The organism is Kitasatospora sp. McL0602 (assembly GCF_052076145.1).
Taxonomy (GTDB): domain Bacteria; phylum Actinomycetota; class Actinomycetes; order Streptomycetales; family Streptomycetaceae; genus Kitasatospora.
The window spans coordinates 959,101-1,014,589 of record NZ_CP197246.1 but is presented as its reverse complement, the minus strand read 5'-3'; the positions used below and the strand labels follow the sequence as shown (position 1 = coordinate 1,014,589).

The window sequence follows — 55,489 nt, the reverse complement described above, 5'->3', positions numbered from 1 at the left end:
GGCCAGGCCCTGCCGTCCCTGCTGCCCGCCCTGGAGGCGGACCAGCTGGCCCGCCTCCAGGTCACCGTCGGCTGCGCCTCGCTGCTGGAGTCGCTGGGCTGGGCCGAGCAGCCCGAGGAGCGGCTGACGGAGATCCTCCAGTACGTCTCCGAGGTCTACCTGGCCCTCGCCGCCGGGGCGGGGGAGGGCTGCCACCGGCTCTCGATCCGCTCGGTCGGCCTGGTCGACGGGGAGGTGCTGGCGGCGGGCTCCGCGCTGTGCACGGGCTCCGGCGAGTCCGCGTCGGGCGGGCGTGACGTGGAGGCCTTCTGCGTGACGCTCGCGGCGGCGGTGGCGGGCTGCGGCGCGGGTGAGCTGCTGCTGCACTCCGAGGGGCGCGCGTACGGCTGGGCGCTGGTCGACGGCTGGCTCCGGCCGATGACCGCCCGTGAGACGGCCACCGTCGTCCCGGCGGCGGAGGCCGGTGGCGCGCAGGCGGGGTTCCCGCTGGGGTGACGCGGCCGGCCCCAGGGGTGCGGGGCTGCGCGGCCAGGGGTCCACGGACGTGGGTGGTTGGTCGCGCACGCAGTGAGTAGGGCAGAGCCTCGCGCCCCCGGCTCCGGCCCCGGGTCACACTTCCGGCCCCAGGGCGGGCGTCAGGGCTGTTCATCGGTCGCGTGTTCGGGGAAGATCAACAGTCGGGCGCGCCGGGCACCGGAGGGAGGACGTATGGGCCGTATCGAGTACAGCGCGGAGATCGCCGAGCTGCTCGGCCGGGTGCGGCGGCGTCCGACTGCGGGGTGGCCGTGGCGTCCGGGGGAGGGCGTGCCGGAGGGGCTGCCGGTGAAGCAGTCCTGGGGGTGGCTGTTCGTGCCGGACGGGCGGGTGCTGACGCTGGTCAATCCGAAGGACGGTGTGGTCAGTCTGCCGGGCGGCTCGTTGGAGCCCGAGGACGGCGGCGATCCGGCGGCCGCGCTGGCGCGCGAGGCCGCCGAGGAGGCCCAGGCGGTGATCGGCGCGCCGCACTACCTGGGGTACCTGTACGACCGTGTGGGCTCCGCGAACGGCGGGCACGAGTGCGCCCGGGTGCGGATGACGGCCGCCCTGCGCGGGGTGGGGCCGACCGCGCCGGATCCGGCGTCGGGGCGGCACTACCGGCGGCTGCTGGTCGCCCCGGGGCTGGCCGTCGAGCTGCTCGGCTGGGGTGCGCCGGGGCTCCGGCAGGCCCGGGTGGCGGTCGCGACCGCCGTGGTGCGGCTGGGAGTCCCGGCGGCGGCGAACGAGACGATCGAGGAGCTCCCGCCCGGCGGTGCTGCCTTCCTGTCCGGCCGGTGACTACTCCCGGCCCTGCCGTTCTGTCAATAGCCGTGCAATGCCGGTGAGTTGACACTCTCCTGAACTGAGTGCGCCACAAGAGCGACCATCCGCAACAACTTTGGCATGACCACTATCCGTACCAAGCTACTGCCTGGTATCAAAAGTGTGACCCACACCACCCACCCGTGGAGGAGCTCATGCGAACGGCCCGTGTTGTGTCCGCTGCAGGCCTGGCGATCGCGCTTTCCCTGTCCACTGTCGCCGCCGCCGGCACCGCCCAAGCGGTATCGGTCAACTACGTCGCGCTGGGGGATTCGTACTCCTCCGGTGTCGGCGCCGGGAGTTACACCAGCGAGAGCGGCAGCTGCTACCGCAGTACCAATGCCTACCCGTACCTCTGGAAGAACGCCCACAGTACGACCTCCTTCACCGACGTCGCCTGCTCGGGCGCGGTGACCGACGATGTGCTCAACAACCAGGTCTCGGCGCTCAACTCCGCCACCACCCTGGTGAGCATCACCATCGGCGGCAACGACGCCGGCTTCGCCAGCACCATGCAGACCTGTGTGCTGGACGACGAGAGCGCCTGTCTCTCCGCCGTCAGTGCCGGGCAGGCGTACGCGACCAACACGCTGCCCGGCAAGCTCGACCAGCTCTACTCGACGATCCACAGCAAGGCGCCCAACGCCCATGTGGTGGTGCTCGGTTACCCGCACCTCTACCAGATCGGCGGCAGCTGCATCTTCGGCATCGGCGACACCAAGCGGGCCGCCATCAACAGCGCCGCTGACACCCTCGACGGGGTGATCGCCAAGAGAGCCGCCAACGCGGGCTTCACCTTCGAGGACGTGCGCAGCCGGTTCACCACCCACGAGATCTGTGGCAGCGGCACCACCTGGCTGAACAGCACCACCTGGCCGATCTACGAGAGCTACCACCCCAAGGCCGCCGGCCAGTCGGGTGGCTACTACCCGGCGTTCAGCGCCGGCGTCTGACCGGTCCGAGGCCTGTGAACCGACGGGGGCGCGGGGAGTGATCCCCGCGCCCCCGTCGTGCTGCTCGGGTCAGCAGGGGCCGTCGTCGGCCCAGACGCCCCACTGGCCGCTGGCGCTCGGGTTCTCGTTCTGCGTCCACCACTTGGCGTGCCACTTGTGGCCGCCGTAGGAGACGGTGTTGCCCGCCGTGTAGACCTTCGTGCTGTCCCAGGCCGCCACCGCGCAGCCGCCCGGCGAGGACGGGGAGGACGAGGGCGAGGAGGACGGCGAGCCCGACGGGGGAGAGGTGGGCGGGGTCGCCCCGGCGAAGCGGACGGTGTACTTGGTGAAGTCCCAGTCGTTCTGGGCGACGCTGGAGCAGGAGCCGGAGAGCCCCGGGTCGACCGTCCCCGCGCACTGGCGGTCGCGGTTGACCGACCAGTGGGTGAAGCGGGCCAGCTTGTGCGCGGTGGCGAAGTCGAGCACGGTCTGGAAGTCGGCCTGCCGGAAGTACTCGGCGGCGTCGGTGCGCCCGTTCATCAGCGAGACGCCCTCGTGGGCGTACGCGGTGGCCTCGCTCCAGCCGAAGGTGGACTGGAGGATCGCGTTGAACTTCACCAGCGCGTCGGTCTGGGCCGCCGCGCCGTTGAAGCCGCCGTCGAACGGCATGATCGAGTAGTTGGCGGGCGTGAAGCCCTGCGACTTCGCCTCGTTCAGCATCTGGGTGCCGAACCAGCCGGTGCCCGCGTTGGTGCCCGCCGTGGTGATCGAGACGTACAGACCGGCGTTGTTCTGCTGGAGGATGCGGGCCGCGCTGATCTCGTTGTGGATCGCGGCGGTGTTCTCGTACTCCGGCTCCTCCAGGTCGAAGTCGATCGCCTTCAGCCCGTACTTGTCGATCACCTTCTGGTACCCGGCGGCGGTCGCCTCCGGGCTGCCGCAGGTCTGGCCGAGCTTGGTGCCGCCGTAGCCGCCGACCGAGACCGAGACGTCGCCGCCCTTGTCCCGGATGGTCTTGATCACGGCGGGCATGGTGGTGTCGGTGTCGATCGAGGACGTGCCGCCCCAGGCCGGGCGGCAGCTGCCGCCGTCCAGGATGAAGGCGAGCTGGAAGGCCTTCTGGCCGGTGGCGTCCATCACGGCGGCCGCGTCCGGCGGCGAGTTGTCCTCGGGCATCAGGTAGGGGGCGCTGGCGTACCAGTTGCTGCCCAGGGCGGTGGTGGCCGAGGCGTCGGCGCCCGCCGCCAGGGCGGCGACACCGCCGGCCAGCAGGCCGAGTCCGAGCACGGCGGCGAGCGGGCGACGGGCGCGCGCTCTTCTGCGCGACTGCGTGGGCGGGGGCGACTGCGTGGGCGGGGTGATCCGGGTGCGTTCCATGTGGGGTGGAACCTCCTGAGGACGAAGGGGGATTACCGCAGGTAGTCGGTCACACCGGCAGGCTTCAGACCGGCCGCCTGGGCGGCGGTCAGGGCCCGCTGGAGGTCTGTGGCGAGGGTGTCGGTGAAGTGCATCAGCACGACGTCGCCGGGCTGGAGGGCGCCGCCCCGGTAGACGTTGGACGCGCCCCAGCTGAAGTCGGCGGTGGCGGTGAGCACCGTCCTGATCCCGCAGTTGGCGGCGGCCTGGAGGGTGTCGGCGTTCCAGGTGAGGTACGGCGGGCGGAAGATCGTCGGCGCCGTGCCGTAGAGCCGCAGGTCGGTGTCGCGCGCGGAGCAGATCTCCGCCTGCTGCTCGGCGGCCGAGAGCGTGGTGAGATCGCGGTGCGAGACGGTGTGGTCCTGGACAGACGAGCCGGGCACGGCGGTGACGCTCTTGAAGTAGTCCGCGTTCCAACCCGATGGCATCGGCAGCGGGAAGGCGGTGATGGGGAGTTGGTGGTCCGCGATGAACCGGGCGGCCTCCGGGGTGGCCTGCCAGCCGTCGTCGATGGTGAAGAAGACGACCTTGTCGTCGGTCGGCACGTTCCAGGTCGCGTGCGCGGGCTCCGGCGCCGGGCCGCTCAGTTGGACGTCGTCCGCCGTGAACGCGCCCTGCCCGTACCAGCCGTGCAGGGCCAGCCGGACGGAGGTGTCGGCGGCGCCGGTGGTGAAGCTCGTGGTGAGCAGCTGCCAGCCGTCGCCGGTGCCGCCCGTCCAGGCGGGCGGCACGTCGTGGCCGGTGCCGGTGGCGCCGAGGAAGACGTAACTGCCGTGCACCCAGGCGGAGAGGGTGTACGTGCTGGACGGGCGCACCGAGACGGTCTGGCTGCACTCGCCGGTGCTGTCGGCGTTCGCCGGGGTCACCGCCAGGGCCGAACCGCCGCTGTGCGCGGCCGTGCTGAGGCCGGCCTCGGCCGCCCCGCAGTTCCAGCCGGGGATCGAGCCGTAGTCGGCCAGCGGCAGGGTGGGGATCTCGAAGCCGGGGTTGGTCGCAAGATTGACCGCCGGAGTGGCAGAGACTGCCGGGCCGCCGTCGGCGTGCGCGGCCGGGGCGGCGAGGCCGAGCACCGAGAGGGCCGCCGTCGCGGCACATGCGGACATGCGGCGGCGAAGAGTGGTGGGCACGAGGACAACTCCTGTGTGGGGGCAGGGTGGAAGGCTCCCGGAGGGGCGGGAGCGGGTCGGCATGCCGCACACAGGCCGTGCCACACAATGGACTGGACCAGACGGCCCGTCAAGGGGGCACGGCCAGGTCTGTCAGGCCGTGTAGAGCTCCTCGACGTCGGCCGCGTACATCTCGACGATGGCCCGGCGGCGCAGCTTCAGCGAGGGCGTCAGCTGGCCCTGGCCGACGCTGAACTCGCCCGGGAGCAGCCGGAACGCACGGATCGACTCGGCGCGGGAGACGGCCGTGTTGGCGGCCGCGACGGCCCGCTGGATCTCGGCGTGCAGCTCGCTGTCGGTCAACACCAGCCAGGGGTCCAGCTGTTCGCGCCCGTGGGCCTTCAGCCAGTACGCCAGCGCCTCCGGGTCGAGGGTGATCAGGGCGGCGACGTACGGCCGGTTGTCGCCGACCACCAGGCAGTGGTTGACCAGCGGGTGCGCCCGGACGCGCTCCTCCAGGGCGGTGGGGGAGAGGGTCTTGCCGCTGCTGGTGACGATCAGCTCCTTCTTCCGGCCGGTGATGGTGAGATGGCCGTCCTCGTCCAGGACGCCCAGGTCACCGGTGCCGAACCAGCCGTCGTACCAGTCGTCCGCGCTCGGCGGCAGGCCCAGGTACCCGGCGAAGACGGTCGCCCCGCGGACCCAGATCTCGCCGTCCTCGGCGATCACCACCGAGACGCCGGGCAGTGGTGTGCCGACGGTGCCCGCCTTGGCGCGCCCCGGGCGGTTGGCGGTCACGGCGGCGGTGGTCTCGGTCAGCCCGTAGCCCTCGTAGACCGGCATCCCGGCGCCGGTGAAGAGCAGCGCCAGCTCGCGGCTCAGCGTCGCCCCGCCGGACATCACGCTGCGCACCCGCCCGCCGAACACCGCCCGCAGCCGCTGGTAGACCAGCCGGTCGTACGCGGCGTGCCGCAGTCGCAGCGCCGGGCCCGGCCCCGGGCCGCGCCCGAAGGCGCGCTGCTCGCGGGCGGCGGCCCACTCCATGGCCACCTCGGTGGCCTGGGCGAAGAGTTCGCCGCGCCCGGCCTCCTCGGCGGCCTGCCGGGCCCGCTGGTACACCTTCTCGAAGATGTACGGCACGACGTGCAGGAAGCTCGGCCGGAAGGACGCGATGGCGGGCAGCAGCGAGTCGTTGGAGAGCAGCCCGTGGTGGCCCAGCCGGATGCCGCCGCGCACCGCCGCGACCTGGATCACCCGCGCGTAGACGTGCGCCAGCGGCAGGAAGAGCAGCGTGGCCGGGGGTTCGCCGCCGGAGTCGCGGAACACCTCGCCCCAGCCGGAGAGCAGCGCGTCCGCCTCGGCCGCGAAGTTGCCGTGGGTGATCAGGCAGCCCTTGGGGTGGCCGCCGGTGCCCGAGGTGTAGATCACGGTCGCGACGGACTCGGGTGTGACGCCCAGGCGTTGGCGGTGCACCAGGCTGTCCGGCACCCCCCGGCCGTCCTCGGCGAGGGCGGCCACGCAGCCCCGGTCCAGCTGCCAGATGCCGGTGAGGTCGGGCAGTGCGTCGCAGACCGCGCCGACCGTCATCGCGTGGTCCTCGTGTTCGACCACGCAGGCCACGGCCTGGGTCTCGGCGAGGATCCAGCGCACCTGCTCGGCGGCGGAGGTGGGGTAGACCGGCACCGGGACGGCGCCGATCGACCAGAGTGCGTAGTCGAACAGCCCCCACTCGTACCGGGTGGTGGACATCACCGCGACGCGGTCGCCGTACCGGACGCCGCGTACCAGCAGGCCCTTGGCGACGGCCATGACCTCGTCGCGGAACTCGACGGCCGTCACGCCGGCCCAGCGCTCGCCCTCGCGCCTGGAGAACTGCACCAGGGCAGGGGTGCGCTCGGCGGTGTCGAACACCGAGTCGGCCAGCCCGCCCACCGCCGGGGCGGGCATCGCGAGGTCGCCGCCTTCGCGCAAACTCCCGCCCCCGATTCCCGTACGCCAAGCCCGGCTTCGCAGCCGACCCGTGCCCTACCGTCCCGGTTCGCACCTCCCGGACGGTCCGGACGAAGCTACCCGATCACCGCAGCGCTGCCCAGACCGTACGGGCCGTTCCGGCGGATCGGCACGTGCCAATGCCCAGGGTGCCGCCGGTCACCCGGTGGCGTGGGTGGGGGCGGGGGCCGGGTGGACGGGCCGCCGATCCGGTCAAAGCGGGCGTATCCGGCAGATCCGGATGATCACGGCAGCTGCCCGAACCCTTCCCTCCAGGCCCTTCGAACGAGTGGTCAGGGAGTAGTAAGCTCGCGCAGATCCGTCGGCCGGGCAGTGCCGTCGGGCGACCCCGAAGCCCACTCCCTCGTCCACGCCTGGCCTTCCCGACCGAGGACTCCATGCGTCTGCGCCGCAGCTCGATCCGCGCGAAGATCATCGCGCTGCTCATGGTGCCCATCATCGCGCTCACCGGCCTCTGGGTGTACGCGAGCCTGGTGACCACCGGAGACGTCTGGGCCCAACTCGACGTCAGCACCGCCTACCGGGCCTTCGGCACGCCTACCGACCAGTACGCCCGCGACCTCCAGGAGGAGCGCCGCGCGGCCGTGCTGCGGCTGGCCGACCCCAACGCCCCGGCCGCCCAGGAGGCCTACCGGCAGGCCCAGGCCGTCACCGACCGTGACCTGGAGCTGCTCCGCTACCAGTCGCACGGCTCCGACGCCGGCTCGCTCGACCGCAACCAGCGCGCCCGCTTCCAGGACGTGCTCGCCGAGGGCGACCAGCTGACGACGCTGCGCCGCCAGGTCGACCGCAAGGCCAACAGCTGGTCGTACGTCATCGGCCAGTACAACGACCTCGTCGACCCGGTCTTCGCCTTCCGCTCCGCCTTCCTCAGCCGACAGAGCGGCCAACTGCCGCGCCAGGGAACCATCCTGATCGAGCTGGTCCGTGCCCGTGAGTACCTGGCCCAGGAGGACGCCGCGATGGAGGGTCTGCGCGCCACCTCCAAGCCGTCCGACCAGATGGTGCAGGCGGCCCTCGACGCGCTGCACAACCAGCGCGCCCTGCTCGGCATCTACGTCCGCGAGCTCGGCGCGCAGGACCAGACCGACTACCGCGACCTGCGGGCCGGCAGCAACTGGCAGGCGATGGTCAGCCAGGAGGACTACTTCCAGCAGAGCCAGGACCACATCCAGGCCGTCAAGTCCGGCGCGGACAACGCCTGGCACTCGACCGCTGCCAGGGCCCTGGACGACCTCGGCGACCTCAACACCCGGCTCACCGCCACCCTCGGCGCCCGCGCCAAGGCCTACGCCGTCAACCAGCTGGTGCGCGGCGGCATCGCCGGGCTCGTCGGCCTGATCGCCGTGGTGCTCTCGATCGTCATCTCCTACCGGATCGGCCGGGGCCTGGCCCGCGAGCTGATCAACCTGCGCAACGCCGCCCTCGACCTCTCCGGCACCCGGCTGCCCGCCGTGATGCTCCGGCTGCGCCGGGGCGAGGCGGTCGACGTCGCCGCCGAGTCCCCCGGGCTGGAGTTCGGCCCCACCGAGATCGGACAGGTCGGGCGGGCCTTCAACGAGGTGCAGCGGGTCGCCTTCGAGGCGGCCGTCGAGCAGGCGGAGCTGCGCCGTGGCGTGTCGGCGGTCTTCGTCAACCTGGCCCGGCGCAGCCAGGTGCTGCTGCACCGTCAGCTGACGCTGCTGGACACCATGGAGCGCCGCACCGAGGACCCGGGCGAGCTGGAGGACCTCTTCAAGCTCGACCACCTGACGACGCGCATGCGCCGTCACGCCGAGGGCCTGATCATCCTCTCCGGCGGTTCGCCGGGGCGGGCCTGGCGCAAGCCCGTCCGGATGGTCGACGTCGTCCGGGCCGCCGTCGGCGAGGTCGAGGACTACGCCCGGGTGATCGTCCGGCCCTTCCCCGGCACCGGGCTGCTGGGCAGCGCCGTCGCCGACGTCACCCACCTGATCGCCGAGCTGGTCGAGAACGCGGCCGTCTACTCGCCTCCGCACACCCAGGTCACGGTGCAGGGCGAGGTCGTCGCGCACGGCTTCTGCCTGGAGATCGACGACCGGGGCCTCGGCCTGAGCGAGCTCGCACTCGCCGGGATCAACGAACGGCTCGCCGAGGAGCAGGAGTTCGACCTCGCCGACACCGACCGGCTGGGCCTCTTCGTGGTCAGCCGGCTGGCCCGTCGGCACGGCATCCGGGTGCACCTGCGGCCCTCGCCGTACGGCGGCACGGCGGCCGTGGTGCTGATACCGCGCGAGCTGCTCGCCGAGGCGATGGAGCCGGCGGCGCCGCCCGTGGCCCAGACCCCGGCCCGCCCGGTCAGCCACCGGGGCCAGCGCGAGCTGGTCTCCGTGCCGGCGCTCGGCGAGGACGGCACCCACCGGCGCAGCCACGCCGCGCCCGTCACGGCGGACGAGCCCGTACGCACCACCGAGCGTCCCTCGGGCGGCCCCCGCCCCGCCGCCGCCGAACCGGCCCGCACCCCCGGCGGCCTCCCGCGCCGCCGCTCCACCACGGGCGCTGCAGCAGGGGGCAACGCGGAGGGCGCCGACGAGAGCGGCACCGGCCGGCACCGCCGCGCCGACCACCCGGCTGAGCCTGGGGCACCGGCCGGCGCACCGGCGGACCCGGCGGCCGAGCTCGCCGCCGGTGGGCTGCTGCCGCGCCGCGTCCGGCAGGCCAGCCTCGCGCCTCAGCTCAAGCCGGTCACCGGCGAGGCCGCCGCGCCCGCCGAAGCCACCCGGGAACGCTCGCCGGAGGAGGCTCGTTCGACCTTCGCCTCCTTCCAGCGCGGCTTCCAGCGCGGCCGGAGCGACCGCCTCCAGCCCGCCTCGCTGACGGTCGTCCCCGACCCGCCGTCCGTGCCGGTCCCCACAGCCGCACCCGCACCCGTCCCTGCACCCGGCCCGATCCCGCAGCCGCTCCGCGCGGCGCTCACGGCCTCACCGGTGCCCCCGGCCCTCCCGGCACCGCCGAGGCCGGTCGCACCACGCGTACCAACAGCACAGCCTGCTTCATCAGTGGAAGGAACCGAATCATGACCGTTCCGGCGCAGCCGTCCGGCGAGCTCAACTGGCTACTGGACGACCTGGTGGGACGCGTCGCGGCCCTGAGGCACGCGGTGATCCTCTCCAGCGACGGGCTCGCGACCGGCACGTCCAGCGGTCTCGCCCGCGAGGACGCCGAGCACCTGGCGGCCGTCGCGGCCGGGTTCCACAGCCTCGCCAAGGGCGCCGGCCGGCACTTCCAGGTCGGCGGAGTCCGGCAGACGATGGTCGAGCTGGACGAGGCGTTCCTCTTCATCACGGCGGCGGGCGACGGCAGCTGCCTCGCCGTGCTGAGCGAGGCGGAGTCGGACGTCGGCCAGATCGCGTACGAGATGGCACTGTTGGTGAAGCGGGTCGGCGAGCACCTCTCCGCCGACGCGAGGACCGAGCCCGCGCCGTAGCGCGGGTCGGAGGGGGGATGACCGTCGCGATGAGTACCGAGGAAGCCGCACCCGAGGCCGGGCCACCGGTCTCCGGACCGCCCGTGCAGGAGCGTTGGTTCGACGACGAAGCGGGCCCGGTGGTGCGGCTCTTCTCGATGACCCGGGGCCGGGCCCGGCCCGCCGACGGCCTGTTCGACCTGATCTCGCTCGTCACCGCCACGGAAGCGCCGCCCGGCCAGGCCCCGGCCCCCGAGCTGCATCCGGAGCTGCACCCCGAGCACCACACCATCCTCTCCCTCTGCCGGGACGAGCCGCTGAGCGTCGCCGAACTCGGCTCGTACACCGATCTGCCGGTCAGTGTCGTCCGGGTGCTGCTCGGTGACCTGCACGACGCCGAGCTGATCAGCGTCACCCGACCCGTTCCGCTCACCGGGCTGCCGGACGAGCGCCTGCTACGAGACGTGATCAATGGCCTCCGTGCTCTCTGACGCCCCGTCCTCCCCCTGGGGCGCCGTCGCCCTCAAGATCCTCGTCGCCGGAGGTTTCGGCGCGGGCAAGACCACGCTGGTCGGCGCGGTCAGCGAGATCCGCCCGCTGCGCACCGAGGAGCAGCTGAGCGAGCTCGGCCGCCCGGTCGACGACACCTCGGGGGTGGAGGAGAAACGCACCACCACCGTCGCGATGGACTTCGGCCGGATCGACCTGCGCCCCGGCCTGGCGCTCTACCTCTTCGGCACCCCGGGCCAGGACCGGTTCTGGTTCGTCTGGGACGAGCTGGCGCAGGGCTCGCTCGGCGCGCTGGTGCTCGCCGACACCCGGCGGCTCGCCGACTGCTTCCCCTCCGTCGACTTCTTCGAGCAGCGCGGCATCCCGTTCGTCGTCGCGGTGAACTGCTTCGAGGGCACCGAGGTCTTCGCGCCGGACGACGTCCGGGCCGCGCTCGACCTGGATCCGGGGGTGCCCGTGCTGCTCTGCGACGCCCGCCGCCGCGAGGACGGCAAGGAGCTGCTCATCCGGCTGGTGGAACACGCTGCCGCAACGCGCGCACAACATTGTTAACGGAAGACCTCCGACCTGATGAGGCACAACGCGTCCTCCATCTGATTGAATGACCGCATGAAACACGTCGTGGACAGCGCCCAGGGTCGATTCGACCTTGAGCCGTTCTGGCCGTCCCGACAGCCGCACCTCTTCGACCAGACGTGTCCGGGTTCACCCAGCGCGTCCCGGCGCTCCGCCCGCTGACCCTTCGTCAGCCCGGTAGCACGCCAGGTTCGACGCGCAGACGACCCACCATCCGTCACGCGCGAAAGAGCGGCACCATGTCTTCCTTCACGGCCACCCTTCCCCTGCCCTCCGCGACCCCGCACCTGCGCGCGGTCCGGTCCGTCCCTTCGACCGCTGAGCGCAGGTACCCCCCGGTGCCGCACCAGCATCCGCAGCCCGCCCTGGCGGAGCTCGTCGACAACCTCCCCGCAGGCGCCACCGTCGTCGCCACGCTTCCCCAGTCCGCCATCCCGCAGGACCTGTTGGCGCAGTACGGCGCCCAGCTCGGCACGGCCGCGACCGGCCGGCCGCTGGTCGGCTACCTCGTCCTCGTACCGACGGCACCGACCGGACCGACGGCACCGACCGGACCGGCTGCAACCACCGGACCGGCCGCCGCCTCTCCCGTGGCGGAGCCGGTGTCGCGGGCGCTGCCCCGCCCGCGCGGCATCAGCGTCGATGTCGAACGCCGCAACGCCTGGGTGGACGGCAAGCTCCTCGACCTCACGTACCTGGAGTTCGAGCTGCTGGCCCACCTCACCGAGTACCCGCAGCGGGTGCACACCCGCGACCACCTGGTCTCCGCCGTCTGGGGCTACGGCCACGTCGGCGACGGCCGCACCGTCGACGTGCACGTCGCCCGGCTGCGCCGCAAGCTCGGCGCCGCCTACCGCGACACGATCGTCACCGTCCGCCGGGTCGGCTACAAGTACGCCCCGATGGCCTGAGCGACCAAGCGACCAAGCGGCCCGAGGGCCCGGCAGGCGACACTGCCGGGCCCCTGGCCGCCCCGACCACCGACTGACACACTGCTGCGGTGAGCATTCGGGGGAATGGTCGACCAAGTCCGCAGTGGGGCAAGCTCCAGCCGTTCGCGCTCCGCCCGGTCCTGGCGGTCGGCGCCCTGCTCGCCGCCGTGCTGATCGCCCTCTCGGGGCGGTACGGCTTCCACCGCGACGAGCTCTACTTCCTGATGGCAGGTCAGCACCCGGCCTGGGGGTACGTCGACCAGCCGCCGCTGACCCCTCTGCTGGCCCGCGCCGCCTCGGCCGTCCTCGGCCCGACGCCGACCGGCCTGCGGGTGCTGCCCGCCCTGCTGTCGGGGTGTTCCGTGCTGCTGACGGCCCTGCTGGCACGCGAGACCGGCGCCGGCCGGGGCGGGCAGCTGCTCGCCGCCGGGTGCTGCGCCTGCTCGGGGTACGTGCTGGCGGTCGGCCACCTGCTCTCCACCAGCACCTTCGACCTGACGGCCCAACTGGGCGTCCTGCTGCTGACCCTGCGGCTGCTGCGGACCGGGGCCGCCCGGTGGTGGCCCGCCCTCGGCGCGGCGGTCGGCGTCACGCTGCTCAACAAGCAGCTCGTCCTGTCGCTGCTGCTCGCCCTCCTGGTGGGCGTGCTCGTCTCCCGGCCGCCGCGTGGCTCCCTGCGCCGACCGGTGGCCGGTGTGCTGCTCGCGCTGCTGGTCGCGGCGGCCGTCTCCGGGCCGACCCTCTGGTGGCAGGCCGCCCACGGCTGGCCCGAGCTCGAGGTCGCCCGGGTGATCAGCCACATCGAGGGGGTGTCCGGGCGGCTGCTCTTCCTGCCGCTCCAGCTGCTCCAGTTCTCACCGCTGCTGGTGCCGATCGCGCTGGTCGGCCTGCGCAGCCTGCTCCGCTCCGAGGAGCTACGGTGGGCCCGGCCGCTCGCCGTGGCGTACCCGGTGCTCTGCGGGCTGGTCCTGGTCGGGGGCGGGAAGCCCTACTACCCGCTCCCGCTGCTGCTCGCGGTGACGGCGGCGGGCTGCGAACCCGCCCTCCAACGGGCCGGGCGGTCCTGGCGGAGCCTCCGGCCCCAGCTGCTGCTGGCGGCGGCGACCAGTGCGCTCGCCGCCCTGCCGCTGCTGCCGGTCTCGACGCTGGCCGTGCCGAACGCCGTGGACGCCGACCAGGGCGAGCAGGTCGGCTGGCCAGAGCTGGTCCGCGCCACGGCGGCGGCCTGGGCGGTGATCCCCGCCGACCAGCGGCCGCACGCCGCCCTGCTCGTCTCGAACTACGGCGAGGCCGGCGCCCTCGCCCGCTACGGCCCGGCCCAGGGGCTGCCCACCGCGTACTCCGGCCACATGAGCCTGTACGACTGGGGCCCGCCCCCGGACGGTGACGACGGGCCCGTCCTGCTGCTCCACCAGGCCGACTCCGCCCGCCTGGAAGAGCCCTTCACCGACTGCCGCACCCTCGCCCGGATCGACAGCGGCCACCACCTCGCCAACCAGGAGCAGCACGCCGCACTGGTGCTCTGCACCGGCCCGCACCGGCCGTGGTCAGCGCTCTGGCCGGGCCTTCGTCAGTACTGACCCCGCCCGGCGGCCTGCATCGGTCAGCTGCTCAGCCGGTCGATCTCGGCCAGCTCCTCGGCCGTCAGCGGGCCGCCGGCGAGCGCGTCGAGGTTCTGGTCGAGCTGGGCGACACTGCTCGCACCGATGATCACCGAGACCACCCGGTCGTCCCGCAGCACCCAGGAGAGCGCCAGCTGCGCGAGGCTCTGCCCACGCCGCTCGGCGATCTTCGCCAGGGCCCGCAGCTGCTCCAGCTTCGCGGCGCTGAGCGCCTCCTCCTTGAGGAAGTGGCCGACCGACATCCGCGAGCCGGTCGGGATCTCGCCGCTGAGGTAGCGGTCGGTCAGCAGCCCCTGGGCGAGCGGGGAGTAGGCGATCAGGCTGGTCTGCGTCTCGCCGACGGCGTCCAGCACGCCGTCGCGCTCGACCCCCCGGTCGAGGATCGAGTACCGGGCCTGGTTGAGCAGCACGGGCGTGCCCAGCTCCCGCAGGATCGCGACCGCCTCGCGGTGCTGCTCGGCCGGGTAGTTGGAGATCGCGGCGTAGAGCGCCCGGCCCGAGCGGACGGCCTGGTCGAGAGCGCCCATGGTCTCTTCCAGCGGCGTGCTCTCGTCGTAGCGGTGCGAGTAGAACACGTCGACGTACTCCAGCCCCATCCGGCCGAGCGACTGGTCGAGGCTGGCCAGCAGGTACTTGCGAGAGCCGCCGTCGCCGTACGGGCCGGGCCACATGTCGTAGCCGGCCTTCGAGGCGATGAACAGCTCGTCGCGGTACGGCCGGAAGTCCAGCGCGTAGAGCTGGCCGAAGTTCCGCTCGGCGCTGCCGTAGGGCGGGCCGTAGTTGTTGGCGAGGTCGAAGTGCGTGACGCCCCGGTCGAAGGCCCGGCGCAGCACGGCACGCTGCACCTCCAGCGGCTGGGTGTCGCCGAAGTTGTGCCAGAGGCCGAGCGAGACCGCGGGGAGCTGCACCCCACTGCGTCCGGCCCGGCGGTAGGTCATCGAGGAGTAGCGGCCGTCGGCGGCGAGGTAGGTCATGCCGTCAGCCTAGACCGACCGGGCGGGAGGGAGTCGGCGGCCGCCCAGTCGGCGGACAGTAGCAACACGGGAGTGTTAATAGCGGACATACCGTCATAAGTACGATCTAATCGCACTCATGATCAGACCTCTGCACTCCACCCGGAGCTGCCCCGAGCCCCCCACGTCAGGGGGCGCACGGTGAGCCTGCTGCGTGAGAACGCCGTCCTCGCCCTGTTCGCCTGTCTGGCGCTCGGCTACCTGGTCGGCAAACTACGGGTCGGCCCGATCCAGCTCGGCGGGATCTGCGGCACCCTGATCGTCTCGATGCTGCTCGGCGCCCAGCACGTCGCCGTCAACAGCGACGTGAAGAACGTGGCGTTCGCCCTCTTCATCTTCTCGCTGGGCTACATCGCCGGGCCCCAGTTCTTCGCCAACCTCAACGCCAAGGGGCTGCGCTTCGGCATCCTGTCGGTGCTTGAGGCGCTGGTCGTCATCCTGCTGGCCCTCGGCTTCGCCAAGGGCTTCGACCTCGACGTCGGCACCGCCGCCGGCATCCTCGCGGGCGCCGCGACCGAATCCGCCGTGGTCGGCACCGCGCAGGAGGCCATCACCAAGCTGGCGGGCATCACCCCCGACCAGTCGAGTGAACTCCAGGCGCACGTCGCCACGGCGTACTCGGTCTGCTACCTCTTCGGCCTGATCACCATCGTCATGCTGACCAGCCAGATCTTCCCGATGATGATGCGGATCAAGCTGCCGGAGGCGTCCCGGCAGATCTGGGAGCGGATGCGCGGGGCGGACGCGAGCCTCGGCGCCGACGAGCAGGCTTCGCTGCCACCGTTGGTCGGCCGCACCTACCTGGTCTCGCAGGGCGAGGGCAGCAGTGTCGGCGAGCTGGAGGCCGCCTCGCGGCAGCTGGTCTCGATCGAGGGCGTCAAGCGGGCCGAGCAGGTGCTCACCGTCGAACCGGCGCTCAAGCTGCGCCGGGGTGACCGGGTGCTGGTCGTCGGCCGGCGCGAGTCCGTGATGGACACCGGGCACGAGCTGGGCCCGGAGACCTCCGGCGTGCCGGGGCTGGACAGCCCGCTCGCCGTCCGCGAGGTCGTCGTCACCAACAAGGCCGTCAGCGGACGGACCGTCACCGCGTTGCGGGCGAGCGAGCCCGAGGCCGTCGGCGGCGTCTACCTGACCGACATCCAGCGCGTCGACCACCACCTGCCCGCCGTCGGCGAGACGGAGCTGCACCAGGGCGACACCCTCACCGTGGTCGGCTCCCGCGCCAAGGTGGAGCGCTTCGCCGCCAAGGTCGGCGCCACCGTCCGGCAGGACACCGCCGACTACATCTACCTCAGCCTCGGCATCTGCGTCGGTGTGCTGCTGGGCATGGTCACCGTCCACGCCGGAAGCGTCAACCTCGCACTCGGCACCGGCGGCGGCTGCCTGATCGCCGGCCTGGTCTTCGGCTGGCTGCGCGCCCAGCGGCCGACCTTCGGCGCGTACCCCCCGGTGGCCGCCCAGACCGCCAAGGACCTCGGCCTGTCGATGTTCATCGCCGTCACCGGCCTCGCCGCAGGGCCCGACGCCGGGCCGCTGCTCAAGCAGTACCCGGTGCTGCTCCCGGCCGCGGGCATCCTGATGGTCGTCGTCCCGGCCCTGCTCTCGCTCTTCGTCGGCCGCAAGCTGCTGAAGATCGACCCGCCGATCCTGATCGGCGCGATCGCCGGGCAGCAGTGCTCGACCCCCGCGATCACCGCCGTCAGCAACGTCGCCCAGAGCAGCGTCCCGATGCTCGGCTACACGATCACGTACACCCTCTCGAACTTCCTGCTCCCGCTGACCGGGCCCGTCCTGGTCGGCATCCTCGGGCTGTCCTGAAGCACCTGATACGACGCCGTCCCCCCGTAAAGGATCAGCATGGACTGGATTACCTCACACGTCTTCAAACCGTATCCAGAGCTACTGATCTTCCTCACCATCGCGATCGGCTTCCTGGTCGGCAAGGTCCGCTACAAGGCCATCGGCCTGGGCGCCGTGACGGGCTGTCTGATCGCCGGGCTGTTCACCGGCTGGGTCACCGACGTGACGATCAACGGCACGGTGAAGTCGGTCTTCTTCATCATGTTCCTGTTCGCCCTCGGCTACAAGGTCGGCCCGCAGTTCTTCCGGGGCCTGAAGAAGGACGGCCTGCCGCAGGTCGGCGTCGCCGTCGTGGTCTGCGTCACCGGCCTCGGCGTCTGCTACGGCTTCGACAAGTTCCTCGGCTACGGGCCCGGCCTCGGCGCCGGTCTGCTCGGCGGCGCGCTCACCCAGTCCGCCGTCATCGGCGTCGCGCAGGACGCCATCGGCCACATCCAGGGCCTCACCGCCGACCAGATCACCGCCGAGCAGAACCTCGTCCCGATCGGGTACGCGGTCACCTACCCGCTCGGCACCATCCTGTGCGCGATCCTGCTCGCCAACATCGCCCCCCGCCTGCTGAAGAGCAACCTCGCCGCCGACAGCAAGCAACTGGCGATCGAGCTGGACGCCCCCGAGTCCAACCCCGACCTCTCCGAGGGGTACTACGAGGTCGTGCTGCGCGCCTTCAGCGCCGTGAACGGGTTCGTGGGCCGCACCATCGACGACATCGAGGCGCAGCAGAACGAGCTCGGCCGCCGGATCTACGTCACCCGGGTGCGCCGCGAGGGTTCGATCCTCGACCACACCCAGCAGACGGTGATCGAACGCGGCGACGTGGTCGCCGTCAGCGCGCTCCGGCACGACCTGGTGGACTTCGACCCGGTCTCCCACATCGGCCCGGAGACGGACGACGCCGGGCTGCTCAGCTACCAGACCGAGCAACTGCACGTGGTCGTCTCGGAGAAGGCGTACCTGGGCAAGTCGATCGCCGAGGTGCGGCGCGAGCCGTTCATGGTCGGTGTGTTCATCGACAAGATGTACCGCTCGGGCGCGGAGTTCCCGTACCGGCTCTCCACCAAGCTGGAGCGCGGTGACACGCTCGTGCTGACCGGCCCGAAGCGGCTGGTCGACCCGGCGACGAAGGCGCTCGGCAAGACCGTGCCGACCAGCTTCGCCACCGACATGATCTGGGTCGGCCTGGGCATCTTCCTCGGCGGCTGCATCGGCATCCCCGCGCTGACCGCCGGCGGCGTGCCGATCAGCCTCTCCACCTCCGGCGGTGCGCTGATCATGGGCCTGGTCTTCGGCTGGATCCGCGGCCGGTACCCGACCTATGGCAACGTGCCGCCCGGCGCCCAGTGGTTCATGGACACCTTCGGGCTCTGCGCGTTCATCACGATCGTCGGTGTCAACGCCGGGCCCGGCTTCACCAGCGGTCTCTCGCAGGCGGGTTGGGGCCTGCTGGTCTGGGGCGCCGTCGCCACCGTCATCCCGCTGATCGTCGGCATCCTGGTCGGCCACTACGTGTTCAGGATCCGCACCCCGATCCTGATGGGCGTGGTCGCCGGGGCGCAGACCACCACGGCGGCGATCGGTGCGATCAACGAAGAGGCCAAGAGCCAGATCCCGACGCTCGGTTACACCATCCCGTACGCGGCAGGCAACGTCCTGCTCACCATCTGGGGCGCCATCATCGTCGCGCTCCTCGGCTGACCCGGCCCCCTACAAGGAGAGTTGACACACCCATGAGCAAGCCTTCGATCAGCCGTGACGAGATCCGCCGCCTCTCGCAGCTCAGCCCCTTCGAGCTCAAGGGCGAGTTCATCAGGCTCGCCCAGGCTTACCAGGCCGACCAGCCGGGCCAGAAGGGAAAGTCCAACTCCCACATGCTCAACGCCGGTCGTGGCAACCCGAATTGGATCGCCACCGGCCCGCGCGAGGCGTTCCTCGCCCTCGGCCACTTCTCGCTCTCCGAGAGCCGCCGGGTCTGGACGGCCGACAACCTCGGCGGCATGCCCGAGCAGCTCGGTATCGCCGACCGCTACGACCACTTCGCCCGTACGCACCCGGAGTTGCCCGGCATCGAGCTGCTGACGGCCTGCATCGACCTGGCCGTCGAGCGCTTCGGCTTCGACCGCGACGCGTGGATCCACGAACTCGCCGACTCCACCATCGGCGACAACTACCCGGTGCCGGACCGGATGCTCGTGCACGGCGAGCAGGTCGTCCGGGCTTACCTGCGCGAGGAGTTGATGGACTCCGAGCCGCCGGCCGACCAGCTCGACGTGTTCGCCACCGAGGGCGGCACGGCGGCGATGTGCTACATCTTCGACAGCCTGATGAAGAACGGCATCCTGCACAAGGGCGACAAGATCGCCCTGATGGTGCCGGTCTTCACCCCGTACATCGAGATCGCCGAGCTGGACACCTTCGGCTTCGAGGTGGTGAACATCGAGGCGAGCACCTTCACCGAGACCGGTGTCCGAGGCTGGCGCTACCCCACCGAGGAGGTCGCCAAGCTGGAGGACCCGGCGGTCAAGCTGGTCTGCCTGGTCAACCCCTCGAACCCGCCCTCGCTGGCGCTCTCCCAGCGGGTGGCCGACCAGATCAAGCAGATCGTCGCCACCAAGAACCCCAACCTGATGATCGTCACCGACGACGTCTACGGCACCTTCGTCAACGGCTTCCGGACCATCGCCGCCGAGCTGCCCCGCAACACCCTGCTCGTCTACTCCTACTCCAAGCACTACGGCGCCACCGGCCACCGGCTCGGCGTCATCGGGCTGCACCAGGACAACGTGATCGACGAGATGCTCGCGGGCCTGCCCGCCGACGAGAAGACCCGGCTGGCCCGCCGCTACGGCACCCTCACCCTCGACCCCGAGAAGCTCCGCTTCGTCGACCGCCTGGTCGCCGACTCCCGGCAGGTGGCGCTCAACCACACCGCCGGGCTCAGCCTGCCGCAGCAGGTGCAGATGTCGCTCTTCTCGCTCTTCGCGCTGCTCCCCGAGGGCAAGGCCTACAAGGCCAAGGTCCAGGGCATCGTGAACCAGCGGCTCGCACTGCTGCTCGAAGGCTCCGAGATGAAGATCTCCGACGACCCGCAGCGGGCCGGCTACTACATCGAACTCGACCTCCAGGCCGAGGCCGAGCGCGTCGCCGGGCCCGAGTTCGCCGAGTACCTGCTGAAGACGTACGAGCCGACCGAGCCGCTCTTCCGCCTCGCCGAGCAGACCGGCGTGGTGCTGCTCAACGGCGGCGGCTTCGACGGCCCGGAGTGGTCGGTGCGGGTCTCGCTGGCCAACCTCGACGACCTCGACTACCTCAAGATCGGGCACCACCTGCGGCAGATCTTCCTCGACTACCGCACGGAGTGGGAGGCATCCAAGGCGTGAGCCGGGCTCCCGTGGGGCGCGGGCGTGGTGCCCGAGCCCCACGGGAGAGGCATGCTGGAGGGCAGAGCCTTCCGTCCCCGGCCGGGGTGGGCCGCTGCGCCACGGAGGGCACGGAGCTCTCCGGGAGTTGATCATGAACGGTAGATCCCCCGCAGGCGTGGTGGCCGGTGTCGACGGCTCGGCCCCGGCCGCCGCCGCAGCCGACTGGGCGGCCCGGGAGGCCGAGCGGCGGGAGTGCCCGCTGCACCTCGTCCACGCCGTCAACACCGGCACCGTCACCCTCTCCCCGAGGGCGGGCGCCGCCGTCACCGACCTGATCCTGAAGAACGCGCAGGCCGTCCTCGACGAGCAGCTCGACCGGCTGATCGCCGCCCATCCCACCCTCCGGATCACCGGGGACGTCGTGCCCAGGGACGCCGCCCCGGCCATCCTCACCGCCGCCGAGCACGCCGAACTCGCCGTCCTGGGCACCCGGGGTCACGGCGGCTTCGCCTCCCTGCTGCTCGGCTCGGTCAGCCTCCGCGTCACCGCCCACGCCGCCTGCCCGACCGTCGTCGTCCGGGGCAGTGGTACCGCCGGCGGCGACATCCTGGTCTCGATCCGGGACGACGGCGACGTCCCGGCGCTGCGCTTCGCCCTCCGGGAGGCCGAGATCAGCGGGCTGCCCGTCCGCGCCCTGCACAGCTGGGCCACCGTCGTCGCCGACGTCGGCCACACGGCGCCGATGGCCGACGAACTCGGCGAGGAGACGGCCCTGCACGAGCAACTGCTGCGCCGCACGGTCGACGCGATCCACCCCGACTACCCCGACGTCGACCTCCGGGCCGAGCAGGTCAGCGGCGCCACCGCCGCGCTGCTGGTCGAGGCGTCGAAGCGGGCCGCGCTGCTGGTCATCGCCCGTCACGCACCGGCCCCGCACTTCGGGTTGCGGCTCGGCAGCGCCGTCCACGCGGTGCTGCACCACGCCCACTGCCCGGTCGCCGTGGTGCCGCTCTGATCCGGCCCGTGACGCGCGGTGGCAGAGGTCCGAGCTCACCCGGCGGCAGCCGATGGTGCAAGATGTCCTCATGTCCACCAACGTTTTCTTCGACATCACCATCGACGGCGAGGCCGCAGGCCGGATCGTCTTCAAGCTCTACGACGACGTCGTCCCCAAGACGGCGCAGAACTTCCGCGAGCTGGCCACCGGTCAGCACGGCTTCGGCTACGAGGGCTCGGGCTTCCACCGCGTCATCCCGGAGTTCATGCTCCAGGGCGGTGACTTCACCGCCGGCAACGGCACGGGCGGCAAGAGCATCTACGGCGAGAAGTTCGCCGACGAGAACTTCCAGCTCAAGCACGACAAGCCGTTCCTGCTCTCGATGGCGAACGCCGGTAAGAACACCAACGGCTCGCAGTTCTTCATCACCACCGTCGTGACCTCCTGGCTGGACGGCAAGCACGTCGTCTTCGGCGAGGTCGTCGAGGGTTCGGACCTGGTCAAGAAGATCGAGGCCCTGGGCTCGCAGTCCGGCGCCACCCGCGCGAAGATCGCCATCGGCAAGTCCGGCGTCGTCGCGTAGTACCCCTGGCAGGCCGGGCTGACCCGGGCGACGTACGAGCATCACCGACGCCGCCCACCAGCCCGGCCGCCCATCAGCAGGATCTCGCGCAGCGCCTCCCGGTCCACGGGGTGGCGCTGCTTTTCTGTGCCCGCGTAGCGCTGCGGCATGTCACCGGCATGTCACCGGCAGAGCGGCAGGCCCGCCGTCAGTTCCCGGATGCACCGGGCCGCCAGGTCCGCTGCGGCGGTGACGGGCGCGTCCGAGGCGGCCCAGGTCTCCATCGCCACCCGCATGCCGGTGTTGGCGGCCGCCGCCGTGAGGCGGATCTCCAGCGGGTCGGCGTCGGGGCCGGCCAGGGTGGCGAGGGCGGGGGTGAGGGCCAGCTCCGACTCGTGGTGCACGCGGTGCCAGACGGCCAGCAGGTCGGGGGCCCCGGGGACGACCCGCAGCAGGCCCCGCGTCCAGCTGAGGGCCTCGGCGGGCCGGTTCGGCGCGGGGGTGACGGCGATCCGGGCGGAGCGTTCGAGCGCGGCCCCGAGGGAGAGTTCCGGCGGCGCGGCCGCCAGCTCGGTGACCCAGTGCCGGACCCCGGCGGAGAGCAGCGGGGCGACGGCGTCCTCCTTGGTCCGGAAGTACCGGTAGAAGGTCCGCAGTGAGACCCCGGCCGCGCGGGCGATGTCCTCGGCGGTGGTGGCGTCGGGGCCGTGCTCGGCGAAGAGCAGCGCGGCGGCGAGCGCGATCTCCTGCTGGGTGGCGGCCTTGCGGCGCTCGGTCAGGGAGGGGCGCGGGGTGGTCTCGGGCACAGCGGAATTCTAGCCGACGGGCAGGCGCGCAGTGCGAATGTGGCACAACGTGCCACCAAGGCGTACCGTGCAGGAGTAGGCAGTAGGAAGACCACGTACGACTCCACAGGGAGAGCACCATGAACCGCTTCGACGGCCGCCGCGTCCTCATCACCGGCGCGGGCTCCGGCATCGGGCAGGCCACCGCCCGCCGCGTCCTCGCCGAGGGCGGCCGGGTCGTCGGCGTCGACGTCGCCGAGCCCGGTCTCGCCGCCACCCGCGAGCTCGCGCTCGCCGACGGCACCGCCGAGCGCCTCGCCACCGCCGTGGTCGACATCTCAGACGAGGCCTCCGTGCAGGGCGGGGTCGCGGCGGCCGTCGCCGGGCTCGGCGGCCTGGACGTCGTCGTCAACGCGGCCGGCATCCTGCGCTCCTCGCACACCGAGCAGACCACGCTCGAGTTCTGGAACCGCGTGCTCGCGGTCAACCTGACCGGCACCTTCCTGGTCACCCGCGAGGCACTGCCCGCGCTGCTGGAGTCCGGCCGGGGCGTGGTGGTCAACTTCAGCTCCACCTCGGCGACCTTCGCCCACCCGTACATGGCGGCGTACGCGGCGAGCAAGGGCGGCATCCAGTCCTTCACCCACGCGATCGCGCTGGAGTACGCCAAGCAGGGCCTGCGCGCCGTCTCCGTCGCCCCCGGCTCGATCAGCAGCGGCATGACGGACGCCTCCGGCGCGAGCGGCCAGAACCGCGGCCCCGGTATCCCGGACGACGCCGACATGTCCCTCTTCGCCAAGCTCAGCCCGGCGCTCAACCCCGCCCACAGCGCCTACGGCTTCGCAGGCCCCGAGGCCGTCGCCGGTGTGGTCGCGATGCTGGCCTCCGACGACGGCGCCTTCGTCACCGGCACCGAGATCCGCATCGACGGCGGCACCCACGCCTGACGGCCCCGGGCAGCTCGGCCTTATCCTGCTCGGACCGTGCCGGACAGGGCCGGTGCTTCACGACGGGGGACGGCAGATGACGAACGGCAGGAAGAGACCCGGGCCCGGCGCCGGGCGGGACCGGACCAAGTACGGCCCGACCCCGTCCCGGCGGCCGAAGGCCGGTACCGGTGTGCGGCTCGGGTTGCTCGGCTTCGTGCTGATGACCGTCGTCGGGCTGGCGCTCGTGGTGGGCGGTGGCGCGGCGTTCAAGGGCGTGCTCGGTGACTTCCGGCTCGCCTCCGGGCTGACCGGCGGCTCCGGCCAGATGCACTTCGGCACCTGCCTGGCGGACCACGTCGGGGGGCGCGGGACTTCGTACGAGTGCTTCGGCTCGGTGCAGCCGCTCTCCGCCGTGCCCGAGGCCTCGGGGGGCCTGGCGCTGATGAGGGACGTCGGCGAGAACATGTCCGGCCGGTACGAGCAGGTCGGCTGCACACCCACCGGCACCTGCGTGCCCGGCGGCACGCACGCCGCGCTGGGCGACGCCATGGGCCTGACCTTCGCCGTCGTGGTCATGGGTGGCGGGCTGGCTCTCCTCGTCAGCTCGTTCGCCGCCCGTAGGAGCAGCCTCGGCGCCGCGTACGAGCGGCGGTTCCGCAGGGTCTGCCAGTGGAGCTTCGGCGCGCTGGGCTTGGTCTTCGTCGGCCTGCTCGTGCCCTTCTGGGCGTCATAGGGCTCGAAGAGCGGTCACTCTGGCGCGTCGTCAGTGGTGGAAACACTCCAAGACCGGCTCGTGATCATTGTTCCCGGCAGGGCCACTGCACGCGGGCGGGCTGGCACAGACTGGCAGGGCGCGGCGGCCCGGCAGGTCGTCGCACCCCTGTTCCGGCCGACCCAAGGACTGCCATCGTGACCGAGCGCGTTCTCACTCCCCGCAATCGGGGCTTCCTCTTTCTCGACTCCCACCCGGCCGGGTGCGAGCAGCTGGTGGCCGACATGTGGCAGGCCTGCCCCGCCCCCGTCGCTGCGCCGGAGGGCGACGGGCCGGTCGCGCTGGTCATCGGCTCCTCCGCCGGGTACGGTCTCGCGGCCACGCTGGCCGGACTCAAGCGCGCCGGCATCCGTGGCATCGCCGTGTCCTTCGAGAAGGCCCCCACGGCACGGCGTACCGCGACGGCCGGCTGGTACCGCACCGCCGCCACCGCCGGCATCGCCCGCACTGCCGGGCGGGACGTGGTCTTCCTCAACGGCGACGCGTTCTCCGACACGATGAAGGACGAGGTCGCCGAGCTCGTCGAGCAGCGCTTCGGCGGTCGGCTGGACTACCTGATCTACTCGGTGGCCGCGCCCCGGCGTACCGACCCCGCCACCGGCACCACCTACGCCTCGGTGCTCAAGCCGATCGGCCGGACGGACCGCACCAAGTCGCTCGTCTTCGACGAGGAGGGCGTCCCCGAGGTCCGCGAGGTGGAGACCGGGCCGGCCGAGGGCGACGACATCGAGCAGACCGTGGCCGTGATGGGCGGCGCGGACTGGGAACGCTGGATCGACCACCTCGCCGGGCGGGGGCTGCTCGCCGACGGCTTCGCCACCGCCGCACTGTCCTACATCGGCTCGTCGCTGACGGCGGCGATCTACCGGCAGGGCACCATCGGCGCGGCCAAGGCCCACCTGGAGGCCACCGCCCGCACCCTGAACGAGCGGCTCGACAAGCTGGTCGGCGGGCGGGCCGTGACCTCCGTCAACGGCGCCGCCGTCACCCAGTCCTCCACCGCGATCCCCGGCATCGCCCTGTACACCGGCCTGCTGCGCGGCGTCCTCGGCGAGGGCCTCGTCCCGCCGATCCGTCAGCTCGCCGCCCTCTGGGACCAGCTCACCGGCGCCGCCCCGCTCGCCCCGGACGACGAGGGACGTGTCCGCCTGGACACCTTCGAGATGACCGACCACGTCCAGGCGGCCGTCGCCGAACGCTGGGAGACGGCCACCACGGAGACCATCGCCGACCTGGCCGATGTCGACTGGTTCCGTGCCGAAGTCCGACGCCTCTACGGATTCTCCGTACCCGGCGTCGACTACACCGCCCCGGTCGCCACCGACGTGCCCTGGCCCGCCCTCACCCCCTGACACCCGCCGGTGCATACTTGACGCGCGGACGGGCCGGTGGCCCGGTGGAGCGTACGGAAGCGGCGGGGACGATGGGCCTGACTAGCCACAAGGTGCTGGCGGTGGCGGTGATGCTCGCCGTCCTGGTGATGACGGCGACGGTGTGGCTCTGGCCGAGACTGTCGGGGCGGAACTGGCGGGCGGTGCTCGGGCGGGTCGGGGCGCTGCTCGGCACCCAGCTGGTCGTGATCTGCGCGCTGGGCCTCTTCGCCAACAACTACTTCACGTTCTACAGCAGTTGGGACGACCTGCTCGGCACGGGCGACCAGGGCTCGATCGACGTCCGGACGAAGGCGGTGGCGGCCGGGACCGAGCGGAAGGCACCGGCCGCCGTAGTGCAGGAGTTGGGCAAGGAGGCCGTCCAGGGCGGCGGCGCGCTGGGCCGCGACCCCAAGCAGGCCGGTGAGATCCGGGTCGTCCGGATCGGCGGGCCCAGCAGTGGCCTCAGCACCGACGGGTACGTCTACCTGCCCCCGCAGTACTTCCAACCCGAGTACGCGGCCCGCAAGTTCCCCGCCGCGATTGTCATGACCGGCTTCCCCGGCGATGCCAAGAACCTGCTCACCCGCCTCAACTACCCTGGAGCGTCACTTCAGTTGATGCAGGCCGGGAAGATGCAGCCGACCGTCCTGGTGCTGATGCGCCCCTCGCCCGCGATGCCCGCCGACACCGAGTGCGAGGACATCCCCGGCGGCGCGCAGTCCGACGCGTACTTCAGCCGGGACGTCCCCAAGGAGATCGAGGGCTCCTACCGGGTCTCCGCCGACGCCCACGCGTGGGGCATCGTCGGCAACTCGACCGGCGGCTACTGCGCGCTGAAGCTGGCCATGCGCCACCCCGACGTCTTCCCCTCCGCCGTCTCGATCTCCGGCTACTACAAGGCCGCCGAGGACGCCACCACCGGTGACCTCTTCAAGGGCAGCCAGCAGCGCCGCGACGAGGCCGACCTGATGTGGCGTCTGAAGAACCAGCCGGCCCCGAAGATCGCCGCGATGCTGGCCGGCAGCGACGAGGGCGACGGCAACTACAAGCACGACACCGACCAGTTCGAGGCGGCCGTGCAGGCCCCGATGGCCGTCACCACGGCGGAGGTCCCGACCGGCGGCCACAACTTCCAGACCTGGACGCGCCTGCTGCCGCCCGCCCTGGAGTGGCTCTCCGGGCACCTCACCGTCCCGGCCGGCGCCAGCTGACGCGCCGGTTATTCGTACACCCGCGCCGCCGAGAGCTGCAGGGCGACCGACCGCCAGGTGACCGGCTCCAGCTCGGCGTGCAGGGGCGATTCGGCCGCCACCCAGGCACTCCAGGCGCCGAGCCAGCTCGGCAGGGCGTGGTGCGCCCAGCCGCCCCGGGCGGTCAGGGCGCTCAGGGTGCGCTGCTCGCGCTCGTCCCGGAGGAAGTCGGCGGCCAGGGCGTCGAGGTAGCGGCGCAGCTCCGTCGCGGTGGTCACCTCGTCGGAGATGGAGTCGGAGTCGGCGGCCGGGTCGGCGAGCACCGGCCCGGAGCCCGGCGGGGTGGCGCGGGCGGTGTCGAGCTGCCGGGCGAGGCCCTGCCAGCCCAGCTGCCCGGTGGTCTCTCCGTACGGCGGCTCGGTGCCGTCGGCGAGGCCGTCCAGCACCCGGCCCCAGCCGCGCAGGAAGCTGTCGATGCTCCGGTGGGCCCAGCGGCGGGCGGCGGGGGCGCGGCTGTCCGGCGCGAGGCAGGCCCGCTCGCTGTCGCGGGCGAGGAACCAGAGGTGGGCGGCGAAGCCCTGCCGGGATTCGACCTGCTGCCAGGAGTCGATGCTGCGGGGTACGGGCACCCGGCGAGGCTACGGGCCGGGCCCGCCCGCGTCGACGGGTTTCGAGCCACTGGCCGGCCGGTGGCTCAGGCCAGCTGCTCCAGCTTGCCGGTGTGCAGCTCGCCGACCCGGCCACCCTCGCCCTCGTACGTCCAGAAGGCGCGGACGGTCATCGCGGTGAGGTCCATGACGTGGCTGACGGTGATGCCGCTCGCCTCCGTCCAGCTGACGAAGTAGAGCGCGGGGCCGACCTGGGCGACGTGCAGGGAGACGTCCTCCCACTGGCCGGCCGACTCGCCGAGGCCCTCCCAGCGCAGCCGCGTCCCGTCGGCGGAGTAGGCGTTGCGGAAGGCGGCGCCGTTGTCGACCTGGAAGAGGTAGGTGCGTCCGGCGAAGCCTGGCAGGGGCGCGGTCATCTTCGGGAGGTCCCTCGTCTCGGTCTCGAAGCGGCTGGTGCTGCACCTGGGGGTGCGGCGGTGGGTGCGCCCGGAGAGCCGGTCGCACCCACCCAACCTATCCGACCGGGGCGCTGCGCCGTGGTTGCAATTCGGTGGCGGTGGCGCGGGGCGGCGAAGGGTGTGGCAGGGGTCAGCAGCTGAAGTTGACCTTGTAGAACGTCACGTAGTGGTCGGAGGTGTAGTAGTCCTCGTGGTACGTCTTGCCGGTGATGATCCGGCGGGTGCCTCTGGTGGGGGCACCCGGGGTGATGACCGTGTACTCGTGGTAGTACCCGGTGCTCTGGGAGGGCAGCACGCCTTCGCGGTTCTGGAAGACGACGCCGTCCTGCGAGTAGGGGTAGGGGCCGCCCTTGGCGATCAGGGCCAGGGTGTCGTTCGCCTGGCTGGGCAGGGCGGTCTTGCAGACGCTGCCACTGACGGTGGCATGGGCGTCGGCGGCGAACACGACGGTGGGGGCCAGCGTGAGCAGGCCGACAGCTGCAGCGGAGACGGCACGCGTCTGCAACGCGCGTAGAGTGATTCGCATGCCAGCAGTCTGGAGGCCCGGCCGGGCCCGGCGGAAGCCCTGAGCGAAGACTTCACCCACGGGTAACTAGCAGGGAACGCGGGCGACTTGTGGCGTACGGACCGACCTCGGAGATCCGCACGCCAGTGCGGTGCGCTGCGGTGTGAGCCTTGTCTCGCGCCGTTTTCTTGTTTGATCACGAACAAGCTGCCTAGCCTGCACAGGTCGTCCGCGTCTCGCGGACCCTGCCGTCGGGACGCCGAATCCTGTCCACCCGCCGGCAGGCAGCCGAACCGGAGAAACCGGACAGGAGCGGGGGAACCAGGTCAGTCGCCGTGCTCCTCGCGCCTACGGGCGCGCCGGGGCCCGGCTTGGGGTGAAGCCGCTCCCACAAGCGGCCGGGCCAGACCCTTGAGGCCCGAATCCGACAGCTCACCTCGCAGGCGTCTCAGAGGGCCACCCCCATGCGCATACCCGCCACCCCTGCCCGTCTCGGAGCGATCGCCGGCGCCGCCGCCCTGGTCGCCGTCCCGCTCGCCGGCCAGGCTCAGGCCGCCGTCGGCGTCACCCAGGACCGTCTCACCCCCGCCGCGATGGCTGCGGGCACGGCCGCCTCGGCGGGCCTGACGGTGCACTCCAGCTCCTGCTTCACGGCGAAGACCCTCGGGGTCGGCGTCCGTGACGCGGCCGGGCGCAACCTCGACTTCCCGGGCTCCGCCTCCAACGTGCGGATCTGCCCGAGCGGGGTGTCGATCACCACCGGCGCCCGCACCCTCCCGGCCGGGACGTACACCCAGTTCGGCTTCTGGCAGGACTACTCCGGCAGCTGGCACAACCTGGCCGCCCACGCGCTGACCGTCTCCGGCGCGGCGCCCGCCCCGGCTCCGGCCCCCACGCCCGCCCCCGCGCCGAAGCCGACCCCGACTCCGACACCCACCCCGGCCCCCACGCCCACCCCCACCCCGGCGCCCACGCCGCCGCCGACCCCGAGCACCGGTTCGCCGGTCCCCGGCAAGGCGCTGACCTGGTCGGACGAGTTCAACAGCGCCGTCAGCTGGGGCGACCGCTGGGTCGGCGACCAGAGCACCGCGTACAAGTACGGCAACCACAACCCGGACGACAACAAGCTCGACTGGCTCAACAAGAGCAACGTCAGCGTCGCCAACGGCGTGGCCACCTTCACCGCGACTCCCTCCAGCCACACGCTGGAGAACGGCAAGCAGGCCTGGGACACCGGCCTGCTGACCACGGAGGGCTCGAAGGAGGGCTTCCAGGTGAAGACCGGTGACTACGCCGAGACCCGGGTCAAGCTGCCCGCCGGGTCGGGTGCCTGGCCCGCGCTGTGGACGTGGAAGAACGGCAACGGGGAGATCGACTCCTTCGAGTACCACCCCGACAACCCGAACCTGCTGGAGCTGACCAACCACGTCAAGTCCGGCTTGAAGTACTACACCGACGCCAACGCCGTCGGCGCCGACAAGTGGGTCACGATCGGCACCTACTACGGAGCGAACTCGGTCGACTGGTACGTCAACGGCGTGAAGGTCTTCTCCGACGGCACCGGCGTCGGCACCAACTGGTCGGCGTACCTGATCCTGAACCTGTCGGTGGGCGCAGGGCAGTACCACCCGGGCCCGTCGGGCTCGGCCCCGATCACCATGGCCGCCGACTACGTGCGGGTCTACCGCTGACCGTCACCTCGTGACCCTCATGTGACGGTGAGGGTGAACGGCGTGCCGTTGTTCCCCGGGTGGCGGTCGTCCAGCCCGAACACCCTGACGTGCCCCTCGGCCTTCGTGCCGGGGGGCACGTTGCCGTTCACCCGGACCGGGGCCAGCGCGGTGGCCGTCCGCCCCTGCGGGAGCCCGGCGCCGAAGGTGCAGCGGACGACGTGCCCGGCGGCCGACCGGACGCACCCGGCGGGGAAGTACGGCCCCTCGAAGGTGAACCCGACGGGCACGTCGATCTCCACCGTGAACGGCGAGGCCGCCGCCTCCGGGCCCAGGTTCGCCACGAAGCCGTGCACGGTGGTGAGACCGCCCGGCGGGGCCGCGTCCGGATCGATCCGGACGACCTCCAGATCGGAGTCGGAGGGGGCGGCCGCCACCGTGCCGACCATCGCCAGAACCGCCGCCGCCACCGCGAGCACCGCTCGCCCACCGAAAGTACGCATGTGGTGACTATAAGCAGCGGCGTAGCCTGGAGTGACGGAGGTGAGGGCGATGTCCGGACAGGTGTTGAGTGAGGTCAGTGCGGTCGTCCCGGCGGGCCGCGAGGACGAGCTGGTGAGGTCGTACCGGGAGTTGGTGGCAGGGCCACTGCCCGACGGGCTGGTCCGGACGGAGCTGCTGCGCGGGCCCGACGGGCTCTGGCGGGTGCAGAGCCTCTGGCGGGACAAGGCAGCCCTGGACGCCGTCCGCTCGAACCCGAAGCTGGCCGCGGCGCCGAGGCTCTTCAAGCAGGTCGGCGCCGAGCCGCAGCTGACCGTCTTCGACCTGACGGTCACCCAACCGGGCCCGCTGGCAGTCGTCTGACCGAGGCGCGATTACACGGCCACCACGCAGTTGTCCGAGCTGCCGGCGCCGTAGACGCTGACCACGCCCGCGGTGCCGTCGCCGAAGAAGCGCGCGAAGATGCCCGCCGGGCGGCCGCCGAACAGCAGCGGGCCGAACACCGGGGCCACCGAGGCCTCGTGGGCCTCGTCCGCGCCGTCGGCGATCATCACCTGCGGGCAGGTGAGCGGTGCGACGAAATCCTGCAGCACGCTGGTGCCCGCCTCGGCGGCCCGGTGCACCGCCGCCTCCCAGGCGGCCTGCTCGGTCTCGCGGCCGAGCACGACCTGCTTGCCGCTCATCCCGATGCTCTCCTTGAGCACCAGCAACTCCCGGTTGTCGACGGCGAACCGGACGAGGTCGACCTTCTGGTCACCCCGGTTCGTCCAGCGCTGCGAGAGCACCCGCGTCCACGGCAGGTAGCGGTCGACCAGGGCGCGTTCGGCGGTGCTCATCCACGGCCGCCCCTCCGACAACAGGCCCATGGTCAGCTTGCTGGAGAGGAAGGTCGAGGTCTGGGTGCCGACCAGCAGGCAGCCGTTGTCCAGCGCGGCCTGCACCGGCGCCCGGTCGATGCCGAGATCCACCCAGTCCGGGATGGTGAAGTTCCGCAGCCCCAGCGGGTAGCGCAGGTGCGGTGCGCAGTCCCAGGCCTCGTGCAGGTCCTCCGGTTCGAAGAAGCGGGCCGTCACCCCGTGGTTGTTGAGGTAGTCGGTCTCGATCTCGAAGTACCGGGCGGACTCCACCCCTTGGTCCCGGGCGCTGCCGGCCACCGCCAGCCGGGGCGCCACCCCCAGCTCGGCCACCAGGTCCCGGAACATCCCGGCCCGCACCGCGAACGGGTCCTGTGAGGCGAACGGCAGTCGGCCCTGGTCGTCGGCGTACAGCCTGCGCCACACCTCCAGCCGGCAGTGCGTCTCCACCACCCCGCCGAGCGCCCCGCTGACGTTGAACTCCAGGAACTGCGGCCCGTTCTCGCCGATCACCACATCCGGCCGGGCCACGCAGTCGGCGTACCGCTCCTCGGTGAACTGGTCCGCCACGAACAGCTGGTGCTCGCTCTCCGGCATCGCGTACGCCGCCAGCCGCCCGGCCGTGTCGGGCGCGCTCTCCAGCGCGGTGCGGCGGATCAGGTCGAGCAGCGCCGCCGTCACCCGGAACAGCTCGGTGTACGAGGCGCGCGGCAGCGTGAGCGGCGCCCCGGGCAGCAACGGCTGGTACGGCCAGCCGGTGTCCCGGATCTCGTGCCGCAGCATCTGCCGGACGGTGTCCGCCGACGCGGCGGGCGCGAACTGGTGGCTGCCGAACCACGGGTGCCCCGAGGCCGCACGGGTGCCGCTGGGGGTGAGCGCGTTCATGGGTGTTCTCCAGAGTCTGAACGTCTGTACGGATAACCTGGTGGCCGACCGAGCTGCCACCCAGGGGAGGGCCGACGCATGACGCTGCGCCGAGTGCAGGACAACGAGTACGTCGAGGAACACGGCGGGGACTACGAGGACTTCGAGCCCGGCATGACGATCCGGCACTGGCCGGGCCGCACGCTCACCGAGACGGACAACACCTGGCTCACCCTGCTGACGATGAACCAGCACCCGCTGCACTTCGACCGGCACTACGGCGAGAGCGCCGAGTACGGGCGGGTGTTGGTGAACAGCGGGATCACGCTGTGCCTGGTCGGCGGCATGACCGTCCAGGCGCTGTCGGCCCGCGCGGTGGCCAACCTCGGCTGGGACAAGGTCCGCCTGAAGGACCCGGTGTTCGTCGGCGACACGCTGTACGCGACGAGCCGGATACTCGACAAGCGGCTCTCCAAGTCCCGGCCGGGGCAGGGCATCATCACGGTCGAGACCACCGGCATCAAGGCGACCGGTGAGACCGTCATCGTGTTCGAGCGGTCCTTCATGGTCCGCTGCCGAGAGGCGAGTTGATCTCGCCCCCCGGCATCAGCCCCTAGCGTCCGCCGACGGCCGCCTCGTACAGGGCGGCCGCGGCGGCCGTGTCCTCGATCGCCATCCCCACGCTGCGGAAGACCGAGGTGCGGCCGTCGGGGCCCGGTGCCCCACGGGCCAGGGCGCCCAGCTCGTGCAGGTCACCGGCCTTGATCAGCCCGGCGGCCAGCGCGGCCCGTACCTCCCCGGCGTCCTCCACGGCGACGGCCCGGTCCTCGACCAGGACGAACGAGTCTGCCAGCAGGACGGGTTCGACCTCGATCGCGTCCTCGTGCGTGCCGCCGATGACGTTGACGTGCGCGCCGGGCGCCACCCAGTCGGCCGCCACCACCGGCTCGCGGCCGCTGGTCGAGGTCGTCGTGCAGATGATCTGGGCGTCCAGCACGGCGGCCTTCGCCGTGTCGCAGACGGTGACCCGGACATCCGGCCCGGCCTCCCCGCGCGCCCACTCGGCGAACGCCTCCGTACCGGCCGGTGTCCGGGAGTGCACCCGGACGTGCCGGATCGGCCGCACGGCCGACACCGCCCGCAGCAGCGCGCGGGCCTGCACCCCGGCGCCGATCAGCGCCAACTCCTCGGCGCCTTCGGGCGCGCAGAGCCGCGTCGCCAGTGCGGCCACCGCGCCGGTGCGGACGGCGGTCAGCTCGGCGCCGTCCAGCAGCGCCGTGACCCGCCCGGTCTCCAGGTCGGTCAGCACGACCACGCCGTGGATCAGCGGCAGCCCCCGGCCGGCGTTGTCCGGGGTGAGCGTGGTGATCTTGACACTGCCCACCCCACGCCGCTCCCAGACCGCCGTACCGGCCACCAACAGCTTCGGCTCAGCCGGTTCGCCGTCGGTGCCGCCTCCGTCGCGGACGCCGTGCCCGACGACCGTCCGGGGTGGCGAGACCGTCAGCCCCGCCGACAGGTCGGCGAAGGCCTCGGCGAGGGCGTCGACCACCCGCAGCAGGCGGTCCGGGCCGGCCATGTCTCCGGCGCCGACCAGCAACGGCGAGACTGCCTCCGGCCCGGTCATCGGGCTGCCCGCTTGGCGCTCAACTCGGCCACCACGTCCACGATCAGATCCTCCTGGCCGGCGATCGCCTGCCGTCGGCCGAGCTCGAAGAACACGTCCCGGGGGTCGACCCCGGCCCGCCCGGACAGGTCCAGTACCTGGTGCTTGAAGCCGGAGAACACCCCGGCCAGGCCGCTGACGATGCTCAACGAGCCGGTCACCGGCGGGGCCGGCATCAGCTCCCGCTCGGCGAACTCGGCGGCGTCCAGCAGTGCGTACAGATCGATGCCGGTCTCGAAGCCGGTGCGCTCCAGCACCGGTACCAGCACCTCGAGTTGGGTGTTCCCCGCACCGGCGCCGAAGCCGCGCGCGCAGCCGTCGATGATCCCGGCGCCCGCCTCGGCGGCCGCCACCGAGTTCGCGACGGCCATGCCCAGGTTGTTGTGCCCGTGGAAGATCACCGGTACGTCGACGGCCTTGACGATCGCGCCGATCCGCTCGGTAACGTCCTGCGGCAGGAAGTACCCGGCCGAGTCCATGATGCCCACGGCCCGAGCGCCGTGGCCGACCACCTGGGCGGCCTGCTCGCCCAACTCCTCCGGGGTGGCCATGTGGCTCATCATCAGTACGCAGTGGGCCTCCGCGCCCTGCTCGGCGAGGAAGCCGAGGTGGCGCTCGGCGAGCGAGGTCTCGGTGCAGTGCACGCCGATCCGGATCACGTCGGCGCCGTGCGCGACGGCCTTGCGCAGGTCGTCGGAGGTGCCCCAGCCGGGCAGCATGAAGACCGCCATCCGGCTGGTGCGCAGGGCCTCCCGGACGGTGGACAGCATCACGTCGTCGCTGACGGCGGCCCGGCCGACCTGGAGCGAGGAGGCGCCCAGGCCGTTGCCGTGCCCGACCTCCACCACCGGGATGCCGGCCGCGTCGGCCGCCTCGGCGTACCCGCGCAACGCCGCCACGCCGAGGCTGTGCCGCACCGCGTGCTGGCCGTCGCGCAGTGTCGGGTCGTGGATCACCACCGCGCTCATCCGGTCACCCCCGTGCCGGCGGCCTGGGCGAGCCGGGCCGCGTGCTGCTCGGCGACCAGGATGGCGGCCGAGTTGATGATGTCGAGGTTCCCGGCGTAGTGCGGCAGCACGTCGCTGCCCGCGGTGACCTCGACCGAGACGACGACCTCGTCGCCGTTCACGGTGCAGGCGACCACGCGGTACCCGGGCGCGAACGCCCGGACCCGCTCGGCGGCCGCGTCCACCACGGCGCGCACCTTCCCGGCGACGGCGCCGGGCACCACCGCGTGGACGGCCGTCCGGAAGACCGCCGGGGGCACGGCCGGGCTGATGTTGAGGATCGCCTTGGTGTCACGGACGCCGGAGAACTGCGCGACGGCGTGCTGGGTGGTGGCCACGTACTCGTCGAGGTTGAGCCTGGTCGCGCGGCCGGCGATGGTGCTGGCGACGGTGGAGACGACCTCGATGTACTCCACGGCGAAGCTCCCGGCCAGCGCGTGGGCGATCGGGACGCTGGCCTGGCCGCCGCAGCTGACCAGGTTGACGTTGCGTACGGCGGGTGCGTCGGTGCCGGTGACGGTGGGCACCACCATCTGGCCGACCCGGCTGGGCGTCAGGTCGATCAGGAGGGTGTCCAGCGGCTGGAGCAGTCGCCAGTGTTCGGCGTGCGACATCGCGTTGGTCGCGTCGAACACCACGTCGAAGGGGCGCGGCGCGGCGAGGACGGCGTCGATCCCGCCGGCCGAGACCGGGCAGCCGAACCGGGCGGCGTGCCGCAGGCCCGCCGACTCGGGGTTGCGCCCGGCGACGAGGGTGCACTCCAGCACGGGGGAGCGGTGGATCTTGGAGACCAGGTCCTGGCCGATCGCCCCGGTGCCGATGACGGCGACGGTGGCGGGCGGCGGTGCGGTGACCGGGCCGGGTGCGGTGCGGTAGTCACTGACCATCATGAGCAGCCCCCGCACTCTCGCTGTTGCTGTCGCTGTTGCCGGCTGCTCCGCCGAAGCGCTCGGCCCAGGCGTCGCCGAGCGCGACCGTCGCGCGGGCCATCCGGGCGAACGGCGGGCCGACCATGTTGCCGTCCAGGACGGCTATCCCGCCGGCCGCCGCCCGTACCGCCTCGGTCACCCGCCGGGCCTGCCGCAGGCCCTCCGGGTCGGGCCGGAGCGCGCGGTTGATGGTGGCGAGTTCGCTCGGGTGCACGGTGGCCTTGCCGTGGAAGCCCAGCTCGCGGCCCAGGGCGATCTCCTCGGCCAGCACCTCGGGCTCGGCGAGACGGTAGTTGGCGGTGTCGATGCAGGCGGTGCCGTAGCGGGCGCAGGCCATCGCCATCTTCTGCCGGGCCGAGAGCATGCCCGCCCAGGTGATCTCGACGCCGAGGGTGGCGGCCAGATCCGCCGAGCCGAGGATCAGCCCGTCGGCGGCCTCCGCGATCGCGTCCAGGTCGGCCACGGCGGCCGGGGTCTCCAGCGTCACGTAGATCTGCGGGTGCACCCCCGCCGAGGCCAGGGTGGACCGCATCAGCGCCACCTCGACCGGGGAGTCCACCATCGTCATCACGACGAACCCCGGCTTCACCGGGCACTCGGCGAGCAGCGCGAGGTCGTGCACCGCCTCGACGGTGCCGAGCTGGTTGACCCGGACGGCGATGTTGGCGGGGTTGGGCGCCTTCTCCAGCGCCGTCCGGAAGATCCGCCGGGCGGCGGGTTTCTCGGGTGGCGGGACGGCGTCCTCCAGGTCGATCAGGTGCACGTCCGAGTCGTAGCTCCAGGCCTTCACGACCCGCTCCAGCGACAGCGCCGGGGTGTAGAGGATGCTGCGGGGGACGGCGCGGGCGGTGCCGGTCATCGGCCCGCCTCCTCCGGGAGGGCGGTCGCCTGCTGGGCGCCCACCTCGACCAACACCCGGCACAGGCCCCGGATCTGCTCCTCGGTCTGGCCCGAGCGCAGCATCACCCGCAGGCCCGCCGTGCCGCGCGCGACGATCGGGAAGAACACGGGGGAGACGTAGTACCCGGCCTCGTACACCCGGCGGCCCGCCTCGATCACCGTCTCGTCCGTCATCGGCACGACCCGGATCGGGTACGCGTTGCCGGTCTGCTCGGTCTTCACGTACGTGTCGAACAGCTCGATGTGAGATCGCAACTGTGCTTGCAGCCGGGGGAGTTCCTCGGTGCGGTGGATCTCCGCCGAGGCGAGCGAGGCGCCGACCGCCGCGGTGTTCATCGGTTGCGAGTAGCTGAGGGCACCCGCGAAGCGCTCGATCACCCGCTGGGCCTTCTTCGAGTAGCCGTCGAGCATGATCGCCGCGCCGCTGGCGCCGAACGCCTTGTTGAGCGTCGCGACGGTGATCGTCCGCTCGTCCAGCACCGGGGCGTGCGAGCGGATGTAGCCGATGCCGCGCTCGCCGTAGGCCGAGATCGAGTGCGAGTCGTCGTAGTAGACCAGCAGGCCGTACTTCTCCTGGAGTTCGGCCAGCTCGACCACCGGCGCGTACCCGCCGAGGCTGTCCGAGCCGTCCACCACATAGCAGACCCGGGCGTACTGCTTGCACATGTCCTCGAGGAAGGCAAGGTCGTGGTGGGCGCCGGTGACGACCTCCGTCTCGTCCGCGCAGGCCGGTTTCGCGCCGGCCATCGAGACGTGGCAGTTCTTGTCGAACACCATCAACGGCCGGACGCCGCTGCCCAGATGGCCGGAGGCGATCAGCGGCAGCAGGCCCGCGCTGGCGACGCCCGCCGAGATCGCGCTGACCACGTCGGCGCCGAACAGCTCGCCGAGCGAGGCCTCCAGCTCCAGCAGGGCGGGGATCTGCACCCGGCTGCGCGGGATGCAGTGGTCCAGCACCCCGAAGCGGCGCAGCGCGGCGACGGCGCCCTCGATCACCTTCGGGTGCGAGTCGAGGTCGAGGTACGAGCAGCAGGTGAAGTTGACGAACTCGTGGCCGCCCTCGGTGTGCAGGACACCGTCCTGCAGCTCGGCGACGATCCCGGCCAGGCCGTTCTGCTCGGAGAGGTCCCAGAACTCGTTGCCGATGCCGATCAGCTTGTCGTTGTTCCGGTAGCGGTGCGGGGGCGTGATGATCTTCCGCTCGGTCATGACGCCACCTCGGTGGGCTGGTAGTTGTAGACGCCCTTGACCTTGCGGTACGCCGCTGTGTAGAGCGCCACGCCGAGCACGTACGGGCGGCGCAGGATCTTGGCGTCGCGCAGCCAGAAGTTCATGTTGATGTTCATCTCGTCCAGCGACTCGGCCTGGTGCCACCAGCCGAGCGGGAGGTAGAGCATCTCGCCGGGTTCGAGGATCAACTCCCGGCGCTCGGCGAGCTTCGCGGCGAGCCTCGGGTAGCGGCGGCGGTCCACGTCGTCGAAGTCGGGGCACTGCGACTTGTCGCCGAATCCCTTCTGCACGGATCTGGGGTAGTACTCCCAGAATCCGGGTGGGGCCAGGACGAACCGCTTGCGGCCCTCCAGGGCTATGTTGAAGTTCTCCAACTCGTCGAAGTGGCTCTGGGTGAACACGCCTTGGTGGCTGATCCACAGGTTGGCCGCGTTCATCGTCCGCCGGTAGTCGAACAGCTTCCCGGCGTCGAATCCGAGGATCGCGTCGACATCGGCGGGGCTGTTGCGGATGTTCGAGACGATGCGATTCCAGGTGCCCGGATCGGTCAGATAGCGTTCGTCCTCGAAGAACTCGCGGAGCTGGATGTCCTTGGTCGTCCAACGCTCGGAGTTCTGCTTGTTGCTCGGCTCGGTGAACAGCGTCACCGCCATGTTTCCGAGGCGCTCGGCCACGCCCTCCCGGCCGAGGCCGTGGGCGCCCTTCGGCAGGGTGATCACCACCGGGACGTCGGCCCGGATGAGGGCCTCCCGCCCGAAGGCCATGAACTCGTCGAACGAGAGACGGGGTACGGGTACGCCCCCGAGGCTCTCCCGGCCGGACACAGGATGTGCTGTCGTCACAACTCTGTCCTCTTCGTTCATCGTTCCAGTACCGCCACTTTCGAATCCGGTTCCGGAGCCGCCTGCTTCGCGCGCCAGGACGGCTGTCCTGCGATGGTCAGGGCGAGGGCGAAGACGCCGCCGCCGACGGCTGCCCAGGCCGCCCGGTCGGAGCTGCCCAGGTCGGCCAGCCGCCCGCCGACGGCCGTGCCGAGGCCGATGCCGAGGGCACCGGCGCTGCTGAGCCACGAGAAGCCCTCGGAGAGGGAGCCCTTCGGGGCCTGCGACTCCAGCAGGGTGCTGCCCGCGATCAGCGCGGGGGAGATCGCGACACCTGCGACGACGGCGAGGAAGGCCATCAGCGGGAGTGACCCGACGAAGGCCAGCGGGATCACGCCGAGCGTCAGCACCAGGGCGGTGACGGAGATCAGCCTGGCCTGCGGCAGGCGCCAGTCGACCGCGCCGTAGGCCGAACCGGCGATCAGGCTGCCGACGGCCGTGAGCGCCATGAACACACCGCCGAGCCCGGACGCCGACCGCTCCTTGGCGAAGGCGACCAGCGTCACGTCGACTGCGCCCAGCAGGAAGCCCATTCCGGCGTACGAGAGCGTCAGGATCTGCACCCCGCGCACCGCGATCGCCCGCTGCGGGCCCCGGCCCGGCGTCTGCTCGGCGGAGGCCGGTTCGGACCGGCCGTGCAGCGCCACGGCGATCGAGCCGGCGGTGGTCAGCACCACGCAGGCCACCAGCCCGGCGGCGGGGTGCACCACCGAGGCCAGCGCGGTGACCAGCAGCGGCCCGAGCAGGAAGATCGTCTCGTCCAGCATCGACTCCAGCGCGTAGGCCGTCCGCAGCCTGCGCTGGTCGACCATCGCGGCCCAACGGGCCCGCATGAACGAGGTGAACGACACGCACGAGCACCCCGTCGCCACCGCCGGTACGAGCATCAGCCAGAGCGGCGCCCGGAGCAGGATCGCCGTCAACAGCGCTGCCATCCCGACCGCGTGGGCCACACAGGCGGTGAGCAGCACCCGCCGCTGGCTGAGCCGGTCGGCCAGCCGCCCGAGCACCGGGCTGGCCACGCCCTGGGAGACCAGCATCGCCGCCGCGACCGTCCCGGCCTCGGCCAGCGACCCGGTGAGGTACGAGATCAGCAGCAGGCAGCTGAGCGACCGCATGGCGATCGGGAACCGGCCAACCACGCCCCAGAGAGCCAGAGTTGACGCGCCGGGTGCTCGCAGCAGTCGGAAATAGGACCCGAGCCCGGAATTCGGCTCAGCTGTACCCTCGGACACAGTGCTCCCGTCGGCGCAGAAACGGCTGGTGCGAAAAATCCCCGATGAAGGTCCGACAATTCGGGCCGACATAACAAGCCCCGTGACACGTCGGGGAATGGACCTATTCCCTGTCGACCGTGCCGAACTCCGGTGCTCCCAGCCCCGTTCAGATCGTTACGCTAGGCGTGCCATGGCACTGTGTCAATGACCAAAATGCGGGCTGATTCAGGCAGTTGAACGGCAGAATCGCGGTCACGAGCTGAGACCGCCGAGCCCCCGCACCCATACAATGCGTGCCGACCGCAGGTGACTCAGGAGGCAGCCGTGACTGAACGTACGTCGGACAACCAGGCGACCGGCCAGGAGCCGGAGGGCGCCGAGGGCGTGGCCATACAGCAACGGAAGAACGGTCTGGACCTTTCAGTGAGTCAGGAACTTGCCGAGAACATGAAGCAGGGCTGGGCCGACACCGAGCGGCACGGTCTGGAGCCCATCGCGCAGGCCGCCCACACCGCCCGCCGCCGGGCCGAACTCTCCACCCGCTTCCCCGGCGAGCGGCTGGTGATCCCGGCCGGCAACCTCAAGGTGCGCTCCAACGACACGGACTACCCCTTCCGCCCGTCCTCCGACTACGCCTATCTGACGGGGGATCAGAGCGAGAACGGCGTACTCGTCCTGGAGCCCGAGGCGGACGGCGGCCACCTGGCCACCGCCTATCTGCTGCCCCGATCCGACCGGGAGAACGGCGAGTTCTGGCTCTCCGGGCAGGGCGAGCTGTGGGACGGCCGCCGCAACAGCCTGACCGAGAACGAGCAACTGCTCGGCCTGCCCTGCAAGGACGTCCGCAAGCTGGCCGACGAGCTCCGGGCAGCCGCCCGCCCGTCCCGCGTGCTGCGCGGCTACGACGCGGGCATCGAGGCGGCGACGGCGGGCAGCTCGAACGCCGAGGGCGACGAGGAGTTCGGGGTCTTCCTCTCCGAACTGCGGCGCATCAAGGACGAGTTCGAGATCGCCGAGCTGCGGTTGGCCTGCGAGTCCACCATCCGGGGCTTCGAGGACGTCGTCCGCACGCTGGACCGGGCCGAGGCGACCAGCGAGCGCTGGATCGAGGGCACCTTCCACCTGCGGGCCCGGGTCGAGGGCAACACCGTCGGCTACAGCACGATCGCCGCCGCCGGTGCACACGCGACCACCATCCACTGGGTGCGCAACGACGGCGCCGTGCGCTCCGGTGAGCTGCTGCTGCTCGACGCCGGCGTGGAGACCCGCAACCTCTACACCGCCGACCTCACCCGCACCCTGCCGATCAACGGCCGGTTCACGCCGCTCCAACGGCAGATCTACGACGCGGTGTTCGAGGCGCAGGAGGCCGGCATCGCGGCCGTCCGGCCGGGCGCCGACTACCGGGGCTTCCACCTGGCCGCGCAGCGGGTGCTCGCCGAGAGGCTCTTCTCCTGGGGCCTGTTCGGGGGCCTGGACCTGGAGAAGGTCTACGAGCTGGGCCTGCACCGCCGCTGGACGATGCACGGCACCGGCCACATGCTCGGCATGGACGTCCACGACTGCGCGGTCGCCCGCACCGAGATGTACGTCGACGGCACGCTGGAGCCCGGCATGGTCCTCACCGTCGAGCCGGGGCTGTACTTCCAGGTCGACGACCTGACCGTCCCCGAGGAGTACCGGGGCATCGGCGTCCGGATCGAGGACGACATCCTCGTCACCGCCGACGGCAACGAGAACCTCTCCGCCGCCCTGCCCCGCCGGGCCGACGCCGTCGAGGCCTGGATGGCGGGCCTGCGCGGCTGACCTGCCTCCGGCCCCCTGGCGTCAACGCTGCGTCAGGGGGCCAGCACCTGGCCCAGCCGGGCTGAGATGTGCCGCATCACCGGGACGAGCCCGGCGTTGCCCGCCTGCTCCTCCAGCGCGCGGATGCGGGCCTCGGGGCCGGAGACGGAGAGGGCGGTGGGGGTGGGCGCGCCGGGGACGGCGACGGCGATGCAGCGGACGCCGATTTCCTGCTCCTGGTCGTCGACGACGTACCCGCGCTCGCGGGCCTGGGCGAGCTGGGCGAAGAGCTCGGCCGGGTCGGTCACGGTGTAGGGGGTGTGCGACTGGAGCGGGGCGTTGCCGAGCACCGCGCGGGCCTCGTCCTCGGGGAGCTGGGCGAGCAGCGCCTTGCCGACGCCGGTGCAGTGCGGCTGCACCCGGCGGCCGACCTCGGTGAACATCCGCATCGAGCGGCGCGACTGCACCTGCCCGACGTACACCACCTCGCCGCCCTCCAGCACGGCCAGGTTGGCCGTCTCGCCGGTGGCCTCCATCAGCTCGGCCAGGTAGGGGCGGGCCCAGCTGCCGAGCAGGCGGCCCGAGGTCTCGCCGAGGCGGATCAGGCGCGGGCCGAGGGTGTAGCGGCGGGCGGTGTCCTGGCGGACATACCCCTGCTGGACGAGGGTACGAATGAGTCGGTGGATCGTGGGCATCGGCAGGCCGGAGGTGGTGGAGAGCTCGCTGAGGGTCGCCACCCCGCCGGAGTCGGCCAGTGCCTCCAGCAGCTGGAAGGCGCGCTCGACGGACTGCACGCCGCCGCTGGCGCGGTCGGTGCCTGTGGGTGCTGCGGCGGGGGTGCTGGACACCGGCGTTCCCTTCGCTGTCGGGGGAGGAGTAGAGTCCCAGCGATCTACCTCAACAAACCGTTGAAATTCTGTATCGCGGAAACTAGTCTCCACCCTACAGAAGGAAACCCGCCAGTAGGTGGGTTTCAGATCAGGGAAGTTCCCACCGGAGCTCCCTTCGCTGGCTCAACCGTCCAAGGAGTGTCCTGCCCATGGCTGCAGATCAGGGACCCGTCGGCGCTTCCCCCGCCGCTCCGGTCGTCACTGTCGCCGGTCCGCGCGTCGCCCGCGCCGAGGAGGTGCTCACGCCGGAGGCGGTTGCCTTCGTCGTCGGTCTCCACCGCGCTTTCGAAGGTCGACGCCAGGAGCTCCTGACCCGACGAAGGACCCGCCGCGCGGAGATCGCGGCCGCCGGTACCCTCGACTTCCTGCCCGAGACGGCCGAGGTCCGGGCCGGTGACTGGAAGGTCGCCGAGGCGCCGCGCGCGCTGCAGGACCGCCGGGTCGAGATCACCGGCCCGACCGACCGCAAGATGGTCATCAACGCCCTCAACTCCGGCGCGAAGATCTGGCTCGCCGACTTCGAGGACGCCACCGCCCCCACCTGGGAGAACGTGGTCAGCGGTCAGGTCAACCTGATCGACGCCTTCGAGGGCCGGATCGACTTCACCGCCCCCGGTGGCAAGTCCTACGCCCTCAAGCCCGCCGCCGAGCTCGCCACCGTCGTGGTCCGCCCGCGCGGCTGGCACCTGAACGAGAACCACCTGCTGGTCGACGGCACGCCCGTCGCGGGTGCCTTCTTCGACTTCGGCCTCTACTTCTTCCACAACGCCGCCCGCCTGCTCGGGCGCGGCGCGGAGGACCCGAACTCGGGCCCCTACTTCTACCTCCCGAAGACCGAGAGCCACCTCGAGGCCCGGCTCTGGAACGACGTCTTCACCCACGCGCAGGCCGCCCTCGGCATCCCGCACGGCACCGTCCGCGCGACCGTCCTGATCGAGACGATCACCGCCGCGTTCGAGATGGACGAGATCCTCTACGAGCTGCGCGAGCACGCCGCCGGGCTCAACGCCGGCCGCTGGGACTACCTGTTCTCGATCGTCAAGAACTTCCGCGACGCGGGCGAGCACTACATCCTGCCCGACCGCAACAGCGTCACCATGGCCGCGCCGTTCATGGCCGCGTACACCCGCCTGCTGGTGCAGACCTGCCACAGGCGTGGCGCCCACGCGATCGGCGGCATGGCCGCCTTCATCCCCTCCCGCCGCGACCCCGAGGTCAACGCCGCCGCGCTGGAGAAGGTCCGCACCGACAAGGACCGCGAGGCCGGCAACGGCTTCGACGGCTCCTGGGTCGCCCACCCGGATCTCGTCCCCGTGGCCCGCGCCTCCTTCGACGCGGTGCTCGGCGGCCGGCCGAACCAGAAGGACAACCCCGGCTCGCCGGAGGTCGTCACCCCCGCCGAGCTGCTCGACATCGCGGGCGCGGGCGGCAGCTGCACCGAGGCCGGCCTGCACAACGCCGTCCAGGTCGGCGTCCGCTACATCGAGGCGTGGCTGCGCGGCCTGGGCGCCGTCGGCATCTTCAACATGATGGAGGACGCCGCCACCGCCGAGATCTCCCGCTCGCAGATCTGGCAGTGGATCCACAACGGCGTCGTGCTCGGCGACACCGGCGAGAAGGCCACGGCCGCGCTCGTCCACCGGCTGGTGGCCGAGGAACTCGCCGCGCTGCGTGCCGAGTTGGGCGACGAGGCGTACGCCGGTGGGCGCTGGGCCGAGGCCGCCAAGCTGTTCGAGCAGGTCTCGCTCGCGGAGGACTTCGCGGACTTCCTGACCCTGCCCGCGCTCGCCCTGCTGGACTGACCGGCCCTGCTGGACTGCCCACAATCTATCCGCCGGTGATCGCCCTGCCGCCTGCCAAGCTGTAGCACTGGCGGCGGCGATTGCTCCGGTCCGTACGTCGCGGCCGGGCGCCCTGCCCGGCCGCGACGTTCTTTCCTCCCCTGGAGCTCCTGATGGCCCGTATCTTCTTCAACGGCCAGGCCATGGTCGGCGGCCCCTTCCACGCCTCGGTCGCCGACGCCCTGATCGGCCCCGTCACCACCGCCCCCGGCTACCGCTTCTTCTCCATCGACGACGTCTGCCCCGGCCTCCACCCCGACCCCGCCGCCCCCACCGCCATCGAGGGCGAGCTCTACGACGTCTCCCTGGAGCACCTGCGCGACGTCATCCTCCCCGGCGAACCCCGCGAGCTGGAGCTCGGCGTCATCCAGCTCGCCGACGGCAGCGCCTGCCTCTCGATGCTCCTCGCCCGGGGCGAGGCCGAACGCGGCATCCACCGCGAGATCACCACCCACGGCGGCTGGCGCGCCTACCTCGCCACCCTGGGCCGCACCGCCTGAGCCCCGCGGTCTCCGGGCTCGTCCCGGCGATGAGTCCTGACCGTGCCCGGAGTCCTCATCAGTGAGGGCCGCGCACCCGCGCGCTCTCGGTACCGACCGAGGAGTTCGGGATGTCCACGCAAGAAATCGCCGGAACAGAAATCGCCGGAACGACGGCGCTCGTCACCGGCGCGGGCCGGGGCTTCGGCCGCGGTGTCGCGACCGCGCTGTGCCAGGCAGGGGCCCGGGTCGTCGGGGTGGCCCGGAGCAGCGGGGAGTTGGCAGAGGTCCAGGCGCAGCTCGGTGACGGTTTCACCCCGGTGACCGCCGACGCGACCGATCCCGTCGTGGCGGGCCGGCTGATCGACCGGTACCGGCCGCAGGTCCTCGTGCTCAACGCGGGGGCGAGCCCGCTGTCACGTCCGATCCACCGCCACACCTGGGAGAGCTTCAGCCGCCCCTGGGAGGTCGATGTCAAGCAGGCGTTCCACTGGACCCGCGAGGCGCTGCTCGCCCCGCTCGACCCCGGCAGCGTGGTCATCGCGCTCTCCAGCGGAGCCGCGGTCTTCGGCTCGCCGATCAGTGGCGGTTACGCGGGGGCCAAGGCCACGGTGAGGTTCGTCTCCGCCTACGCCGGCGAGGAGTCCGAGCGCGGGGCCCTGGGCATCAGGTTCGTCTCGGTGCTCCCGAAGCTCACCCCCGCCACCGGCCTCGGCGAGACGGCGGTGGCGGCGTACGCGGCGCGCGCGGGTGTCGACGTCCCGACCTTCCTCGACCGGGTCGGGCCGACGCTCACCCCGGAACAGGTCGGCAAGGCCGTCGTCGAGCTCGTGAGTGATCCCGGCCACGACCGGCCCGCCTATCTGCTCGGCGTGGAGGGGCTGAGTGCGCTGAGCTGAGAGCCGAGCCGACCGATGAGTTCTCCCGGCCCGCGCGGTCTTCACCTACGAGGGCATGCGGGCCGGAGGAGGCAGGATGACAGGGACACTGGATGCGCGGCGGGTGCGCCGGACGGAAGGGGCGACGCCGATGCCCGAGGGCGACGAGGAGTTCACCCGGCTCACCGACGGCTACCGGACCGAGCTGTTGGTCCACTGCTACCGCATGCTCGGTTCGATCCACGACGCCGAGGACCTGGTGCAGGAGACGTATCTGCGCGCCTGGCGTTCGTACGGTCGTTTCGAGGGCCGGTCCTCGCTGCGCGCCTGGCTGTACAAGATCGCCACCAATGCCTGTCTGACCGCTCTCCGGCACCGGAGCACCAGAGTCCTGCCGTCGGGCCTGGCCGGCCCGAGCGAGGACCCGGAGCAACCACTCGTCCTGGCCACGGCCGGGGTCGAGTGGGTGGAACCGCTCGCCGACCCGGCGGCTGTCGTCGCTGCCCGGGGCAGCGTCCGGCTCGCGCTGATCAGCGCGCTGCAGTACCTGCCGGCCCGGCAGCGGGCGGTGCTGATCCTGCGTGACGTGCTGGCCTGGCGGGCCTCCGAGACGGCCGAGCTGCTGGACACCACGACCGCCGCCGTCAACAGCGCCCTGCAGCGTGCCCGTGCCCAGCTCGAACGGCTGGCACCGCTGGAGGACGAGATCGCCGAGCCGACCGGGCCGGAACTCCGCCGACTGGTCGACCAGTACGTCGTCGCCTTCGAGCAGGCCGACATGGACGGCCTGCTGCGACTGCTCCGGGAGGACGTCGCGCTGGAGATGCCGCCGCACCTGACCTGGTTCCGTGGCCGCGAGGCCGTCGGCCGCTTCATCGAAGGCACGGTCCTCGGCGGCCCCGGCGTCAACCGGCTGCTCCCCACCACGGCCAACGGCCAACCCGCGCTCGCCATCTACCGGCGGGAGGGCGACGGGCTCCACCACGGGCACGGCGTCCAGCTGCTCACCGTCACGCCCACCGGGATCGCCCGGATGGTCACCTTCCTCGAACCGGAGCTCGTCGCGGGGTTCGGCCTGGCGCCGGTCCTGGAGTGACGCCCGCCTCCGCGCCCCGCCGGCCCAGGCCTACCCGAGCTGCTTCCCGAGGGCCTTGGTGTCGAGGACCTGATCGGCGGCCGGAGCTTCGACGGTGACGGGCTTGTCGAAGTCCCTGAAGACGATCTGGGTGGGAACGGTGGATGCCTGGTCCTCGAGCTTCGTCAGGTACGGCTTGCCGGTGGCGGCCACGTAAACCTGGCTTGAGCTCCCGTCAGCATCCGTGACGGTGAGACTGATGCTCAGCACACCTTCGGTGACCTGGACCGGCCCCTTGACCACCTTGGTCGCGCCGGCCAGTCCCTTGGGGATGTCCGACATCGTCCTGCACAGCTCGGTCATCCCCTCCAGGCCCGAATCTCCCGGCCCCGCTGTCAGATATCGGCCCTCGACTCGGCCCGCCACAGCCGTAGCGACCTCTGCGGAGGCTCCCTGCTTGACGATCAGGGCCTGCCAGCCGACGGCATCGGGCTTGATCCACGTCTGGGTGGCTGAGTGACGCACCTCGAACCCGCCCGCCTTCCGCTCCCGCACGGTGCCGACGCAGTTTCCCTGTCTGTCCGCAGCCAGGTCCAGCGCGGCGTTCCCGTCCCCGTCCGCCACCTCGCCCACCTCTCGGAACGACGATGCCTGCGCCATCGCCTGCTGCGCCTGCTTGAGGATCTCCTCACCACTCAGCTCGGTCAGTGCCGGAGTCGCCGTCGCCGTCGCCGGCGCTGAGGCGGACGGGTCGGCCGCAGCGTGCTTCTCGGTGCCGCCGCAGGCCGCGGTGGTGAGAGCCAGCAGCAGGCTGACGGCGACGGTGGAAAGGGACCGCTGGGAGGTCATGGGGCCTACTTCTTGAAGGGCTGGATTGCGGAGCGCGAGACAGTAGGATAAAGGGATTTCGTGCGCGATGGGAGGATTTTCTTCCTATGCGTTCGAGTACGATCGCGGTGGACCGCGATGGCCCCAATTCGGGCATTTGGGTCGCCCGTGCCGGAGTTCAGCTCGCCCATCGAGTCGCCAAGCAGGTTCTCGGCCATGATCGGCTTCCGGCCCATGTCACCGCTTTCACAGCAGGCGTGGCAAGCCTCTCCTTGGTGCCCGCTACTTGCCTGCTAGTCATGAGATATGACCTCTTGTCACCCGGTCCGGTCGCCGAATTCGAAATGGCCAAACGTAGGCAGCCGATAGTGACGTCACCTTTGACAGAATCCTGTCAGTCAAGTCGCCCGGCTCAAGCCGGAGGCGACAACACGGCACGGGGAAGAGGCCAGGGATGTTCGGAATATCCAAGAAGATGCGTTATGCGGCGACCGTTGCCGGCGTGGGTGTCTCGGCGATGACACTCATGCTGTCCGCGGCCCCGGCGGCGAGTGCGGCAAGTGGATGGGAGATCGCCAACGTCGACAGCGGTAGGTGCATGGACGCCTCCTGGAGCCACTCGGACGGCACGGCCGTCGTGCAGTGGGGCTGCTACGGCGGCAACACCCAGCGTTGGTACACGGTTGCCGTGGGCGGAGCGTACGAGGTCGTGAACGTGGACAGCGGCAAGTGTCTCGATGCTTCGTGGAGCCACTCGGACGGCACGGCCGTCGTGCAGTGGGCCTGCTACGGCGGCAACACCCAGCTCTGGAACTCGGTCCCCAAGGGGGGAGGGTACGAGATGGTGAACGTGGACAGCGGCAAGTGTCTCGATGCCTCGTGGAGCCACTCGGACGGCACCAGCCTCGTGCAGTGGGGCTGTTACGGCGGCAACACCCAGCTCTGGAACGCGCGGTAGCGTCCGGCAGCCGGCCGGTGACGCCCTCGTGGGGCGCGCCTACCTCTGGCGTGCGGCGCCCTTCTTCGCGGCGTGCTGTCCGTGGAAGACGGTGCGTTCGAGGGCGTCACCGGCCGGGGCGGCGCAGTGAGAACCCCGGCGCCGTGACGACTGTGCCGAAACTGTCGACGTTCAGTCAGACCGCTTCCGAACCATCGGAGTTTCGTGCCAGAGTGCCGCTTGCGCCACCGAAGCGGTCGGCGCGGTAGGCGCGGTCAGGCGACGAACCCCCGGGGGATCGACATGGATTCCGCAGTTGTCACGTCCGGTTCCCCGTCCGGCTCCCCGGGTGCCGACGGCGCCCGGGTGCGCGATCTCGTCCGCGACATCGTGGCCGAGCTGGCTCCGGACGAGACGCCGCTGGTGGACGGGCTGTTCCGGTTCGACGACGCCACCGTCGTGCGACGGCTCGGCGGCAAGGGCGCGCGGCGCGAACCGCTGGGGTTCGGCATGGGCGAGATCGCCGTGCTGGTGTCGCCGGTGCTCTGGCTGGCGCTCGACGAGGCGGCGAAGCGGATCGCGGGCATCGGGGTCGAGCTCGCCGAGAAGGGGGTGAAGGCCGCGCTGCGCAAGGTCCTCCGGCGCCCCGTCCCGCCCGTCACCATCCCGCCGCTGACCCGCGAGCAGCTGGGTGAGGTGCAGCAGTTGGTGCTGGAGACGGCCCAGCGGCGGGGGCTGTCGGCCGAGCGGGCGCAGGAGCTCGCGGACGCGGTGGTGGCCAAGCTGGCGCTGGCCGGGCCGGACGCCGCACCCGCAGTCGGTGAGTGACCCCGATGGCCACCGCCGTCCCACGGCCGCGGATCGACGAGCGGGCGCTGGGTGCGGGCACGACCGTGCGGTTCGCGATGCTGCTGGTGCTGTTGCTGGCGGCCAGCGGGTCGATGATGCTGCCGGCCATCTACGGCGGCCTGCACAGCGATTCCGTGCTGGGGTACCAGAGCTGCGAGCTCGCGGCGGGGGTGGACCCGGTGCGCGGGGGCGACGCGATCTCGGCGGCCGGGGTGCTGGGGCAGGACGTCGCCTTCCTCGCCTGCCTGGCCAAGTACGCGCCGCCACCGCCCTGGTGGGAGATCGTCGGATGGCCGGCCCTGCTCTCCGCGGCGGCGGGGGTGCTGCTGCTGGCTCTGCCCGCCTGGAAGGCCCGGCGCGGCCGGGTCGTGCCGCTGGCCCTGCTCGACCAGGACGGCGAACTCGGCGACCTGCTGGCCGGTCTGGCGGCCACCGCCGGCCTGGCCCGGGTGCCGCGGGTGGTGGTCGACCCGGCTGCCGCATCGACCGGTGCGGTGGTGTTCGGGCGGACCCGTAGGCCGGTCGTCTGTCTGCACGGCGGCCTGCTCGCCAGCCGGCGAAGTGACCTGGAACGCTTCCGCGCGGTGCTGCTGCACGAGCTCGCCCACATCGCCAACCGGGACGTCTCGATCACCTACGCCACCGTCGCCCTGTGGCGGACGTTCCTCGCCGTCGTGTTCGTCCCCTACCTGGCCTGGCAGGGCAGCCTCATCCACAGTCAACTCCGGTGGTGGAACTGGCACGACAACGGGCCGTCGGCGGTCCGGAACCTGCTGCTCCCCGCCGTCATGGTCGCCCTGGTGCACCTGGCGCGGGCGGACGTGCTGCGCAGCCGGGAGGTCTACGCCGACCTGGCCGCAGTGCGCTGGGGCGCGGACCCGCACAGCTGGGCCGTCACCGTGCCCGACTCGGGCGGCCGCCTCCGGCGCGCCCTCGCCCGGCTCCGGGAGCCGTGGAGCACACACCCGCACTGGCACCAACGCCGGGACGCGCTGACCGACCCTGCGGCGCTGTTCGGTGTCCAGGCGCTGCCGATGTTCCTGACCGGGGCCGCCACGACCCTGATCGCGTTCCACCTGTTCTACGCCCTGGCGCCGTACAACCTGGGCAGCGAGGGGCTGGAACAGCTGGTCGCACTCGCGCCCGCCGCGCTGGTCACCGGGATCGCCGGGGTGGCGCTCTGGCGGTCGGTGGTCTACGCCGTCCTGACCTCGGGCCGGGTGCCGACGGGTATCCGGGCGGGGCTGTGGCTGGGCGCCGGATCAGTGGCCGGCGCGCTGCTCACCGGCTATGCCTTCGGGCCGAACTGGCTGCCGGACCGGCCGTACTTCCTGCTGCTGCCCGTGGTCGCCGGTGGAGCATTCGCCTGGTGGGTCACCCAGTGCGCCAGTCTGTGGGCCGCCAGTTGGCGCCGGAGGACGCTCCGCCCGGTCCTGCTGCTCAGCCTGGTGGCGTCGTGCCTGGTGCTCGCGTCCTGGTTCACCTGGTGGTGGGTGAACGGGATGGTGTACGTCGGCGGGTTCTCGTACGGAACCGCCGGGATCCGCCGGATGATCGAGCAGGTCTTCCCCGGCTCGGCCGTGGCGCACCCCGTCATGGTCTCCGCCGTCGCCGTGGTGCTGCCGATCCTGGGTGACCTCATCCGCCCGCCGCTGGCTCCGGTCTCGGTGGCGGCCCTGTGGGTGCTGCCGCTGGCCGCCTGGTCGCTCGGTTCGGCCGCCACCGGCACCCCTGGATGGGCGGGTGGCGCCCCGGCAGCACCAGCGGGGGAGCCGCTGCCACGGCTGCGCCGGGTGCTGCTGCCGGGCCTGCTCGGCGGGGTGCTGGCCTGGGTGGGCGTGGCCGGTGTGCAGGCGTACCTGCACACCTCGCAGCGAGCGGCGCAGGGCCACGACGGTCCGTACGTGCTGAGCTACCTGACCTGGGTGTTCGTGGCTCTGGTGGCGGGCACGGCGGTGGCAGCCGTCACCGCCGTCACCGCCTCCTCCCGGCACCGGCTGCTCGGCACCCTGATCGCGGCCGGGACGGCGGCGGTGCTGGGGCTCGGCGGGATGTTCCTGCTCGTCTCCTCGGACGGGTGCGTCAGGGCACTGAACACCCTCGAACGCAGCTGCGCCTGGCGCCCGGCCTGGAAGCTGATGCGCTGGGACCTCTTCCCCGTCATGCTGACCGGCACAGTGGTGCTCGGTGCGATCACCGCCGCCCTGGTGGCCGCGACGGCGTCACTGCTGCGGCGGGTGCGGCCGCGCCGGGCAGGGAGGCCGCGCCCGCACCCGCCGGGGGCGCGCCGTGGCTCGCGCGGCGTCCGGCGCCTGTGCGTGAGCCTGCTCTGTGTGGCGGCGCTGGGGATCGCCGTGCCGGACACCGTCTACCGGACGCGGCAGACCGGCCCCATCGCCAGCCCGGCCATCGCCCAGCGGAACACGCGGCAGTGGGCGGATCTCACCCCCGTGACGGTCTCCGCCGAGGTCAGGGCGGGTCAGGTGTACAGCTGGCGCCGCCTCGGCGGCGGCTTCCTGCTGAGCCAGGCCGTCGCCGACGCCAACTGGTTCACCAGTCTGCTGCGCGCGGACACCAAGGCCAACGACATCAGCTGGCCCCAGCTGAGCAAGGTCCGTCCCACCTGCGAGGACCTGGGCCGGGTGGCCGGCTGGGAGAACGGCTACTACTTCCGGGTGCCCGACCCCCAGGCCGAGATCGCCTGGCACGCCGTCGCCACCCAGGCCTGGCAGGGCAGCCAGGACTGCGTACATGCCCTCGACCAGAAGGACATGCCACTCTTCCTCACCGCCGTACGCGAGTTGGTCGCCGCCGGGCAGAGCGCCACGACGGCCACCACCCGAATCGACAAGGTGCTGCACGAGGCCGGGTACCAGGGGAACTACCTCACCCCGTGCCCGAAGTGCGCCCAGCCACCCCGGCCCCGCCCCTGAGCCACCTCGTTCAGCCCGCCGCCGACGGCCCCCGCAACTCCAGGCACCAGTCGTTGCACGGCTTGAAGCTGCCCTTCGGGTACTCGAACTCCACCTCGCCCAGCAGGGCGAACCCGGCCCTGCGGGCCACCGCGTTCGAGGCCGCGTTGTGGACGGACGGGTACGCGTGCACGCTGCGGTACCTGCCCTCCGCGCGGGCGGCCTCGACCACCGCCGCGACGGCGACGACCGCGAGGCCCTGGCCCTGGTGGGGCGTCAGGATGCCCCAGCCGGCCTCGTACACCGTCTCGCCCTGCCAGTCGCGCTTCCAGAAGCCGACCGTGCCGACGGTCTCCCCGTCGGAGAGCCGGACGACGCTGAACATCGTGCCGTCGCCGCCCGCGCCGCCCATCTCCAGGTAGCGGCGGTGTCGCTCGGCCAGCTTCTCCTCCGGCTCCGGGCCGCCGAGGTGGGCCGTCATCTCCGGGGTGTTCTTGGCCAGCAGCAGCCAGAGGTTGCCCTCGGCCCAGGGCTCGATCCGTATGTCAGCCATCTCCCCGCACCTTCCCGATCATGGTCTGTGGGTGTCAGCAGACCCTGCCAGGTGCCTGCGGCAGATGCCAACCCGTAGGGAACCCGTAGTCCTGTGGACGGACGGATCGTAGACCTCCGGTCTGACGGGGGCCGGACGGGATACACCGCTGAGGGGACGTCAGTTTCCGTGCTGCCTTCTAGCGTTGCGGTCATGAACAGAATCCGCCGCACGGCCGCCGCTGCCGTCCTCGCCCTCGTCCTGCCGCTCCCCGTGATCGCGGCGGCTCCGGCGCTCGCCGTCCCCACGTCCACGTTCGCGCACTCCGCCACGGCGCCGGAGGCCGTCCACGCGGACCTCCCCCGCCCGACCGGCCAGTACGCGGTCGGCCGCGAGATCCTGCACCTGGTCGACAAGGACCGGCCGGACCCGTGGGTGCCGTCAGCCGGGCCGCGCCAGCTGATGGTGTCGATGTACTACCCCGCCCGGCCCGGGACGGGCGGGCCCGCCCCGTACATGACCCTCGGCGCGGCCCAGGCCATGCTGGACCTGAAGCTCCCGGGGACGACCGTCACGGCCGAGCAGCTCACCGAGACCCGCACCTGGTCGCACACGGACGCGCGCCCGCAGCCGGGCAGGTACCCGCTGGTGCTGCTCTCGCCCGGCTTCACGATGCCCCGCACCGAACTCACCAGCCTCGCCGAGGACCTGGCCAGCCGGGGTTACGTCGTCGCACTCGTCGACCACACCTACGAGAACGCCGGCACCACCTTCCCCGACGGGAAGACGCTCACCTGCGCCATCTGCGACACGCCTCCCGCCGGTGGCCCCGGGGTCATCGAGCAGAGCCGGGCGAAGGACATGTCCTTCGTGATCGACGAGCTGACCGGCCACCACCAGCCGGCCTGGAAGTACGCCCACATGATCGACCCCGGCCGGATCGGCATGGCCGGGCACTCCATCGGCGGCGCCGCTGCCTCCACCACGATGGCCGCCGACAAGCGGGTGCTGGCCGGGGTGAACCTGGACGGCACGATGTTCGAGCCCGTCCCCGCCGCCGGCCTGGGCGGCCGCCCCTTCCTGATGGTCAACCACGACCTGGGCGGCGAGCAGGACCCGAGCTGGGTGGACGCCTGGGCGAAGCTGGACGGCTGGAAGCGCTGGATCACCGTCGCCGGGTCGAACCACGGCAGCTTCACCGACATACCGGTCCTCGCCGAGAAGGTGGGCATCCCCTCGCCGCCCGGCACCACGATCGGTGCCGAGCGGTCGGTGCAGCTCACCCGCAGCTACGTCGCGGCCTTCTTCGACCAGCAGCTGCGGGGCATCCCGCAGCCGCTGCTCGACGGCCCGTCGTCGGCCTTCCCCGAGGTCAGCTTCCACCACTGACGGACCGGCGGCGGCGGGCCACGACGGCGGCCGCCACCAGTACCACGGCGGCCGCCACCAGCGAGAGGATCATCTGGATGCGGCCGTCGTGGTCGGTGAACATGTAGACCACGACGAAGGCGATCAGGCCGATGGTGGCCCAGGTTAGGTAGGGGTAGAGCCACATCCGGACGGTGAGGCGCTCGGGGCTCTCCCGCTCGATGATCTTGCGCATCCGCAGCTGCGAGAAGCAGATCACCAGCCAGACGAAGAGCGCGACGGCGCCGGAGGAGTTCAGCAGGAACTGGAAGACGCTGTCCGGGTAGGTGTAGTTGAAGAAGACCGCGACGAAGCCGAAGACCACCGAGGCGAGGATCGCCGTGCGCGGCACGCCCCGCCCGGAGACCTTGGCGAAGGCCCGGGGCGCGTCGCCGCGCCGCCCGAGCGAGAAGGCCATCCGGGAGGCGGTGTAGAGGCCGGAGTTGAGGCAGGACAGCACGGCGGTGAGCACGATGACGTTCATCAGCTGCGCCGCGCCGGGGATGCCGACGTGCTCCAGCACGGCGACGTACGGGCTGGACTTGACCGAGGCCGAGTCCCAGGGCAGCAGGGTGACGACGATGGCGATCGAGCCCAGGTAGAAGACGCCAATCCGCCAGATCACGCTGTTGGTGGCCTTGCTGACGGCCTTCTCCGGGTCGGCGGACTCGCCGGCGGCCAGGGTGACGATCTCGCTGCCCATGAAGGCGAAGACTACGGTCAGCATGCCGGTGAAGACCGCGCCGACGCCGTGCGGGAGGAAGCCGCCGTGGCCGGTCAGGTTGCTGGCGCCGACGGCGTGGGTGCCGGGCAGCAGGCCGAGCACGGCGAGCACGCCGACCACGATGAAGCCGGCGATCGCCACCACCTTGATGCCCGCGAACCAGAACTCGAACTCGCCGTACGAGGAGACCGAGAAGAGGTTGGTGGCGGTCAGCACGGCCATCACGATCAGCGCGAAGGCCCACTGCGGGACGCCCGGCAGCCAGCCGTTGAGGATCTTCGCCCCGGCCGTCGCCTCGACGGCGAGCACGACCACCCAGAAGAACCAGTACAGCCACCCGATGGTGAACCCGGCCC

Annotated in this window: 51 protein-coding genes and 1 riboswitch (2 of these 52 running past the window's edge); of the genes, 30 read left to right on the top strand and 21 right to left on the bottom strand. The window is 71.8% G+C overall.

Annotated elements, in window-relative coordinates; all coding sequences use genetic code 11:
- The 3 genes from ACR68M_RS04805 to ACR68M_RS04795 form a co-directional block, all read left to right on the top strand.
- A protein-coding gene (locus tag ACR68M_RS04805) for a hypothetical protein (RefSeq protein WP_441249143.1) crosses the window boundary here: on the top strand, positions 1 to 495 show its 3' portion. It extends 456 nt beyond the left edge of the window; the window shows 495 of its 951 coding nt (coding positions 457-951); the start codon falls outside the window, past its left edge; its stop codon occupies positions 493 to 495.
- Positions 496 to 708: 213 nt separating this feature from the next.
- Positions 709 to 1,314: an NUDIX domain-containing protein gene (locus tag ACR68M_RS04800; RefSeq protein WP_441249142.1), complete on the top strand. Its 606-nt coding sequence runs from the start codon at positions 709 to 711 to the stop codon at positions 1,312 to 1,314.
- A 179-nt stretch (positions 1,315 to 1,493) separates the two neighbouring features.
- Positions 1,494 to 2,291, top strand: a complete 798-nt coding sequence (locus ACR68M_RS04795) for an SGNH/GDSL hydrolase family protein (protein WP_441249141.1) — start codon at positions 1,494 to 1,496, stop codon at positions 2,289 to 2,291.
- A gap of 69 nt (positions 2,292 to 2,360) precedes the next feature.
- Here ACR68M_RS04795 and ACR68M_RS04790 read toward each other — a convergent pair whose 3' ends face one another.
- The 3 genes from ACR68M_RS04790 to ACR68M_RS04780 form a co-directional block, all read right to left on the bottom strand.
- A complete protein-coding gene (locus ACR68M_RS04790) occupies positions 2,361 to 3,647 on the bottom strand; it encodes a chitinase (protein WP_441249140.1) in 1,287 nt (428 codons plus the stop codon).
- A 32-nt stretch (positions 3,648 to 3,679) separates the two neighbouring features.
- Positions 3,680 to 4,813: a polysaccharide deacetylase family protein gene (locus ACR68M_RS04785; RefSeq protein ID WP_441249139.1), complete on the bottom strand. Its 1,134-nt coding sequence runs from the start codon at positions 4,811 to 4,813 to the stop codon at positions 3,680 to 3,682.
- 132 nt (positions 4,814 to 4,945) lie between these two features.
- Complete coding sequence (locus ACR68M_RS04780) at positions 4,946 to 6,739, bottom strand: AMP-dependent synthetase/ligase (protein WP_441251512.1); 1,794 nt, start codon at positions 6,737 to 6,739, stop codon at positions 4,946 to 4,948.
- A gap of 440 nt (positions 6,740 to 7,179) precedes the next feature.
- Between ACR68M_RS04780 and ACR68M_RS04775 the strand changes: the two genes are divergently transcribed.
- The 6 genes from ACR68M_RS04775 (at position 7,180) to ACR68M_RS04750 (ending at position 13,824) form a co-directional block, all read left to right on the top strand.
- A complete protein-coding gene (locus ACR68M_RS04775) occupies positions 7,180 to 9,840 on the top strand; it encodes a sensor histidine kinase (protein ID WP_441249138.1) in 2,661 nt (886 codons plus the stop codon).
- The gene (locus ACR68M_RS04770) at positions 9,837 to 10,247 is read left to right on the top strand and encodes a roadblock/LC7 domain-containing protein (RefSeq protein ID WP_441249137.1); all 411 of its coding nucleotides are present in this window, start codon (positions 9,837 to 9,839) and stop codon (positions 10,245 to 10,247) included. The genes ACR68M_RS04775 and ACR68M_RS04770 overlap by 4 nt, the downstream gene beginning before the upstream one ends.
- Positions 10,248 to 10,276: 29 nt before the next feature.
- Positions 10,277 to 10,717, top strand: coding sequence for a DUF742 domain-containing protein (locus ACR68M_RS04765; RefSeq protein WP_441249136.1), 441 nt, complete (start codon positions 10,277 to 10,279; stop codon positions 10,715 to 10,717).
- Positions 10,698 to 11,288, top strand: a complete 591-nt coding sequence (locus ACR68M_RS04760) for a GTP-binding protein (RefSeq protein WP_441249135.1) — start codon at positions 10,698 to 10,700, stop codon at positions 11,286 to 11,288. The genes ACR68M_RS04765 and ACR68M_RS04760 overlap by 20 nt, the downstream gene beginning before the upstream one ends.
- Positions 11,289 to 11,551: 263 nt before the next feature.
- Positions 11,552 to 12,223 (top strand): winged helix-turn-helix domain-containing protein, encoded by a 672-nt coding sequence (locus ACR68M_RS04755; protein WP_441249134.1) that lies wholly within the window; start codon positions 11,552 to 11,554, stop codon positions 12,221 to 12,223.
- An 89-nt stretch (positions 12,224 to 12,312) separates the two neighbouring features.
- Positions 12,313 to 13,824, top strand: a complete 1,512-nt coding sequence (locus ACR68M_RS04750; protein WP_441249133.1) for an ArnT family glycosyltransferase — start codon at positions 12,313 to 12,315, stop codon at positions 13,822 to 13,824.
- A 23-nt stretch (positions 13,825 to 13,847) separates the two neighbouring features.
- On the opposite strand, the gene ACR68M_RS04745 is transcribed toward ACR68M_RS04750, so the two are convergent.
- On the bottom strand, positions 13,848 to 14,840 hold the full coding sequence (locus tag ACR68M_RS04745; protein WP_441249132.1) for an aldo/keto reductase: 993 nt from the start codon (positions 14,838 to 14,840) through the stop codon (positions 13,848 to 13,850).
- 180 nt (positions 14,841 to 15,020) lie between these two features.
- Here ACR68M_RS04745 and aspT (ACR68M_RS04740) point away from each other — a divergent pair, with 180 nt between their 5' ends.
- From aspT (ACR68M_RS04740) to ACR68M_RS04720, 5 genes are all read left to right on the top strand, one after another.
- Positions 15,021 to 16,697, top strand: a complete 1,677-nt coding sequence (gene aspT / locus ACR68M_RS04740; RefSeq protein ID WP_441249131.1) for an aspartate-alanine antiporter — start codon at positions 15,021 to 15,023, stop codon at positions 16,695 to 16,697.
- Positions 16,698 to 16,736: 39 nt separating this feature from the next.
- A complete protein-coding gene (aspT, locus tag ACR68M_RS04735; RefSeq protein WP_441249130.1) occupies positions 16,737 to 18,434 on the top strand; it encodes an aspartate-alanine antiporter in 1,698 nt (565 codons plus the stop codon).
- 32 nt (positions 18,435 to 18,466) lie between these two features.
- Positions 18,467 to 20,116, top strand: coding sequence for a bifunctional aspartate transaminase/aspartate 4-decarboxylase (locus ACR68M_RS04730; protein ID WP_441249129.1), 1,650 nt, complete (start codon positions 18,467 to 18,469; stop codon positions 20,114 to 20,116).
- A gap of 133 nt (positions 20,117 to 20,249) precedes the next feature.
- Entirely contained in the window at positions 20,250 to 21,113 is an 864-nt protein-coding gene (locus ACR68M_RS04725) for a universal stress protein (protein WP_441249128.1), read from the top strand.
- A gap of 70 nt (positions 21,114 to 21,183) precedes the next feature.
- Positions 21,184 to 21,678: a peptidylprolyl isomerase gene (locus ACR68M_RS04720; RefSeq protein ID WP_441249127.1), complete on the top strand. Its 495-nt coding sequence runs from the start codon at positions 21,184 to 21,186 to the stop codon at positions 21,676 to 21,678.
- A gap of 161 nt (positions 21,679 to 21,839) precedes the next feature.
- On the opposite strand, the gene ACR68M_RS04715 is transcribed toward ACR68M_RS04720, so the two are convergent.
- Positions 21,840 to 22,463, bottom strand: coding sequence for a TetR family transcriptional regulator (locus ACR68M_RS04715; RefSeq protein WP_441249126.1), 624 nt, complete (start codon positions 22,461 to 22,463; stop codon positions 21,840 to 21,842).
- Between the two features lie 119 nt (positions 22,464 to 22,582).
- Between ACR68M_RS04715 and ACR68M_RS04710 the strand changes: the two genes are divergently transcribed.
- From ACR68M_RS04710 to ACR68M_RS04695, 4 genes are all read left to right on the top strand, one after another.
- A complete protein-coding gene (locus tag ACR68M_RS04710; RefSeq protein ID WP_441249125.1) occupies positions 22,583 to 23,389 on the top strand; it encodes an SDR family NAD(P)-dependent oxidoreductase in 807 nt (268 codons plus the stop codon).
- A gap of 76 nt (positions 23,390 to 23,465) precedes the next feature.
- Positions 23,466 to 24,104, top strand: a complete 639-nt coding sequence (locus tag ACR68M_RS04705; protein WP_441249124.1) for a hypothetical protein — start codon at positions 23,466 to 23,468, stop codon at positions 24,102 to 24,104.
- A 176-nt stretch (positions 24,105 to 24,280) separates the two neighbouring features.
- Positions 24,281 to 25,495 carry an enoyl-[acyl-carrier-protein] reductase FabV gene (gene fabV / locus ACR68M_RS04700; RefSeq protein ID WP_441249123.1) on the top strand — a complete coding sequence of 405 codons (1,215 nt, stop codon included), beginning with the start codon at positions 24,281 to 24,283 and terminating at the stop codon, positions 25,493 to 25,495.
- 44 nt (positions 25,496 to 25,539) lie between these two features.
- Entirely contained in the window at positions 25,540 to 26,727 is a 1,188-nt protein-coding gene (locus ACR68M_RS04695) for an alpha/beta hydrolase (protein ID WP_441249122.1), read from the top strand.
- 8 nt (positions 26,728 to 26,735) lie between these two features.
- On the opposite strand, the gene ACR68M_RS04690 is transcribed toward ACR68M_RS04695, so the two are convergent.
- The 3 genes from ACR68M_RS04690 to ACR68M_RS04680 all read right to left on the bottom strand — a co-directional run bounded on the left by ACR68M_RS04690 (position 26,736) and on the right by ACR68M_RS04680 (position 28,298).
- Positions 26,736 to 27,335, bottom strand: coding sequence for a hypothetical protein (locus ACR68M_RS04690; protein ID WP_441249121.1), 600 nt, complete (start codon positions 27,333 to 27,335; stop codon positions 26,736 to 26,738).
- A gap of 65 nt (positions 27,336 to 27,400) precedes the next feature.
- A complete protein-coding gene (locus ACR68M_RS04685) occupies positions 27,401 to 27,730 on the bottom strand; it encodes a MoaF-related domain-containing protein (RefSeq protein ID WP_441249120.1) in 330 nt (109 codons plus the stop codon).
- A gap of 172 nt (positions 27,731 to 27,902) precedes the next feature.
- On the bottom strand, positions 27,903 to 28,298 hold the full coding sequence (locus tag ACR68M_RS04680; protein ID WP_441249119.1) for a ribonuclease domain-containing protein: 396 nt from the start codon (positions 28,296 to 28,298) through the stop codon (positions 27,903 to 27,905).
- A gap of 265 nt (positions 28,299 to 28,563) precedes the next feature.
- A riboswitch (cyclic di-AMP (ydaO/yuaA leader) is annotated at positions 28,564 to 28,733 on the top strand.
- Between the two features lie 8 nt (positions 28,734 to 28,741).
- Between ACR68M_RS04680 and ACR68M_RS04675 the strand changes: the two genes are divergently transcribed.
- On the top strand, positions 28,742 to 29,968 hold the full coding sequence (locus tag ACR68M_RS04675) for a glycoside hydrolase family 16 protein (RefSeq protein ID WP_441249118.1): 1,227 nt from the start codon (positions 28,742 to 28,744) through the stop codon (positions 29,966 to 29,968).
- Positions 29,969 to 29,985: 17 nt separating this feature from the next.
- Here the strand turns inward: ACR68M_RS04675 and ACR68M_RS04670 are convergent, their stop codons facing one another.
- Positions 29,986 to 30,450: a hypothetical protein gene (locus ACR68M_RS04670; RefSeq protein WP_441249117.1), complete on the bottom strand. Its 465-nt coding sequence runs from the start codon at positions 30,448 to 30,450 to the stop codon at positions 29,986 to 29,988.
- 49 nt (positions 30,451 to 30,499) lie between these two features.
- Here ACR68M_RS04670 and ACR68M_RS04665 point away from each other — a divergent pair, with 49 nt between their 5' ends.
- Positions 30,500 to 30,811: an antibiotic biosynthesis monooxygenase gene (locus tag ACR68M_RS04665; protein ID WP_441249116.1), complete on the top strand. Its 312-nt coding sequence runs from the start codon at positions 30,500 to 30,502 to the stop codon at positions 30,809 to 30,811.
- 11 nt (positions 30,812 to 30,822) lie between these two features.
- On the opposite strand, the gene ACR68M_RS04660 is transcribed toward ACR68M_RS04665, so the two are convergent.
- Positions 30,823 to 32,187 carry a hypothetical protein gene (locus tag ACR68M_RS04660; protein WP_441249115.1) on the bottom strand — a complete coding sequence of 455 codons (1,365 nt, stop codon included), beginning with the start codon at positions 32,185 to 32,187 and terminating at the stop codon, positions 30,823 to 30,825.
- Between the two features lie 78 nt (positions 32,188 to 32,265).
- Here ACR68M_RS04660 and ACR68M_RS04655 point away from each other — a divergent pair, with 78 nt between their 5' ends.
- Positions 32,266 to 32,757, top strand: a complete 492-nt coding sequence (locus ACR68M_RS04655; protein ID WP_441249114.1) for a MaoC family dehydratase — start codon at positions 32,266 to 32,268, stop codon at positions 32,755 to 32,757.
- Between the two features lie 22 nt (positions 32,758 to 32,779).
- Here the strand turns inward: ACR68M_RS04655 and ACR68M_RS04650 are convergent, their stop codons facing one another.
- From ACR68M_RS04650 to ACR68M_RS04620, 7 genes are read right to left on the bottom strand one after another with little or no spacing between them, the layout of a single operon-like run.
- Entirely contained in the window at positions 32,780 to 33,793 is a 1,014-nt protein-coding gene (locus ACR68M_RS04650; RefSeq protein WP_441249113.1) for an ornithine cyclodeaminase family protein, read from the bottom strand.
- Positions 33,790 to 34,800 (bottom strand): 4-hydroxy-2-oxovalerate aldolase, encoded by a 1,011-nt coding sequence (dmpG, locus tag ACR68M_RS04645; protein WP_441249112.1) that lies wholly within the window; start codon positions 34,798 to 34,800, stop codon positions 33,790 to 33,792. Before dmpG ends, ACR68M_RS04650 begins: the two co-directional genes overlap by 4 nt.
- Positions 34,797 to 35,726, bottom strand: a complete 930-nt coding sequence (locus tag ACR68M_RS04640) for an acetaldehyde dehydrogenase (acetylating) (protein WP_441251511.1) — start codon at positions 35,724 to 35,726, stop codon at positions 34,797 to 34,799. The genes dmpG and ACR68M_RS04640 overlap by 4 nt, the downstream gene beginning before the upstream one ends.
- The gene (locus ACR68M_RS04635) at positions 35,716 to 36,627 is read right to left on the bottom strand and encodes an HpcH/HpaI aldolase/citrate lyase family protein (RefSeq protein ID WP_441249111.1); all 912 of its coding nucleotides are present in this window, start codon (positions 36,625 to 36,627) and stop codon (positions 35,716 to 35,718) included. The genes ACR68M_RS04640 and ACR68M_RS04635 overlap by 11 nt, the downstream gene beginning before the upstream one ends.
- Positions 36,624 to 37,877 carry an 8-amino-7-oxononanoate synthase family protein gene (locus ACR68M_RS04630; protein ID WP_441249110.1) on the bottom strand — a complete coding sequence of 418 codons (1,254 nt, stop codon included), beginning with the start codon at positions 37,875 to 37,877 and terminating at the stop codon, positions 36,624 to 36,626. Before ACR68M_RS04630 ends, ACR68M_RS04635 begins: the two co-directional genes overlap by 4 nt.
- Entirely contained in the window at positions 37,874 to 38,740 is an 867-nt protein-coding gene (locus ACR68M_RS04625) for a cupin-like domain-containing protein (RefSeq protein ID WP_441249109.1), read from the bottom strand. The genes ACR68M_RS04630 and ACR68M_RS04625 overlap by 4 nt, the downstream gene beginning before the upstream one ends.
- 17 nt (positions 38,741 to 38,757) lie before the next feature.
- Positions 38,758 to 39,897, bottom strand: coding sequence for an MFS transporter (locus ACR68M_RS04620; protein WP_441249108.1), 1,140 nt, complete (start codon positions 39,895 to 39,897; stop codon positions 38,758 to 38,760).
- A gap of 423 nt (positions 39,898 to 40,320) precedes the next feature.
- On the opposite strand from ACR68M_RS04620, the gene ACR68M_RS04615 reads away from it, so the two are divergent.
- Positions 40,321 to 41,802, top strand: coding sequence for an aminopeptidase P family protein (locus ACR68M_RS04615; RefSeq protein WP_441249107.1), 1,482 nt, complete (start codon positions 40,321 to 40,323; stop codon positions 41,800 to 41,802).
- A 32-nt stretch (positions 41,803 to 41,834) separates the two neighbouring features.
- Here ACR68M_RS04615 and ACR68M_RS04610 read toward each other — a convergent pair whose 3' ends face one another.
- Positions 41,835 to 42,629, bottom strand: coding sequence for an IclR family transcriptional regulator (locus tag ACR68M_RS04610; protein ID WP_441249106.1), 795 nt, complete (start codon positions 42,627 to 42,629; stop codon positions 41,835 to 41,837).
- Between the two features lie 191 nt (positions 42,630 to 42,820).
- On the opposite strand from ACR68M_RS04610, the gene aceB reads away from it, so the two are divergent.
- The 4 genes from aceB (at position 42,821) to ACR68M_RS04590 (ending at position 46,965) form a co-directional block, all read left to right on the top strand.
- Positions 42,821 to 44,473: a malate synthase A gene (gene aceB, locus ACR68M_RS04605; protein WP_441249105.1), complete on the top strand. Its 1,653-nt coding sequence runs from the start codon at positions 42,821 to 42,823 to the stop codon at positions 44,471 to 44,473.
- Positions 44,474 to 44,625: 152 nt separating this feature from the next.
- Complete coding sequence (locus ACR68M_RS04600) at positions 44,626 to 45,012, top strand: allophanate hydrolase-related protein (RefSeq protein ID WP_441249104.1); 387 nt, start codon at positions 44,626 to 44,628, stop codon at positions 45,010 to 45,012.
- A gap of 110 nt (positions 45,013 to 45,122) precedes the next feature.
- Positions 45,123 to 45,890 carry an SDR family oxidoreductase gene (locus ACR68M_RS04595; protein WP_441249103.1) on the top strand — a complete coding sequence of 256 codons (768 nt, stop codon included), beginning with the start codon at positions 45,123 to 45,125 and terminating at the stop codon, positions 45,888 to 45,890.
- A 76-nt stretch (positions 45,891 to 45,966) separates the two neighbouring features.
- Positions 45,967 to 46,965, top strand: a complete 999-nt coding sequence (locus ACR68M_RS04590; RefSeq protein WP_441249102.1) for a sigma-70 family RNA polymerase sigma factor — start codon at positions 45,967 to 45,969, stop codon at positions 46,963 to 46,965.
- Positions 46,966 to 46,995: 30 nt separating this feature from the next.
- On the opposite strand, the gene ACR68M_RS04585 is transcribed toward ACR68M_RS04590, so the two are convergent.
- Positions 46,996 to 47,793: a hypothetical protein gene (locus ACR68M_RS04585; RefSeq protein ID WP_441249101.1), complete on the bottom strand. Its 798-nt coding sequence runs from the start codon at positions 47,791 to 47,793 to the stop codon at positions 46,996 to 46,998.
- A gap of 496 nt (positions 47,794 to 48,289) precedes the next feature.
- On the opposite strand from ACR68M_RS04585, the gene ACR68M_RS04580 reads away from it, so the two are divergent.
- The 3 genes from ACR68M_RS04580 (at position 48,290) to ACR68M_RS04570 (ending at position 52,491) form a co-directional block, all read left to right on the top strand.
- Complete coding sequence (locus ACR68M_RS04580; protein WP_441249100.1) at positions 48,290 to 48,730, top strand: RICIN domain-containing protein; 441 nt, start codon at positions 48,290 to 48,292, stop codon at positions 48,728 to 48,730.
- A gap of 282 nt (positions 48,731 to 49,012) precedes the next feature.
- Positions 49,013 to 49,537: a hypothetical protein gene (locus ACR68M_RS04575; protein WP_441249099.1), complete on the top strand. Its 525-nt coding sequence runs from the start codon at positions 49,013 to 49,015 to the stop codon at positions 49,535 to 49,537.
- 5 nt (positions 49,538 to 49,542) lie between these two features.
- Positions 49,543 to 52,491, top strand: coding sequence for a M48 family metalloprotease (locus ACR68M_RS04570; RefSeq protein ID WP_441249098.1), 2,949 nt, complete (start codon positions 49,543 to 49,545; stop codon positions 52,489 to 52,491).
- 10 nt (positions 52,492 to 52,501) lie between these two features.
- Here ACR68M_RS04570 and ACR68M_RS04565 read toward each other — a convergent pair whose 3' ends face one another.
- The gene (locus ACR68M_RS04565) at positions 52,502 to 53,023 is read right to left on the bottom strand and encodes a GNAT family N-acetyltransferase (RefSeq protein WP_441249097.1); all 522 of its coding nucleotides are present in this window, start codon (positions 53,021 to 53,023) and stop codon (positions 52,502 to 52,504) included.
- Between the two features lie 192 nt (positions 53,024 to 53,215).
- Between ACR68M_RS04565 and ACR68M_RS04560 the strand changes: the two genes are divergently transcribed.
- The gene (locus ACR68M_RS04560) at positions 53,216 to 54,391 is read left to right on the top strand and encodes an alpha/beta hydrolase family protein (protein ID WP_441249096.1); all 1,176 of its coding nucleotides are present in this window, start codon (positions 53,216 to 53,218) and stop codon (positions 54,389 to 54,391) included.
- Here ACR68M_RS04560 and ACR68M_RS04555 read toward each other — a convergent pair.
- Positions 54,375 to 55,489: the 3' portion of an amino acid permease gene (locus ACR68M_RS04555; protein ID WP_441249095.1), read on the bottom strand. Its footprint extends 295 nt past the window's final position; 1,115 of the gene's 1,410 nt are visible here — the last part of the coding sequence; its start codon lies off the right edge, out of view; the stop codon is at positions 54,375 to 54,377. The two genes, ACR68M_RS04560 and ACR68M_RS04555, sit on opposite strands and share 17 nt — an antisense overlap.

Bases quoted from the DNA above. Each gene is read 5' to 3' on its own strand.
- ACR68M_RS04775 (WP_441249138.1), top strand. From the start codon at position 7,180: ATGCGTCTGCGCCGCAGCTCGATCCGCGCGAAGATCATCGCGCTGCTC.
- ACR68M_RS04725 (WP_441249128.1), top strand. From the start codon at position 20,250: ATGAACGGTAGATCCCCCGCAGGCGTGGTGGCCGGTGTCGACGGCTCG.
- ACR68M_RS04760 (WP_441249135.1), top strand. From the start codon at position 10,698: ATGGCCTCCGTGCTCTCTGACGCCCCGTCCTCCCCCTGGGGCGCCGTC.
- ACR68M_RS04745 (WP_441249132.1), bottom strand. From the start codon at position 14,840: ATGACCTACCTCGCCGCCGACGGCCGCTACTCCTCGATGACCTACCGC.
- ACR68M_RS04680 (WP_441249119.1), bottom strand. From the start codon at position 28,298: ATGCGAATCACTCTACGCGCGTTGCAGACGCGTGCCGTCTCCGCTGCA.
- ACR68M_RS04655 (WP_441249114.1), top strand. From the start codon at position 32,266: ATGACGCTGCGCCGAGTGCAGGACAACGAGTACGTCGAGGAACACGGC.
- ACR68M_RS04640 (WP_441251511.1), bottom strand. From the start codon at position 35,726: ATGGTCAGTGACTACCGCACCGCACCCGGCCCGGTCACCGCACCGCCG.
- ACR68M_RS04670 (WP_441249117.1), bottom strand. From the start codon at position 30,450: ATGCGTACTTTCGGTGGGCGAGCGGTGCTCGCGGTGGCGGCGGCGGTT.
- ACR68M_RS04800 (WP_441249142.1), top strand. From the start codon at position 709: ATGGGCCGTATCGAGTACAGCGCGGAGATCGCCGAGCTGCTCGGCCGG.
- ACR68M_RS04650 (WP_441249113.1), bottom strand. From the start codon at position 33,793: ATGACCGGGCCGGAGGCAGTCTCGCCGTTGCTGGTCGGCGCCGGAGAC.
- ACR68M_RS04720 (WP_441249127.1), top strand. From the start codon at position 21,184: ATGTCCACCAACGTTTTCTTCGACATCACCATCGACGGCGAGGCCGCA.
- ACR68M_RS04580 (WP_441249100.1), top strand. From the start codon at position 48,290: ATGACACTCATGCTGTCCGCGGCCCCGGCGGCGAGTGCGGCAAGTGGA.
- ACR68M_RS04635 (WP_441249111.1), bottom strand. From the start codon at position 36,627: ATGACCGGCACCGCCCGCGCCGTCCCCCGCAGCATCCTCTACACCCCG.
- ACR68M_RS04685 (WP_441249120.1), bottom strand. From the start codon at position 27,730: ATGACCGCGCCCCTGCCAGGCTTCGCCGGACGCACCTACCTCTTCCAG.
- ACR68M_RS04585 (WP_441249101.1), bottom strand. From the start codon at position 47,793: ATGACCTCCCAGCGGTCCCTTTCCACCGTCGCCGTCAGCCTGCTGCTG.
- ACR68M_RS04780 (WP_441251512.1), bottom strand. From the start codon at position 6,739: ATGCCCGCCCCGGCGGTGGGCGGGCTGGCCGACTCGGTGTTCGACACC.
- ACR68M_RS04565 (WP_441249097.1), bottom strand. From the start codon at position 53,023: ATGGCTGACATACGGATCGAGCCCTGGGCCGAGGGCAACCTCTGGCTG.
- ACR68M_RS04665 (WP_441249116.1), top strand. From the start codon at position 30,500: ATGTCCGGACAGGTGTTGAGTGAGGTCAGTGCGGTCGTCCCGGCGGGC.
- ACR68M_RS04790 (WP_441249140.1), bottom strand. From the start codon at position 3,647: ATGGAACGCACCCGGATCACCCCGCCCACGCAGTCGCCCCCGCCCACG.
- ACR68M_RS04600 (WP_441249104.1), top strand. From the start codon at position 44,626: ATGGCCCGTATCTTCTTCAACGGCCAGGCCATGGTCGGCGGCCCCTTC.
- aspT (WP_441249130.1), top strand. From the start codon at position 16,737: ATGGACTGGATTACCTCACACGTCTTCAAACCGTATCCAGAGCTACTG.
- ACR68M_RS04560 (WP_441249096.1), top strand. From the start codon at position 53,216: ATGAACAGAATCCGCCGCACGGCCGCCGCTGCCGTCCTCGCCCTCGTC.
- ACR68M_RS04630 (WP_441249110.1), bottom strand. From the start codon at position 37,877: ATGACCGAGCGGAAGATCATCACGCCCCCGCACCGCTACCGGAACAAC.
- ACR68M_RS04710 (WP_441249125.1), top strand. From the start codon at position 22,583: ATGAACCGCTTCGACGGCCGCCGCGTCCTCATCACCGGCGCGGGCTCC.
- aceB (WP_441249105.1), top strand. From the start codon at position 42,821: ATGGCTGCAGATCAGGGACCCGTCGGCGCTTCCCCCGCCGCTCCGGTC.
- ACR68M_RS04705 (WP_441249124.1), top strand. From the start codon at position 23,466: ATGACGAACGGCAGGAAGAGACCCGGGCCCGGCGCCGGGCGGGACCGG.
- ACR68M_RS04575 (WP_441249099.1), top strand. From the start codon at position 49,013: ATGGATTCCGCAGTTGTCACGTCCGGTTCCCCGTCCGGCTCCCCGGGT.
- ACR68M_RS04620 (WP_441249108.1), bottom strand. From the start codon at position 39,897: ATGCGGTCGCTCAGCTGCCTGCTGCTGATCTCGTACCTCACCGGGTCG.
- ACR68M_RS04730 (WP_441249129.1), top strand. From the start codon at position 18,467: ATGAGCAAGCCTTCGATCAGCCGTGACGAGATCCGCCGCCTCTCGCAG.
- ACR68M_RS04755 (WP_441249134.1), top strand. From the start codon at position 11,552: ATGTCTTCCTTCACGGCCACCCTTCCCCTGCCCTCCGCGACCCCGCAC.
- dmpG (WP_441249112.1), bottom strand. From the start codon at position 34,800: ATGAGCGCGGTGGTGATCCACGACCCGACACTGCGCGACGGCCAGCAC.
- ACR68M_RS04675 (WP_441249118.1), top strand. From the start codon at position 28,742: ATGCGCATACCCGCCACCCCTGCCCGTCTCGGAGCGATCGCCGGCGCC.
- ACR68M_RS04770 (WP_441249137.1), top strand. From the start codon at position 9,837: ATGACCGTTCCGGCGCAGCCGTCCGGCGAGCTCAACTGGCTACTGGAC.
- ACR68M_RS04795 (WP_441249141.1), top strand. From the start codon at position 1,494: ATGCGAACGGCCCGTGTTGTGTCCGCTGCAGGCCTGGCGATCGCGCTT.
- ACR68M_RS04660 (WP_441249115.1), bottom strand. From the start codon at position 32,187: ATGAACGCGCTCACCCCCAGCGGCACCCGTGCGGCCTCGGGGCACCCG.
- ACR68M_RS04590 (WP_441249102.1), top strand. From the start codon at position 45,967: ATGACAGGGACACTGGATGCGCGGCGGGTGCGCCGGACGGAAGGGGCG.
- ACR68M_RS04765 (WP_441249136.1), top strand. From the start codon at position 10,277: ATGAGTACCGAGGAAGCCGCACCCGAGGCCGGGCCACCGGTCTCCGGA.
- ACR68M_RS04570 (WP_441249098.1), top strand. From the start codon at position 49,543: ATGGCCACCGCCGTCCCACGGCCGCGGATCGACGAGCGGGCGCTGGGT.
- ACR68M_RS04595 (WP_441249103.1), top strand. From the start codon at position 45,123: ATGTCCACGCAAGAAATCGCCGGAACAGAAATCGCCGGAACGACGGCG.